The organism is Gemmobacter lanyuensis (genome assembly GCF_014652355.1).
GTDB classification, from domain to species: Bacteria; Pseudomonadota; Alphaproteobacteria; order Rhodobacterales; family Rhodobacteraceae; genus Gemmobacter; species Gemmobacter lanyuensis.
The window spans coordinates 1-55111 of sequence record NZ_BMYQ01000012.1 but is presented as its reverse complement, the minus strand read 5'-3'; the positions used below and the strand labels follow the sequence as shown (position 1 = coordinate 55111).

Genomic DNA, 55111 nt, shown 5'->3' with positions numbered 1-55111 from the left:
ACAGAATGCCCACCGGATTCAACCGGCCCAGAAAGGCCACGATGATCGCCGTGAACCCATAGCCCACATTGAAGTCGATGCTGATCTGCCCGGCCGGCCCCGTGACCTCGAACAGCCCCGCCACCCCGGCCAGCGCCCCGGCGATGCCCATGCAGGCCAGAACCAGACGCTCGGGCTTCACCCCGGCAAAACGCGCCGCCCGCGGCGCCTGCCCCGAAAGCTTGACCTGAAACCCGAAGAGATGCCGCTGCAACAGCACATAGGCCGCCACCACCGTGGCCAGCGCCGCGACGCCGCCCCAATGCAGCCCCGATCCCGCGATCAGCTCGGGGTTCGCCGCCGCCGGATAGCTGCTGAAATTGCGGCTCCCCGGAAAGCCCGCGCCCTCCGGGTTCCGAAGAAACCCGGTCGAGGCCATCGCCAGAATCGTCTGGGCCACATAGACCAGCATCAGCGAAACGAGGATCTCGTTGGTATTGAACCGCGTCTTCAAAAGCGCGGGGATCATCGCCCAGGCCCAACCGCCAAAGGCCCCCGCCACCACCATCAGCGGAAAGATCAGCCGGTTCTCGGTCGGGAACACCGCAAGTCCCACAGCCGCCCCGATGATGGCGCCCATGATATACTGCCCCTCGGCGCCGATGTTCCAGATCCCGGCGCGGAACCCAAGGCTCAGCCCCACCGCAATCAGGATCAGCGGCCCCGCCTTCACCAAAAGCTGCCCCCGCAGATACCAGGCAAATTCCCCGAACAGCGGATCCCAAAAGATGGTGCGGATCGCCTCGACCGGGTTTTTCCCCAACAGCGCAAACATCGCGCTCCCCGCCACCATGGTCAAAGCCACGGCCAGGACCGGCGTCGCCCGGCTCCAGAACACCGAAGGCGAAGGCCGTTTTTCCAGCTTCAGCATGCCGCAACGCCCCCCTGCCCGTGCCCGAACCGCATCATCACCTTCCCGTTGTCCAAATATCCCCGGGGGGAGTCGCGCCTTGCGCGACGGGGGGCAGGCAGCCCCCCTGCACGGCCCGCCACATAAATCTCACCCGGCATGATGCGCCACCTCCATGCCATGCGCCCCGCCCATCATCAGGCCGATCTCGTCAATGGTCAGCCCTTCGACCGGCCGGGGCCGCGTCAGCTGCCCGGCGTTCAGCGCGGCAAAGCTGTCGGCAATCTCCAGCAGTTCATCCAGATCCTGACTGATCACCACCACGGCAGCCCCGGCCGCCGCCCGGTCCAGGATCGCCTGCCGGATCGCCGCCGCCGCCGCCGCATCCACGCCCCAGGTGGGTTGGTTGATCACGATGACCGAAGGCTCCTGCAACAACTCGCGCCCCACCACGAATTTCTGCAGGTTCCCGCCTGACAGCGCGCGCGCCGCCACCTGCGGCCCCGGTGTCCGCACGTCAAAGGCACGGATGATCGAGGTGGCAAAGCGCTCGGTCGCGGCCCAGTCGATGAACCCGCGCCGCACTAGCCCTTGCCGCACCGCCCCCGACAGCAGCGCATTTTCCGTCAAGGACATATTGGGCGCCGCTGCATGGCCCAGCCGTTCCTCCGGCGCGGCCACCAGACCGGCGCGCCGGCGCTCCACCGGGCCCAGATCCCCCACCGGGCGGCTGTCGATCCGCACCTTGTCCGGCGCACTCGTCAGCTCACCCGACAGGGCCAGCAGCAATTCGTCCTGCCCGTTCCCCGCCACACCGGCAATGCCCAGCACCTCACCCTTGGCCACGGTGAAGGACACGCCCTTGAGGCTGGTGCCAAACGGAATGGGCGAGGCGACCGACAGGTCCGACACCCCCAGCGCCACCGCCCCCTTCTGGGTCGCGCGCCGTTCCGGCGGGGTCAGCGTCGCCCCAACCATCATCTCGGCCATCTCGCGGGCAGTCCGGTCGCGCGGCGTGCAGGTCGCCACCACCTTGCCGCGCCGAAGGACCGTCGCCTCATCGCAAAGCGCCCGGATTTCCTCAAGCTTGTGCGAGATGTAAAGGATCGATGTCCCCTCGGCCTTCAGCTGCCGCAGGGTCTGGAACAGGATCTCCACCTCCTGCGGGGTCAGCACGCTGGTCGGCTCGTCCATGATCAGCAGCTTCGGCGATTGCAGCAGGCAGCGGATGATCTCCACCCGCTGCCGTTCCCCCGCCGAAAGGTCGCCCACCTGCCGCGCAGGATCCAGAGGCAGGCCATATTCTTCGGATACCGCGCGGATCCGGGCGGCGAGTTCGCGCATCGGCGGCGGGTTTTCCATACCCAGCGCCACGTTCTCCGCCACATTCAGCGCCTCGAACAGGCTGAAGTGCTGAAAGACCATCGCCACCCCGGCCGCCCGCGCCGCCCGCGGCTCGGCGGGCGCATAGGCCACCCCGCGCAGCCGCATCGCGCCGCTGTCGGGCTTCACCAGGCCATAGATCATCTTGACCAGCGTCGATTTGCCCGCGCCGTTTTCCCCCAGCAGGGCGTGGACCTCGCCCTCGCGGATGGTGAACGACACGTCGCTATTGGCCACCACGCCCGGATAGGCCTTGGTCACGCCCTCAATCCGCAGCAACTCTGCAGCGCTTGTGTTCATACCGCCTTCTCCCTGCGGTGGTCCCTGCCCTGTCCGGCCTGCCGCAAGACTGCGACAGCCACGCCTAGTGCAATGGCATGTGGATGTTTGCCAAGGCTTTTTTCGCCTATCGGACAGGCAATCCGCGCGACATTCTGCGGCAGATGCCCCAGATCGTGCAGCCGCGCCCGAAAACGCGCCGCTTTGGTGGCCGACCCAATCACCCCCAGCGCGGCAAAGCCATGGCCGAGGATCCGGTGGCACAGCTCCAGATCCAGCGCATGGGAATAGGTCAGCACAAGATGTTCTGCCGTAACGGGCGCATAGCGCACCAGCGCCGCAGGATCGGCCGCAGGCAGCACCGTCACCCCACCCGGCACGTCAGAGGGGAAGCGGTCGGGCGCGGTATCGACCCAGGTCATCGCCAGCCCCGGCAAAGGCGCCAGAACCTGCACCAGCGCCCGCCCCACATGGCCCGCCCCCCAAACCCAGATCTGCCGCTGTGGCCGCGCCACGGGTTCAACCATCCAGCCCTGAACCAGCTGCGGCTCCGGCAGAACCCCTTGCCCCCGCGCCGCTGCCAGCATCCGCTTCAGCGCCATCGGCATCGGGGCATCGGGGGTCACAGGCCGGGCAATCACATCCTCGGCCAGCGCCACGCCCGGCAGATACCGCTCTGACAACAGCGTGACTGCCCCCCCACAACATTGCCCCAGCGCCAGTCCCAGCGGCACGCGCTCCAGCCGCAGGTCCTCTCCCGCTGTCAGCATGGCCCGCGCCCGCGTCACCGCTTGAAACTCCAGCGCGCCGCCGCCGATGGTGCCCGCCTGCCCCCCCGGCCAGACTAGCATCGCCGCTCCCACGCCGCGCGGCGATGACCCCTGCAGGGCGGCAATCACCACCCGGACGACCGGCCCCTCGGCCGCAAGCGCCGCCCGCAGCCCCGCCAGATCAAAGGCTTCATGCTCCATGGCGCTGCTGCCGCTGAACCGCCCAAAGCACGCGCTCGGCCGTGGCCGGCGCATCCAGCGCGGGATAGAGCGATCCATCCCCACAGGCCGCAATCGCATCCGACAGCGCCATGAAGGCCGAAATCCCCAGCATGAACGGCGGCTCACCCACGGCCTTCGACCGCCCGACCGTGTCTTCGCGGTTCGGCCGCTCCCAAAGCGCGACATTGAAGACCGGCGGGCGATCCGAACAGGCCGGGATCTTGTAGGTCGATGGCGCATGGGTCATCAGCCGCCCGCGATCATCCCAGACCAGCTCCTCGGTGGTCAGCCAACCTGCGCCCTGCACATAGGCTCCCTCCACCTGCCCGATGTCCAAGGCAGGGTTCAGGCTCGCCCCTGTATCATGCAGCAGATCGGCCCGCAGGATGCGGTTCTCGCCGGTCAGGGTGTCGATCACCACCTCGGTCACGGCGGCCCCATAGGCGAAATACAGGAAAGGCCGCCCCTGCCCCGTCGCCCGATCCCACTGCAGCTTGGGCGTGGCATAAAACCCCGTGGCCGAAAGCGACACCCGCGCCTGATAGGCCCAGGCCACAACCCGATCAAAATCAAAGACTTCGCCCGCGACCCGGACCATGCCGTCCTCAAACCGCACCTGATCGGGCGCGACGGCGAATTTCGCCGCCATGAAATCGGCCAGCCGCCCGCGGATCGTCTCGCAAGCCGCGCGCGTGGCCATCCCGTTCATGTCCGACCCCGATGATGCCGCCGTGGCGGAGGTATTGGGCACCTTCGCCGTATCCGTCGCCGTGATCTTCACCCGCGCCACCGACACGCCAAAAACCCCTGCCGCCACCTGCGCGACCTTCTGGAACAGCCCCTGCCCCATCTCGGTCCCGCCATGGTTCAGCCGGATCGACCCGTCCTGATAGACATGCACCAACGCCCCCGCCTGATTGAGCCAAGTGAGCGTGAAGGAAATCCCGAACTTCACCGGCGTCAGCGCAATCCCCCGCTTCAACACCGGCGATGCCGCATTCCAGCGCGCAATCTCGGCCCGCCGCGCGTGATAGTCCGACCGCGCCTCCAGATCATCCAGCAGATCACGCAGGATGAAATCCTCGACCGGCATGCCGTAATGCGTGGTCTGCACCACCGCCTTCGGCGAAAACGCCCCGCCGAACCAATGCCCAGTCCCCGGGTTCTCGGCTTTTTTCTGTCTGAAAATATCCTCGGGGGGGAAGGTCCCGCCCTGGGCGGGGCCTGTCGGGGGGGCAGACAGCCCCCCCGGCGCCATCTCGGCATAGAAATTCCGCCGCCGCACCGTGACCGGGTCGAGCTTCAGGGCATGGGCCACATGATCCACCACCCGCTCGATCCCGATCACCCCCTGCGGCCCGCCGAAGCCGCGATAGGCAGTGGCTGACTGGGTGTTGGTGCGCAGCCGATGGCTCTCGATCCGGATATGCGGCAGGTGGTAGGCATTGTCGGCATGCAGCATCGCGCGATCCGCCACCGGCAACGACAGATCCTGCGACCAGCCGCAACGGAACAGATGCCGGAACTCAACCCCCAGAAGATGCCCCTCTGCGTCATAACCCACGCGATAGCCGATCTTCAGATCATGTCGCTTGCCGGTGATGACCATGTCGTCATCGCGGTCATAACGTATCTTGCACGGGCGGCCCGTGGCGTGGGCGGCCATGGCGCAGGCCACGGCCAGCGCGTTCCCCTGGCTTTCCTTGCCGCCAAAGCCGCCACCCATGCGGCGGACCTCGACGCGCACCGCGCTCATGGGCAGGTGGAGCGCATGGGCCACCTTGTGCTGGATCTCGGTCGGGTGCTGGGTCGAACTGTAGACGACCATCTCCCCGCCCTCTTGCGGCAGGGCGGCGGCGATCTGGCCTTCCAGATAGAAGTGTTCTTGACCGCCAACCTCAAAAAGACCCTCGGCCTGATGCGGGGCGGCGGCGATGGCGGCGGCGGCATCGCCACGCGCCCAGACCACCGGGCCGTCCTCGAACCGCGACCCGGCCTCAAGCGCCTGTTCGACGGTCAGAATGGCCGGGCGTTCGGCATAGGTGATGCGCCCCAGGCGCGCGGCCTTGCGGGCGGCCAGATGGCTGTCGGCCACCACCAGAAACACCGGCTGGCCCAGGTAATGCACCTTGCCCACCGCCAGCAGCGGTTCATCCCCGAGCGAGGGGGAACAATCCGGCATCTCGGGCCAGTCGGAGGCCGAAAAGACCGCCACCACACCCGGCGCGGCGCGAACGGCCGAAAGGTCGATCTCGGTGATATCGCCATGCGCGCAGGTGGACAGGCCAAAGGCCAGATGCAAAGCCCCGGCAGGCAACGGGATGTCGTCCGTATACCGGGCCTCGCCCGTCACATGCAGCGGGGCCGCATCATGCGGCAGGGGTTTGCCAAGGCTCATACCCGCACCTCCTGTACCGATCCGGGGGTGCCGGTCAGATCGTGGAACAGGCGCAAGGCCATGTTCCCAGCCGTTTCCAGCCGATAGGCGGCGCTGGCGCGCATATCGGACAGCGGGGTGAAATCCTGCGCTGCGGCGGCCTTGGCGCTGAGGAAGGTCTCGCGCGTCAGGGGTTGGCCGATCAGCGCGGCCTCCATCGCGCGGGCGCGTTTCGGGATGCCCGCCATGCCGCCAAAGGCGATGCGCGCGGCGGTGATGGTCTGATCCGCGACCGTTACGTCAAAGGCGCCCATCACGGCCGAGATATCCTGATCGAACCGTTTGGAGAGCTTGTAGCAGCGCACTGAGGATTGGGCGGGGATGGTGATGCCAGTCACGAATTCCCCCGGCTGGCGATCCTGTTTACGGTAATCGAGGAAGAAATCCTCCAATGCGAGATCCCGGGTGACATCGCCGCGCCGCAGGTGCAGCCGCGCCCCCATGGCAATCAACGCAGGGGGGCCATCCCCGATGGGCGAGCCATTGGCGATATTGCCCCCGATCGTCGCGGCATTGCGGACCTGTTCGCTGGCATAACGGCTGAGCATGGCAGCAAAATGCGGGTGGCTGTCGTGCAGCGCTTGCCGCAGAGCGGCGATGGTGACACCTGCGCCGATGTGCAACCGGTCCCCCTCCGGGGTGATCTGGCGCAGATCGGCAATACCACCGAGGAAAGCGACCTGCGGCAGGTCGCGCAGCTGTTTCGTGACCCAGAGGCCCACATCCGTTGCCCCGGCGACAAGCGTCGCCTCGGGGTGGTCGAGATACCAGGCGGCGAGGTCATCGGTCGTCGTGGGGCGAAAGGCCGTGCCGGGGGGCTGTCTGCCCCCCGCGGGGCCGCTGGCCCCTCCCCCCGAGGATATTTCGACAACGGGAAGATCAGGGGGGGTGGTATCCATCCAGGCGGGGACAGGGGAGGACGCGGCCGCTTCGGCGGCGCGGATAATGGGCGCATAGCCGGTGCAGCGGCAAAGATTGCCGGCAAGCACCACGTCATGATCGGTGCGGCCCTGTTGGTGGGCCGCCGCCATCGAGGTGATGAAGCCAGGGGTACAGAAGCCGCACTGGCTGCCGTGGTGGTCGATCATCGCCTGTTGCACGGGGTGGAGCGTGCCATCCGGGCCGGCGATGCCTTCGACGGTGCGGACGGCTTTGCCTTGCAATTGGGGCAGGAACAGGATGCAGGCGTTCAGCGCGCGCGGGCCATCGGCATCGGTGACGATCACTGTGCAGGCGCCGCAATCGCCTTCGTTGCAGCCCTCTTTCGTGCCGGTCAGGCCGCGGTCTTCGCGCAGAAACTCCAACAGGGTGCGCGTCGGCGGCTGATCCGCGAGGCGCACCGGCGTTCCGTTCAGCAGAAACGCAAGCTCGGTCATTCAAAGTCCTGCCGCGTTACTCCCCATGGTCGTGATGACCCCCCTCCGATGCGGCGTAAGACGGGGGCCGACCTTTTCTGGTTGAGGATAGGAGAACCCGAGGCCCCTGCCCATGGCAAGCATTACCTTTCAGCATTCCACAAAAGCACCTGTCGGATTTGCAGAAGAATGGGGCGGTTTGCCTGTGCTGCGGGCAGTTTGCGGGGCCTTCCGGCGGGGGGGCGGGTCGGCTAGGCTGCCGCGCATGACAGAGCCCGTCCGATTCATCCATCTGCGTGTCCATACCGAATATTCGCTGCTGGAAGGCGCGGTGCCGGTGAAAAAGCTGGTCGGTCTTTGTGCCGCGCAAAACATGCCGGCCGTGGCCGTGACCGACAGCAACGCCATGTTCGCGGCGCTGGAGTTTTCGACCCTTGCGACCGGGGCCGGGGTGCAGCCGATCCTGGGCTGTCAGGTGAGCCTTGCCTATGATCCGCCCGCACCGGGAGAAAAGCCCAAGGCGCCCGCGCCGGTCGTGCTGTTGGCGCAGAGCGAGGCGGGGTATGAAAACCTGATGAAGCTGAATTCCTGCCTCTACCTCGACAAGGGGGGGCAGGTGCCGCAGGTCACGCTGGAGGAGCTGGAAAGCCATGCCGGGGGGCTGATCTGTCTGACGGGCGGGCCGGAAGGGGCGGTGGGCAAGATCCTGCAGACCGGGAACCGTGCCAAGGCCGAGGCGCTGGTCGCGCGGATGGCTGCGGCCTTTCCGGGGCGGCTATATGTGGAATTGCAGCGCCATCCCGGCGAAGGCGGCCGCCTGATGGAGGCCGAGGCCGCGACCGAACGTGGGCACATCGAAATCGCCTATGCCATGGGCCTGCCGTTGGTGGCGACGAATGACGTCTATTTCCCCAAGACCGAGATGTATGAGGCGCATGATGCGCTGATCTGCATCGCCGAGGGCGCCTATGTCGATCAGCCGCAGCCGCGCCGCCGCCTGACGCCGCAGCACTATTTCAAATCCGAAGCCGAGATGTGCGCGCTGTTTGCGGACCTGCCTGAGGCTTTGGAGAATACGGTCGAGATTGCGCGGCGCTGTGCCTACAAAGCGGCCAAACGTGCGCCGATCCTGCCGCGCTTTGCCGATGACGAGGTCGAGGAATTGCGCCGTCAAGCCTGGGAGGGGTTGCGCGCGCGTCTGGCCGTGATCCCCCATGCGGCGCCGGTCGAGGAATACGAAGCGCGGCTGCAGTTCGAACTCGACATCATCGAGCGGATGAAATTCCCCGGCTACTTCCTGATCGTGGCCGATTTCATCAAATGGGCCAAGGCGCATGATATTCCGGTCGGGCCGGGGCGCGGGTCGGGGGCGGGCAGCCTTGTGGCCTATGCGCTAACCATCACCGACCTGGATCCGCTGCGCTATGCGCTGCTGTTCGAACGCTTCCTGAACCCGGAACGGGTGTCGATGCCGGACTTCGACATCGACTTTTGCATGGATCGCCGGGAAGAGGTGATCCGTTATGTGCAGGAACGCTATGGGCGCGACAAGGTGGGGCAGATCATCACCTTTGGGGCGCTTCTGTCCAAGGCTGCGGTGCGCGACGTGGGGCGCGTGTTGCAGATGCCCTATGGTCAGGTGGACCGTCTGTCGAAGATGATCCCGGTCGAAGGGGTCAAGCCCGTCTCGATCCAGAAGGCGCTGGCGGATGAGCCGCGCCTGCGCGAGGCCGCCAAGGCCGAAGAGGTGGTAGACCGCCTGCTGAATTATGGCATGCAGATCGAGGGGTTGCTTCGAAATGCCTCAACCCATGCCGCGGGGGTGGTGATCGGGGACCGGCCGCTGGACCGGCTGGTGCCGCTTTATCAGGACCCGCGGTCCGACATGCCTGCGACCCAGTTCAACATGAAATGGGTCGAAGCGGCGGGCTTGGTGAAGTTCGACTTTCTGGGTCTGAAGACCCTGACGGTGATCCAGAACGCCATCGACCTGATCCGCGGCACCGGGCGGCAGCTGCATGAAGGTGCGGATGGCACGCGGCTTTACGACCCGAAGCCGGGCGCCGAAAACGACATCGGCCATATCCCGCTGGACGACAAGGCCACCTATGAGCTTTACGCCCAGGCCAAGACGGTGGCGGTGTTCCAGGTCGAAAGCTCGGGCATGATGGATGCGCTGCGGCGCATGAAACCCACCTGCATCGAGGATATCGTGGCACTGGTGGCGCTTTATCGCCCCGGCCCGATGGAGAATATCCCGGTCTATTGCGAGGTGAAGCACGGCCTGCGCCCGCTGGAAAGCCTGCATCCGACCATCGACCCGATCCTGCAGGAAACGCAGGGCATCATCGTCTATCAGGAACAGGTGATGCAGATCGCGCAGGTCATGGCGGGCTACAGCCTTGGCGGCGCAGACCTTTTGCGCCGTGCGATGGGGAAAAAGATCGCCGAGGAAATGGCGAAGGAACGCCCCAAGTTCATCGAAGGCGCGAAGAAGACCCATAACATCGACGAAAAGAAGGCGGGCGAGGTTTTCGACCTGCTGGAGAAATTCGCGAACTACGGGTTCAACAAATCCCACGCCGCCGCCTATGCGGTGGTGAGCTATCAGACAGCCTGGCTCAAGGCCAATCACCCGGTCGAATTCATGGCCGGGGTGATGAACTGCGATATCCATCTGACCGACAAGCTGGCCGTCTACAAACGCGAGCTGGACAAGCTGGGCATCAAGACGGTGGCGCCCTGCGTGAACCGCAGTCTGGCCACCTTCAGCGTCAAGGATGGTGCGGTGGTCTATGCGCTGGGGGCGCTGAAGAACGTGGGCGTCGAGGCGATGAACATGATCGTCACGGCGCGGGGCGACCGGCCCTTTGCCACGCTGTTCGATGTGGCGCGGCGGGTTGATCTGAAGCGCGTGGGCAAGCGGCCGCTGGAGATGCTGGCCCGTGCAGGGGCCTTTGACGTGCTGGACGGCAACCGGGCGCGGGTCTTTGACGGGCTGGATGCGCTGGTCGCCTATTCCGCCGCGATCCATGAGGCCAAGGCCAGCAATCAGGTCAGCCTGTTCGGTGAGGCGGGGTCCGACATCCCGGAGCCGCGCCTGCCCAACCGCAACGACTGGCTGCCGGTCGAACGGCTGGCGCAGGAACATCAGGCCATCGGCTTTTACCTCTCGGGTCATCCGCTGGATGACTATATGGGGCCGTTGAAGCGCAAGAAGGTGATGACCCTGACGGAACTGACCGCAGCCTGCGAACGCGGGCCGGTGGTGGGCAAGCTGGCCGGATCGGTCAGCAGCCGGCAGGAACGTAAATCGGCCAAGGGCAACCGCTTTGCCTTTGTGCAGCTGTCGGACCCGACGGGGCTTTATGAGGTGACGGTCTTTTCCGACACGCTTGAGGCCGCGCGGGACCATCTGGAACCCGGCAAGAATGTGGTCCTGACGGTCGAGGCGAACCTTGAGGGTGAGACGCTGAAACTGCTCGCCCGCGCGGCCCAGCCCATCGACAGCGTGGCGGCCGAGGCCGGGGGCGCAAATCTGCGCATCCATCTGGACCAGTCCGAGGCTGCGGCCGCCGTGGCCGCGCTTTTTGCCCGCGTGGAAGGCAACAGCCGCAGCAAGGGCCAGATCACCCTGACCGTCGCCGATGATACGGGCCGCGAAATCGACCTGATGCTGCCCGATCTTTACCCCGTAACCCCGCAGATCAAGGGGGCCATCAAGGCGATGCAGGGTGTCGTCATGGTGGAAGAGGTCTAGCCCACGCCCGGTCACGCCGCGGGCGGTGGCGCAGGCGGACCCTGTTCCATCATGCCGCGGCGGCGGGTGCTTTCCTCGACGGCCTGGCGCAGCGTCTCATTGCGGTTCAGCAGATCCAGGAACCGCGTCTCATCCAGCCGCAAGAGCGTGCAATGGGTGATCGCCGTCACCTGCGCCCGGCGCGGACGGCGGGTCAGCACACCCAGCTGGCCAAAAATCTCGCCCCGGCCCAGACGCTGCACCTGCCCCGCCATCGCCGCCTCGACCGCGCCCGACGCGATGAAGAACACATGGCGCGCGGCATCGCCCTTGCGGATCAGCACCTCGCCCGGCTGGGCATAAACCGTGGCAATGCCCCGCTGCATGACACGAAGCTGCGCCGCATCCAGCCCCGCCAAGGCCGGAAGCTGCCGCAGCATTTCGGATTTCTGCACCATCAGGTCCAGTTTGGGACGTTCCTTCAACCGCCGGCGCAGATCGGAAAGGGACTGGCGCAAGGCGGTGTGCAGTTCCCGCCCGATCAGGCCGTCGTTCAGCAGGGTGTCATATTCGCGCTCTTCCAACCGCAGCTGAAGCCGACGAATGAAGCGACGCTCCAGCTCTTCGGCATAGCCGGGGTATTGCAGGCGCAGACCTTCCAGCGCCTGTTCATTGGCCTCTTGCCGCGCCGTCAGCATCTTGTGCAGCAGCTCGGCCACGCGCCGCCCGTGGATCCGGCGGATCTTGCCGTCCAGATAGGCGTGCAGCTCGGCCAGGATCAGCCGCTGGTTCAACAGCATTTCGAACCGGCTTGCCGTCAGCGAAGCCAGCGGCCGCGAGAGGCGCAGCCGGTTGTGCAGCGCGACCGCCATCCGGTGCCGCCGCCCATAGCCGATGGCCCGCCGCGCGGCCCGGTTATAGCCCGCACGCCCGGCCGCCCGCGTCCCTTCGATCAACCGGTCCACATTGGCCAGCATGACCTCGGCCTCGGCAGGGCCGAGTTCCTGATCGCGAAACGCCTCAAGCACCAGATCGCGTTCGCGCCCCGACAGGGCGACAAGGCCCAGCGGGATACGGTCCTTGTCGCGGATCTCGGCCATGATATCAGCCAGCTCTACCGCCTGATCCAGACGCTGGGCAAAGGCCTTGGCCTCGGAGCGGACGATATCGCGCGTCAGATTGTGACCCTTGACGACGGCCGCCACCTCTTCGCGCACATTTTGCAGCGCCACGGCCACCACCTGCCGCGACAGCGCCAGATCCATCGGAGCAAGCCGTGCCAGACCCAGCCGGCGGATTACCTTGCGCAGCGTCGCCCCCTGCACGAACAGCGTGAACAGCGTGAACCCGGTGGCAAGGATGCCCACCTCGCGCCGCACATCGGCCGGAACGCGCCAGTTTTCCGTCACGGCCAACGCCAGCGCCAACGTCACCGCACCGCGCAATCCCCCCCAGAGCATGGTGATCCGGTAGGGGCGTTCCACCTGCGGCGACAGGCCGAAATGCGACAGCAGCGGCAGCACCCCCCATAGCACCACCACCCGCGCCGCTGTCGCGCCCGCCACCACGACAAGGATCAGGAACAGGTCCGTCAGCCGCGCATCGCCTAGCAGACGCGGGATCAGCAGCGAGGCCATGACGAAGATCAGCGCCCCCGCCCAATGGGCCAGCAGGTCCCAGACCTCGCGCAGGTAGGTCCATGTCGCGGGCGCCAGACGGCCGGGGCCAAGCCAGTTCAGCGTCATCCCCGCGACCACCACCGCCACCACCCCCGAAGCATGCAGCACATGATCTGCAACGACATAGGTCGCATAGGGCACCGCGACCGACAGGGACAGCTGCGCTAGGGGCCAGACTGCCAGCCGCCCCATCAGCCACAGGGCCAGCCGCGCCATGACCCAGCCGGTGAAGATGCCCGACAGGATGATGGTCGGCAGCCCGATAAAGGCATCGCGCAGCGTGGGGTTCGGCACCCCCGCCATGACGAAGGTCAGGAAAAACCCGAACAGCGCGATGGCGGCGGCGTCGTTCAGCAGGCTTTCGCCTTCGACGATCCGGGCCAGACGCTGCGGCGTCGAAAGGCTGCGGAAGATGCTGACCACCGCCGAAGGATCGGTCGTGGACACGATCGCCCCCAGCAATAGGCAGGCCAGCAGCGGCATGGCGGTAAAGGGTGCCAGCGCGCCCCCCACAAAGACCGTCGCCACGATCACCGCCAGCACCGCCATCACAAGGATCGGCACCCAGTCATCCAGCATCCGCCGCAGATCAAGCCCGAGCGCCACCTGAAAGATCAGTGTCGGCAGGAAGATGTAGAGAAAGACGCTCGACCGGATCGGCAACGCCAGAAGCGCCTGCACCTCGGGGCTGAGCGTATCGCCCAATGTGGCCGACACTGCGACCGAAAGCGCCCCCAGCGCAGACCCGACCACCGCCAGCACCACCGAATACGGCAGGCGCAGGCGCTCTGCCAAAGGCTCGGCCAGCGCGATGACAACGAAGAGAATGGCGATGGAAGAAACGACAAGAACGATATCCATGCCGACAGGATAGGCCCGCAAGGCCATGAACGAAAGCCACGCTCACGTCGCTGTGTGCAGATAAGGCGCGGAAATTGCGGGTCTTGCGGCAATTCGTCCCGCCGCCGGGGTGGCCGCCGCTCACAGCTTCGCGCGGGGGGATGCAGGCGGCAGCGCTTCGTCCTATATTCTCTGCATGAACCGTCGCACCGCGCTTGCCGCCCCGTTTGTCCTTCTTGCGCTTGCGCTGCCCGCGCAGGCGGAGAAACTGTCATTGGCCACCCTGTCGGATTACCTCAACAGTCTGACCACAGCCGAAAGCCGCTTCACCCAGTTCAATGCCGACGGGTCGCGCGCGGAAGGGCAGATCTTCATCAAGCGCCCCGGCCGGGTGCGGTTCGAATATGCCCCGCCGGACCGCAATCTGGTTCTGGCCGCCGGCGGTCAGGTCGCGATCTTTGACGGCAAGTCGAACCAGCCGCCCGAGCAATATCCGCTGAAGCGCACACCGCTGAACCTGATCCTCGGCGACAAGGTCAACCTGGGCCGCAGCAAAATGGTCGTGGGCCACACCGAGGCGGGCGGAGCGACGCGGGTTCTGGCGCAGGACCCGGAACATCCGGAATATGGCACGATCGAGCTGGTTTTTACCGACTCGCCGGTTGCGCTGCGGGAATGGATCATCACCGACGACGCCGGCAATCAGACGCGGGTGACGCTGGATGATCTGGTGCGCGGCAAGGACTATCCGCCGTCGCTGTTCAACGTCACGATGGAAGTGGACCGCCGCAAGTAATGACAAAGGGGGCCGAGGCCCCCTTTCCCTTACCCCCGCCCGCAAGCCGCGAGCTGCGAGGCGTAGCGATCTGACCGCGACTGTACCTTGGCCGCCACGTCGACCAGCCAGGCCTTGCTGTTGTAGCTGCCATTGGCAAAGCCCGTGCGCCCTTCATGATAGGCGAGGTACTGGCTGCGCGCGTCCCATTTTGACACGCCCAACCGTTCGGTGGTGCCGTTCATGTACCAGCCCATGAAATCGGTCGCGTCGCTGATGCGGTCGCGCCGGGCGCTACGGTTGCGCGTCTCGGCCTGGTATTCCTCCCAGGTGCCGTCCAGCGCCTGGCTATAGCCATAAGCCGTGCTTTGGCGCCCCATCGGAATGATCCCCAGCACGAAACGGTGCGGGGTCTTGGCGTTGCCGATGAATTTGCTTTCCTGATGGATGGTCGCCATCTGCACATGCACCGGCACGCCCCAACGGCGTTCGGTGGCCTTCATCGCCCGATAGTATTCGGGCCGCTCGCGCAGGATCGCGCAGGCGTCATCCAGATTGCGGGGCGCCGAAAATCTGCCGCCGCCACACGAAGCCAGCAACAGAAGTAGGATCGACGCACGGAGAAGTCTGCTCATCTGCCCCTCGCGTGTCTTTGTTTTTTGGCACGATAGGGCAAATCCGGGGGCGAGTGAATGGGGGGCAAGCCCGGCTTTGATCAGAAAACTGCGATCAAAGCGCCGCAAATGCCGAAAAGGACCACAGACTGTTTCCCTGATTCGCGGCCGCAGCGGTGGACCTTGCCTGAGGAAAGGGTTACTAAAGTGGCGGGGGACTGACAGATGTTGAAAACGCAGGCCAAATATCATCTCGGGCAGGTGCTGCGGCATCGGAAACACCCCTTCCGGGGCGTCGTCTTTGACGTGGACGCGATGTTTTCAAACACTGAAGAATGGTATGCCGCCATTCCCGAAGACAGCCGCCCCGAAAAGGACCAGCCGTTCTATCACCTGCTGGCCGAAAACGACCAAAGCTATTACGTCGCCTATGTGTCGGAACAGAACCTTGTCCCGGATGACACGGGCGAGCCGGTGGACCACCCCGATCTGCACGATCTGTTCGGCGATTTCGAGGATGGTCGCTATCCGCTGCAGTTTCAGCTGAACTGACGCCCCGGGGTCAATACCCGAGGGCGCAGCCGTCCTTGCGCGGGTCCGACGCCCCCTCCAGCACCCCTGTATCATGCATGTGGATCGCCTGTGCGCCGCCGATGGGTTCATCCGCCTCCAGCACCTGATGCCCCAGATCGGCCAGCGCGGCGACAGTTTCCGGCGCATAGCCGCGTTCGATCCGCAGCCCCTCGACCGTGGTGAAGCATCTCGGCGCGTCAATCGCGGCCTGAGGGTCCAGCCCGAAATCGCGCAGGTTGGTTACGAACCGCGCGTGGCCGCAGGGTTGATAGGCCCCGCCCATCACACCGAAGGGCATGGTCACGCGCCCACCTTCCGCCAGCATGCCCGGAATGATCGTATGCATCGGGCGCTTGCCCCCGCCCGCCTCATTCGGGTGGCCCGGCTGCAGGGTGAAGCCCGCGCCGCGGTTCTGGAAGTTGATCCCGAACCGGGCAGAGGCAAGGCCGGACCCAAAGCCCCAGAAGATCGAATAGATCAGCGACACGGCCATGCGGTCACGATCCACCACGGTGATATAGACGGTATCCTTGTGGACGGCCTCGCTCAGCCGGGTGGGGTTGTCCATGGCGCGGCGCGGATCAATCAGCGCGGCAAGTTGCGCCGCCGTCTGATCCGACAGCATATGGTCCAGACGTGCCGCGCGGTCTGCGATGAAGCGGTTGCGGGCGTCGTATGCGAGCTTCGCGGCCTCTGCCTCCAGATGCGCGCGGGGCGCGCCGAAGGGATCAAGCGACGCCAGATCGAAATGCGACAGGATCTTCAGCATCAAAAGCGCCGTCGCCCCCTGCCCGTTCGGCGGATGTTCCAGCAAATCGACGCCCCGATAGGTGGTGGCGATGGGGGCGGTATAGCTGCCCTGCGTGCTGGCAAGATCGTCAAGGCTGTGACACCCGCCAAGCGCGCGGAGCGAGGCCACAAGATCCTCGGCCACTTCGCCTTCGTAGAACCCGGCGCGCCCTGCGCGGGCGACACGGCGCAGCACCTCGGCCTGGCCGGGCGCACGGAAGATCTGCCCCACACGGGGCGCCTGACCGTCCAGCAAATAGAACCGGCGCGCATCACCCTGCAGCACCGACGCATCCTCGGCCCAGTCGCGCGCAACGCGGGGGGCCACGGGCACCCCTTCCTCGGCATAATGGATTGCGGGGGCCAGCACCTCGGCCAGCGACAGCCGTCCGTGATCCGCGTTCAGCCGACAAAAGGCATCCATCGCGCCCGGCAGGGTCACGGCATCAACCCCGTGCAAAGGCATCTCGGTCAGGCCCCTCGCACGCAACGCATCGGCAGAAAGCGCGGCGGGCGCACGGCCGGACCCGTTGAAGCCGATCACATCTTCCTGCCCCGGGAGCTTGATCAGCGCAAAGCAATCGCCGCCGATCCCGGTCATCTGCGGTTCGCAAATCCCCAGCAGCACCGCCCCGGCAAGCGCCGCATCGAGCGCATTGCCCCCGGCCTGCAGCACATCGACCGCCACTTTCGCAGCCAGCGGATGCGAGGTGGCACATATACCATTCGTCGCAAGAACGGGCGAACGGCCCGGGCGCTGAAAATCTCTCATCTCTGCCTCCGTGTCCGGGGGCAGCCTAGGGCGCGAAACTGTCGGGGGGAAGAGCCTCGGCGCCACGATCTGGGTGGGGGCATTGCTCGCGGCGCCGAGGGAAGCCTTATGCAGCTACCCGTCCCGGATAGCCTCGATCCCCGGCGGATTTGCGGGGAAAATCCGGCAGATTTGCGGCAACCGGGAAAAACCGGAAACAATTGCGTCAATGCGCGCGCGCCGTTTCCGGAAGGCGGAAGGACAATTCGTTGCGCGAATCACGTCGGCAGTATTGCAGATCTTCGGTCAGGCAGCGGATGAGATGCCAGCCGAAGCCGCCTTCGGGCAGTTCCACCGGATCGGGGCCGATTGCGGCGCCCCCCGGCAACGCAAGACCCGGCATCGCCCGCCCGAAATCGCGGATGCGGCAGATGACCCCCCCTTGGACACATCGCAGATGCAGGATGATTTCACCCGGGCCATCTGCATAGGCATGTTCCACGACATTGTTCAAAACCTCGGCCAGGACGATCTCAGCCCTGGCACGCAGATCAGAGCGCAGATCCGCCATGCAGGGGTCATCCAGGATCTGCCCCAGCGCCGCCCGCACGGCGAAGGGATCACTGGCAATCACAAGCAGGATTTCGGGCATCGCCGCCCCCGATGCTGAAAGGGCGCGCGGGTCAAGATGCATCTCGCAGGCTTTCGGGCAGCTGGGGATGAATGACAAAGACCGTGTCCATCCGGGTCAGGCGGAACACCTTGTCCACCGTGGGCGTCAGGCCCGCCAGTTCCAGCTTGCGCCCTGGGCCAAGCAGCTTCATCACCGCAACCACCGCGCCAAGGCCCGAGCTGTCAAGGAACGTAACCTGCGACATGTCGAGCAGGAGATTCCCGGCCGTGCGATTGGCCAAGTCGCGCATGCGATCCTTGAACTGGATCGCGCTGGCGGCGTCGATGCGCCTTTCCAGCACCTGCACCAGCAAAAGCCCCCCCGTTTCCTTTGCAACAAGTTCCATTCCATGCTCCTTCCCTCTGGGACGCTTGCAGGCTAATCCGCGTTCGTTACCATCCGGTAAGCGGCCCCCGGCCCGAGGAGGAGAATCCATGACCCCCGATTATGACGATCTTGGCCGTCGCATTGCGGCGCTCTGCCACGGCGAAACCGATGCCGTGGCGCTGATGGCGACGGTGGTCTGTGAAATCCACCACGGTCATCCGATGTCCGACTGGACCGGCTTCTACCGCGTCACCGGCCCCGAGATGTTGAAGATCGGCCCCTATCAGGGCGGCCACGGCTGCCTTGTCATCCCGTTTTCGCGCGGGGTCTGCGGCGCGGCGGCCCGCACGGGCGCGGTGCAGCTGGTGCCCGATGTGGACGCCTTTCCTGATCACATCGCCTGTTCCTCGACCACGCGGTCGGAACTGGTGCTGCCGGTCTGGAACGGGGCGGGCAAGCTGCTGGGGGTGCTGGATCTGGACAGCAACACTGAGGCCGCCTTCTCCGAGACCGATGTCGAGGCCCTGCAGGCCATCCTTGCCGACGTGTTCCGCGACGCAACCTGATCCTGCGAAAGGGGCCTGACATGGCACTCAGTTTCCGGCAGACCGAAATCCTTGCCCTTGCGCGCAGCGAAGGCCGTGTCGTGGTCGAGGCGCTGGCCGAACGCTTTGGCGTGACGCTACAGACAATTCGCCGCGACCTGACCGAACTGGCCGAGGCCGGGCATCTGGACCGTGTGCATGGGGGCGCCGTGCTGCGCAGCGGGGTGAGCAATATCGGCTATGAGGAGCGCCGCGCCCTGCATGACGCCGCCAAGGCCGCAATCGGGCGGGCCTGTGCGCAGGCCATCCCCGACAATTGCTCGATGATCGTGAACCTGGGCACCACGACCGAGGCCGTCGCGCGCGAGCTGATGCATCATCGCCAGATCACCGTCGTGACCAACAACATGAATGTGGCGAATATCCTTGTCGGCAATCCGTCCTGCGAGGTGATGGTGGCGGGCGGTGCCCTGCGGCGGTCGGATGGCGGGCTGGTCGGGGATCTGACCAGCCAGTTCATGGAACAGTTCAAGGTCGACTTCGGGATCATCGGGATTTCCGCGCTCGACCCCGACGGCGATCTGCTGGACTATGACCTGAACGAGGTGCGGGTGTCGAAGGCGATCATCCGGCAATCGCGCAAGGTCTATCTGGTCACCGACGCGTCCAAGCTGATGCGGAGCGCGCCGGTCCGCCTGTGCAGCCTGTCAGAGATCGACGCCATCTTTACCGACGCCCCCCTGCCCGAAGCGCTGATGAAGCGTTGCGCCGATTGGGGGACCGAGGTCCATATCACCTCTCTCGCCTGACACATTACAGCAGAAAGCCCCCTGATGCCGGACCTTTTCACCCTGATCCCCCTGCCCCAGCTGCTGGCCTTTCTGGCCGCGGGGGTCGTGCTGAACCTGACGCCGGGGGCCGATGTGATCTTTGCCACCGCCAGCGGCATGGCGGGCGGCCCGCGCGCGGGTGCGGTGGCGGGCATCGGCGTGGGCTTGGGCGGGCTGTGGCATGTGGCACTGGCGGCGGCCGGGGTCAGCGCGCTGCTGGCGGCCTATCCCCCCGCGATGTTGGCGCTCAAACTGGGCGGCGCGGCCTATCTGCTTTATCTTGCGGTCAAGAGCTGGCGCGCGGGTGACAGCCTGCCCAGCGGACAGGGAGAGGGTGCGGTGCTGCGCGCGCTCTGGCGCGGGTTTCTGACCAATGCGCTGAACCCGAAGGTGGCGCTTTTCATTCTGGCCTTTCTGCCGCAGTTCACCGACCCCGCGCGCGGCCCGGTCTGGGCGCAGATCGCGGTGCTGGGGCTGATGTTCTGCGCCACGGGCATGGTGATCACCGCGAGCTATGGCGCCCTGGCGGGTCTGGCCGGGCAGGCGCTGGCCACGCGGATGGGGGTGATGAACCGCATCTCGGCGCTTCTGTTCGGTGGGCTTGCGGCCAAGCTGGTGTTGGACTGATGGCACAGATCACCCTTCTGGATGGCGGGATGGGGCAAGAGCTGGTCAACCGGTCCGGCGATGCGCCGACCCCGCTTTGGGCGACGCGGGTCATGCTGAATCACCCCGGTCTGGTCCGTCAGATCCATGATGACTATTTCGCCGCCGGGGCCAGCATCGCCACCACCAATACCTATGCGATCCACCATGACCGGCTGCGCCGCTTTGATCTGGATGACCAGTTCGAAGCCCTGCACCGCGCCGCCCTGACCGCCGCGACCGAGGCGCGCGCCGCCCATGGGCGCGGGCGGATTGCCGGCTCAATCGGGCCGCTGGTTGCAACCTACCGCGATGATGTGGTCTTGCCGGTGGACGAGGCCGCACCCCTGATTGCCGAGGTGGCAACCCTGCTTGCCCCTCATGTGGACCTGATCCTGCTGGAAACCCTGTCCACGCTGGAACAGGCTGAGGGCGCGCTGAAGGGGGCTGCGGCGGCGGGCAGGCCGGTCTGGCTGTCGGTCAGCGTGCATGACCGCAAGGGCCATCTTTTGCGGTCGGGCGAACCGGTCGCGGATCTGGCGCCGCTGATCGCGGCCTATCAGCCGCAGGCGGTGCTGGCGAATTGTTCGGTGCCCGAGGCGATGGGCGATGCGCTTGCGGTGCTTGCAGGCTTTGGTCGCCCCTTCGGCGCCTATGCCAATGGCTTTACCCATATCTCGGACGGCTTCCTGCAGGATGCCCCCACCGTACGTGAACTGACCCACCGCCACGACCTGACACCGCAGAAATACGCCGATTTCGCGATGGGCTGGGTGGCCCAGGGCGCCACGATCGTCGGGGGTTGCTGCGAGGTAGGCCCTGCCCATATTGCAGAGCTGGCCACCCGTCTGCGCGCCGCCGAACATGAGATCCTGTAATGCCCCCCTATGCCTATAATCCGCCCGATGTGCCGCTTTCGATCCTGCATCACGATTCGGCGCTGCTGATCGTGGACAAACCGGCGGGGCTTCTGTCGGTGCCCGGCAAGGACCCCGGGAAAGAGGATTGCCTGATCGACCGCCTGCGCCGCGTCTTCCCCGAGGTGCTGCTGGTGCATCGGCTCGATTGCGACACTTCGGGCGTGATGGTCTTTGCGCTGACCAAGGCTGTGCAGGGCAATCTGGGCCAGCAGTTCGAAAAGCGGCAGACGAAGAAAATCTATGTCGCGCGCCTCGCCGGGCGGCTGGAGCCGAAAGAAGGCACGGTGGACCTGCCGCTCTGCGTGGATTGGCCGAACCGCCCGCGCCAGCACGTGAACCACGAAATCGGCAAACCCGCGATCACCGATTACCGGGTGGTGCGCTACGATGGGAACACCACCCGCGTGCGGCTGATGCCGCAGACCGGGCGCAGCCATCAGCTGCGGGTGCATATGCTCGAACTCGGCCATCCCATTCTGGGCGACCAGATCTATGCCGAGGGGGCAGACCGTGACGCCCACCCCCGCATGATGCTGCACGCCGAAAGCCTGCGTTTGCGCCATCCGGAAACGGGCAAGAGCGTCACCTTTTCCGCCCCTGCCCCGTTCTGAGCCGATCAGCGCCGCAGTTTCAGCGCCAGAAGTAGCCCGCCGGCAAAGGCCGCCATCAGCGGCACCGCCGGTTTGCGGCCGATACTGTCGCTGACTTCGGCGCCAAGGCCCGCGGCATCGGCCTGCACTTTGCGAAGCTGCGCCTCCAGCACCGCAATCTCGGCGGCCAAGGCGGCATCCGGGCGCGGCTTCTGCCCCGATATGAGCAGAACGATCAGCGCAAGGAACAAGAACACCCCACCAATGAGCCCCGAGGCCCAGATCGGCCCCAGTTCATAGGCAAGCGCCGTCCAGATGGCGTCCAGCACAAAGCCGAACCCCACCAAGGCCAGCACCGCAGCAAAGACCAGATGGCCCATGCGGCGGGCCTTGCGGCCCACCTGCTGCACGGTCTGCGCGGCAACGATCCCCAGCAAAAGCCGCAGCATCAGCGCCGCCCGAAAAGCATGCCAAACAACAACCCCGCCCCCGCAGCAATCCCCAGCGCGGTAAAGGGATTGCTGCGCACATAGGCGCGACATTCATCCATGCGCAACTCGGCACTATGGGCGGCGGCGGCACCTTGCACCCGCAGCCGCTCGGCCTCGGCCTTGACGGCATCGGTCAGGACCGCGCCACCCGCAGACCCGATCCCGGCCAGCGTTTCGGCGATCCGGGCCAGATCCTTGCGCAATTCGGCCATCTGCGCCTCAAGGTCAGCCTTCTGGGCGGTTGCGCCCATCGCGGCCGCCGTTTCTTCGGCAGTGTCGGCAATTTTCTGCGTGGTCGAGTTTGCCATGGTCTGTCCTCATCATCCTTGCGGGGCCGGATCTGCCCCGCCCTTGCGGCGGGTCAGGGACCGGGCCAGTTTCGTATCCCGCGGCGGCAAAGGCCGCGGCGGCTCTGATGAAACGGCCCCAAGCAGCGCCGGTTCCAGCCAGGTGACAGCGAAATCTGCGCCGATCGCCTCGGCTTCGGCAAGTTTCCCCGCATCAGCCCGCAGACCCCATGCGACATTTTCGCCGGTTTGGGTGGATTCGGGCAAGGACCAGATCACAACACCGACGCGCAGATGGGGATGGTTGCGTTTAAGACGGCGGACATGCAGCAGGGCACTGCGCGGCGGCGACGGGTCAAGAAAATTGAGGATCACGCAGCGGCAGTCGGGCAGGTCCAGATGGGCCAATCGCGCGGGGGCCAGGTCAGCATGGCCATGCGCCTCGGCCTCTGCCCCCTCCACCGCCAGAACCTGCGCCAGGATGGCGGCCGCGACATCGTCCAGCGCCCCGCGCCCGCCCAGCACGACCACCCGCCCCGGTGCGACAACGGGCGCCTCGGTCGCGTCCGGGCGGTTTTCGTCACGCTCCTCGGCCACATAGGGGCGCAAATCCTGCACCATCTGCAGCGCCGTGACGGCCAGCCGCGTTTCCTGCACGGTGCTGAGGACCCCGCGCGACCAATCGGTCTGTGCCAGCAAAAGGGCAGGCAGTGCCGTGTTGCGGTAATAGTCGGACAGGTATTCCTCTTCCAGCGCCTCTTCCGCACGGTAGGTGCTTTCCACCGCATCCCCGGCCAGCCAGCGCTGATACAGATGGGCGTGCGGCTCCAGCACGGGTTCATCCCCGAAGAGGATACCGAACAGTTCAAATTGCGGCACATGCCGCCCCAGCACCACCAGGCAGACCGTCAGCGGCGTGGACATGACAAGGCCCAGCGGCCCCCAGATCCAGGTCCAGAGAATGGCGCTGATGATGATCGCCAGCGGCGATACACCGGTGCGCGAACCGTAAAGCCAGGGCTCGATCAGGTTCGAGGTCACGGTTTCGACCGCGATGAACAGCGCCGCCGTCCAAAGCACCGCCGACCATTCCCGACTGACGGCGAAGGCGAGGAACAAGGGAAAGGCCGCCGACAGGATCGAGCCGATATAGGGCACGAAGCGCAGAACCAGCGTCAGAAGCCCCCAAAGCACCGCATTGGGCACCCCGATCAGCCAAAGCCCGACACCGATGGGCAACGCATAGATGATATTGACCAGCAGCTGCACCAGCAGATAGCGGCCCACGCGGCTTCCCGCCTCTTCCAGCATGGCGGTGGTGCGGTGCAGATCATGCGCGCCGATCAGACGGATGAAGCGGTCGCGCAGCTCTTCCCGTTCAAGCAGCATGAAGATCACGACGACGATGACAAGGCCCGTCGTGGCGACCGGGCTGATCAGGGGCATCACAAGGCTGGTCAGCGTGTCCAGCGGACTGAGCCGTTCGACCACCTCGACCGGGATCGGCGTTTCGGCGGCGGGGGTTCCCGCAGGCTCGGCCGGGATGGCGGCGCCGATTTCGGCATTGATGGCGCCTGCCATATCGGTGATGCGGGCGATCAGGCTGCCCTCGCCGCCCTGTTCCTTCAGGGTTTCCAGCTTGATCAGGATATTGTCCTGAAAGCGCGGCAGATCCCGCGCCAGCGAGGACAGCTGGCTTGCCACCACCAGCGAAAACACCGCCATCATCCCCGATGCCAGAAAGACCACGATCAGGACCGAGGCCGTCATCGGCAGGCCACGCTTGCGGAACAGCGTGACCAGCGGCGAAAGCGCAAAGGTCAGCAGCATGGCAATGGCCAGTGGCAGCAGCACCTCTTTGCCCAGATAGAGCACCGCAACCACCGCAGCGATCGTGGCCAGCCGCGGCAGTGTCACGCGCGGCGATTGCGACGGATCCGGAAAGGGAGGCTCGGGGTAAAGGGCAAACGGCGGGGGGGAAGAAAGGGTCGGGCGGTCTTGATCCACCGGCATGGGGCACCAGAAACTGAGAAACGGCTGAACGACAACACCCCCGGCCGCGTCCGGTTCCCATCGTTCAGCCGCCGCACCGCCGCAGCATTTCGGCAAGGGCCGCCTCCAGCCCGGGCAGCAGGAAGGTCGCTTCCGCAGGCACCTTGTTTGCGGCATCGATCCGCACCGTCAGCAGGTCTGCGGTCAGCAAAGCCTCGACAAAGGTGCCCGCGGCTCCGCTTTCGGCCAATTGCAGGCTGCGGCCCCCGCCGATGATGGCAAATCGCTGCGTTTCGGTGCCGCCGTGATCCAGTCGATAGGCCACCTCTGCGCTTTTTCCCCCCAGCGGCGCAAGGTTGCAGCCCGTCTCGACCGCCACCGAAAGCGTCCCCTGAAGGCAGGCAATCGACAGGGCGGCAGGGCGGGGGGTAAACATGCCACAGGCCAGCGGTTCGGTGCCTTGAATGGTGATCCGGCGGGTGGACCCTGCCCCACCGGGGTCGATCAACTGCCAGCCCGCGCTTTGCCCGCTGGCCATGCCCGCCATCACCCCCAGCCAAACCGCCGCAAGACCCCAGACCTTCACGCACCGCCCCCTTGCGATCCCCCGGACCGGCCTAGAAAGGGACCGCCGCCCTGTCAACCTGCCGCCCGGACTACGACCCCGGCTGCATTGATAGCGCGCCCCCGCCGCCACAGCCTTGGCGCAGGAAGAGGAGAGCCCGATGCCCCGCCGCCTGCTGCCCATCCTTCTGGTCCTGCTTGCAACCCCTGCTGTGGCAGAAGGGGCGAGTGATGGCGAATTGGGCGATCTGAACCCGGATGAGATGAGCCTGTCGCACAGTCTGGATCAGGCCCTGCGCGGCAAAACCAGCATGACGACCTGTGCCTCGGGCTATCTGATGACGAAATCGGGCCAGCATGACATGGCCCGACAAGTGTTCAGCCGCTGCGCCGAGGCGGGTTATACGGGCGCGATGACCTGGATGTCCTACCTTGAGGAGAACGGCTTTGGCGGCCCCGCCAACCCGGATGCTGCCGCCGACTATGACCGCCGCGCGGCCGAGGCGGGCGATCCGGTCGGCATGTTCAACCACGGGCTGGACCTGCTGCGCGGCCATGGCACAGTGCAGGACCCGGCAGCCGGACGCGCGCTGATCGACCGCGCGGCAGGCATGGGCTTTGCCGATGCGCGGCGCCTGCAGGCTGCGGATTATGACCCCGAGGAAGTGACCCCCGACGCCGACCGCTGGAAATATGGCCCCATGTTCTGACCTGCGGTCAGGCGACCAGCCGGGCGGGCCGCCCTTCCAGCCGCAGGGTGCGATGGGCAAGGGTCGCGGCCTCTTCGGCGGAATGGGTCACAAGCACGACCGCCATGTCGCGGCCCCGGCGCAGATCCTTGACGAGCGCCATCATCTCGGCCCCCAGCGCGGGGTCGAGCGAGACAAAGGGTTCGTCCATCAAAAGCACCTCGGGCTGCACCAGAAAGGCGCGCGCCAGCGCAAGCCTGCGCTGCTGACCCAGCGAGAGCGCCCCCGGAAAGGCGCGCGCCCGATGGGTCAGCCCGACCTGCGCCAGCGCCAGATGGGCCGCCGCCTCGCTGCAATCGGTAGTCAGGGTCAGGTTTTCCAGCGCGCTGCGCCAGGGCAGCAGGACAGGTTCCTGAAACACCATCGCCACCCGCCCCGGCAGATGACATTGGCCCTGCCAGTCGGCATGCAGACCCGCCAGAATCCGCAAGAGCGTGGTCTTGCCCACGCCGGAAGGCCCGGTCAGGGCCACGGTTTCGCCCGGCATGACCCGCAGGTGCATCGCTGCCAGAACCGGCGCCCCCTGATGGGTGGCGCCGGAAAGCTGCAGGTCGATGGCCGCAGGCGAGGGGGCCGCGGGCGCGGGCATCAGCTGGCCGGCTGCACGAAGACGCCCGCGGGCAGGTCGGTCATGTCGCCCACCAGCTCGGACCCGCCGAGACCCGCCATGATCGCCAGCATCTTGGCGGCAGCGGCTTCATCCACCGGGCCGGGCGCCGGGATCCCTGCACGGAAGCCCGCTTTCAGTGCCTCGAACTGGGCGTCGGATTTGGCGTTCATCTGGGGGCGCAGGGCATCCCATGCGGCGTCATCCTGGGCCAAAACCTCTTTCGTGGCGCGGCTTGCGGCGGCAAGACCGGCGACCAGATCGGGATTGTCGCGCAAAAGCGCGCCGGACACGACATAGCCCAGCAGCGGGGTTTGCGGATCAAGCCCCAGCTTCGCCCCGGCATCGGCCACGGTGATCAGCGGGCGCATCCCCGCCGCCTCCATCTTGGCACCGAAGTGCCAGAAGTTGACCGCAGCATCCAGATCGCCGTTCATCGCGGTTTCGAAGATCAGCGGGGGGGCGCCAAAGACCTGCTCGGTTTCGGCCTGCAGATCCATGCCCAATTCCTGCTGGGCATAGGCCCGCAGGATCAGCCAGCTTTTGTCCACCGGCCCGCCCGCGATGCCGATCTTCTGTCCCTTGAGATCGGCCAGCGTCTGTGCCGGGCTGTCGGCAGGCACATGCAGCGCACCCACCGCACGGCTATAGGGGATGAACACGTAATCCGCGCCCTCGGCCCGCTGCCGTGCAACCCAGAGCCAGTCAGACACGATGGCATCCACCTCGCCCGCTTGCAGGGCCACCTGCGCGGCAGGACCGGCCGCGACATCCTGCACCTCAAGCGTAAAGCCATTGGCCTTGTCAAAGCCGCGGGCCTGCATGGTGGTCAGTTCCCAATTGACGGTGCCGGACAGCTGGGTGGCGATCCGCAAGCGGGCCTCCTCGGCCCAGGCGGAGGCGGTTGACAGGGCCAGCACAGTGGCGGCGGCGATCCAGTGGCGCGTGGTGTTCATGATGCTCCTCCCAAAGCTTGAGGTCAGCATGGCACCCGGCCACGGGCGCTGCCTATTCGACCAAAGGGCGAAGGCAAGCGATCTACGACCAAAGCACGAGGGGGCGGTTGACCTGCGTCAACGCCCGCCCCTGCAGCCGGGCGCAAGGCTGCGGACGGAAACGCCCAACCCAAGGAGACGGACATGACCCTCCAGCCCCATCCGCAGCGCCGCGCCAGACCCGGCGGCGCGGTCCTTCTGGCTGCCACATTGGCGACGCTTGGCACCACCGCACCCCTGCGCGCCGAAAGCCCCGCGGTTTCGACCATCCGCATCGAGGCCGGCGCGCGGTTTTTCGATGCCGAATGCCGCCGCTGCCATGCGGTTGATTCCAAAGACAAAAGCTATGGCCCGCCGCTTGAGGGCGTGATTGGCCGCCCCGCCGGATCGGTTGAGGGGTATCCCTATTCACCGGCGCTGAAGGCCGCAGGCTTCACTTGGACCGAAGGCGCCCTGCGCGCCTGGATGGAGGATAACCAGGGCCTGATCCCAGGCACCAAGATGCGCCATGTGGGCATCACCGATCCGGTGGAACAGGCCTTCATCCTGGCTTGGCTGGGCAGCGTCTCGGCCCCGAAATAAGCCCGCCCCCCGGCCACCGCAGGAGGGTGCGGCCCGGCCGATACGGGGGTAAGGGACGCGTGAAAAGGGGCGGATCACCGCCCCTTTTTGCGTCTTACGACCATGGTGCAATTTTCACGGCGGCGTGACCGGGCGGATGATAACCCCCGATGACCAGAGCTGCCCGCGGGAGGGAGCGTGTCGCTGGGGTCTCCGACGGATCATCCAAGGGAGGAAACAGATGAACCGCTTTATCGTGGCCGTCACGGCCGCCATGCTGCTGGCTGCGGCACCCGCCGTGGCCGGTGTGACAGAGGAAGATCTGGCCCGCGACGCGGAAAGCACGGGCGATGTGCTGACCAATGGCATGGGCCGCAACCTGCAGCGTTTCAGCCCGCTGACCACCCTGAACAAGGAAAACGTCCAGAACCTCGTGCCGGCCTGGGCCTTCAGCTTTGGCGGCGAAAAGCAGCGCGGGCAGGAAACCCAGCCGCTGATCCATGACGGGATGATGTATGTCACCGCCTCTTATTCGCGGCTGTATGCGGTCGACCTGAAGACCGGAAAAGAGGTCTGGCAATATGACGCCCGCCTGCCCGAAGGCATCCTGCCGTGCTGCGACGTCATCAACCGCGGCGCGGCGATCTATGGCGACAATATCTATTTCGGCACGCTGGATGCCCGTATCGTGGCGCTGAACCTCAAGACCGGCGATGTGGTCTGGAACAAGAAGATCGCCGATTACAAGGAAGGCTACAGCTATACCGCCGCGCCGCTGATCGTGAACGGGCTGGTCATCACCGGCAATTCGGGGGGGGAGTTCGGGATCGTGGGCGAGGTGCAGGCCCGCGATGCGCTGACCGGTGAAACCGTCTGGACGCGCCCGGTGATCGAAGGCCACATGGGCACGCTGAACGGCAAGGAAAGCACCATGACCGGGACGCTGAACGCGACCTGGCCGGGCGATCTGTGGAAAACGGGCGGCGGTGCGACCTGGCTGGGCGGCAGCTATGACATCGACACCAACACGCTGGTCTTTGGCGCGGGCAACCCCGCCCCCTGGAACAGCCACCTGCGGAATGCGGGCGCCCCCACCGAAGGCAATGTCGGCGACAACCTCTATGCGGCCAGCCGCCTAGGCATCGATCCGGCCACCGGCGAAATCAAGTGGCACTTCCAGACCACCCCGCGCGAAGGCTGGGACTATGACGGCGTGAACGAGGTGGTGGCCTTCACCGACAAGGACGGCAACAAGAAATTCGCCACCGCCGACCGCAACGGGTTCTTCTATGTGCTGAACCGCGAAGACGGCAAGTTCCTGAACGCCTGGCCCTTCGTCAAGGACATCACCTGGGCCAAGGGCATCGATGAAAACGGCCGCCCGATCTACAATGAGGAAAACCGTCCCGGTGATCCGTCCAAGGCAGCCGATGGCGCAAAGGGGGAAATGGTCTTCTCCTCGCCTTCGTTCCTCGGCGGCAAGAACTGGATGCCGATGGCCTATAGCCAGAATACCGGCCTTTTCTATGTGCCTTCGAACGAATGGGGCATGGATATCTGGAACGAACCCGTCAGCTACAAGAAGGGCGCGGCCTACCTGGGGTCCGGCTTTACCATCAAGCCGAACTATGAAGACCATATCGGCAGCCTCAAGGCCATCGATCCGGTCACGGGCGAATGGAAGTGGGAATACAAGAACGCAGCCCCGCTTTGGGGGGGCGTGATGACCACCGCGGGCGGCCTTGTGTTCTTTGGCACGCCAGAGGGCGATTTCGTCGCGCTGGATGATACCACGGGCGAGAAACTCTGGTCGTTCCAGACCGGCTCGGGGATCGTCGGTCAGCCCGTCACCTGGGAATCCGAGGGCGAGCAATATGTCTCGATCGTGTCGGGCTGGGGCGGGGCTGTGCCGCTCTGGGGTGGTGAGGTCGCAAAGAAGGTCAACTACCTGAACCAGGGTGGCACCGTCTGGACCTTCAAGCTACCCAAACAGCTTGCCGCGGCGAACTGACCCCCTCCGGTCGGACGCCAGCAAGGACGCGCCACCCCCAGGGGTGGCGCGTTTCGCATGTCAGACCTCGACGGCGATCTTGCCCATCGGATGCGAACAGCAGGCAAGGATATAGCCCGCCTCGATATCGTCATCCGAGATGCCGCCGTTATGCACCATATGCACTTCGCCCTCGGTCTTCTTGACCTTGCAGGTCCCGCAGAGGCCGAAGGTGCAACCCGAAGGGATGTTCAGCCCCGACCGCTTGGCCACGGCCAGAACGGTATCGGTCTGCGCGCAGGGCGTGGTGATGCCCGAGGTGGCAAAGGTGATCTGCGCCTCGGCACTGTCCGAAGGCATCACATCCTCCAGCGCCGGGGCCTCGGCCTCGGTCGCGACGGCCAGGCCAAAGCTTTCCTGATGGTAATGATCCATGTTGAACCCAAGCGAGTTCAGCATGTCACGCACCGCCTGCATGAAGGGCTCGGGCCCGCAGCAGAACACCTCGCGCTCCAGATAGTCCGGCGCCATGAGGCCCAGCATGATCTGGCTCAGCCGACCGCGATACCCCGGCCAGACGCGGAATTCGTCGGCCTCTTCCACGGTAAAGCGCAGCTGCAGGCCGGGCACGCGGTTGGCGAATTGCTCCAGCCGCTCGCGGAAGATGATCTCGGAGGGCCTCTTGGCGGCATGGACGAAGACGATGTCGGGCATTTCGCCCGAATCCCAGGCCCAGGTCGTCATCGACATCATCGGCGTGATGCCCGACCCGGCCGAGATGAAGAGGTATTTCTTCGCCGGGTGCTTGTGGAAGCTGAAGATGCCGTTCGGCCCATAGGCCTTGATCTTCATGCCGGGGCGGAGGTGATCCAGCATCCAGCGCGTGCCGATCGACCCCGCCTGCGCCTTGACCGTGACCGAAATGGACAGCGGCCGCGACGGGCTGGACGAAATCGTATAGGTCCGCTGCACATTCCCGCCGGGGACCGGCAGGTCCAGCGTCACGAATTGGCCCGGCTGGTAGTCGAACCACGAACCCGAAGGCGCGCGGAAGGTAAAGGTGGCAGTATCGGGGTTTTCCGGCACCACCATGGCACATTCCAGCAGCTCGCTGTCATTCCAGGGTTCGGCCGACCAGTTGGCGCGCGTTTTCCGCATGGTGTTCACTCCGCCGCCATCGCCGGTTTCGGGGACAGACGCGACTGCATCGTGCCGCAGTACCAGTCGACGAACTGAATCACGCCTTCCTCCTGGATGGTGGAATAGGGGCCGGGCTCATAGGCGGGCGAAAGGATGCCCTTCTGGTTTTCCTCGACGACCTGACGGTCTTCGTCATTGGTGTTGATCCAGACGCGGGTCAGGTCTTCCAGATCATAGTCCACGCCCTCGACCGCATCCTTGGGTACCAGCCACTTGGTCGTGACCTCGGTTTCCGTGGCGCTGATCGGCAGCACGCGGAAGACGATGGCGTGATCCGCCAGGAAGTGGTTCCAGGTATTGGGGTAGTGGAAGAACAGCAGGCTGCCCGCATCATTGAAGGGCATCTGCCCCATGCGCTGCTTCACCGCGGCCTTGGTGGACATGGTATAGCTTTCGGCATTGTTCAGCAGCGGAATGCGCGCCAGCCGCCATTGCATCTGCGGATGGTTCACGAAACGCGACGGCAGACCCGCGGCCTCGCACCGGTCCCAATGGGCCAGAATGTCGGGGCTTGCGGCATTCGGGCCTTCCATCGCGGTCATGCGCGGGTTGTCCGAATAGGTCCGGCAGAGCGAGGGATGCGAGCCGCCGCAGTGATAGCATTCGCGGTTGTTCTCGATCACCAGCTTCCAGTTGCCCTTTTCCACGATGGTCGAGGAATAGGCCACCTTGGCATCCTTGAGACCCGAGGGCGCCAGATAGCTCATCAGTTTGGGGGCCAGATCGCTGATCGGCGGCGGCACTTCGGCGAGGCAGATGAAGACCATGCCGGCCAGATCGACGCAATGCACCTTCTTGAGGCCATGCGCCGAAAGGTCAAAGCTGTCCTGCATGTCGCGGGCATACATCAGCTTGCCGTCCAGATCGTAGGTCCATTGGTGATAGGGGCAGACGAGCTTGGGCGACGAGCCGGTTTCCTTGGCGCAGAGACGCTGACCACGATGGCGGCAGACGTTGTGGAAGGCGCGGATCTGGCCATCATTGGCGCGGGTGATCACCACGGGATAGGCCCCTACCTGCAGCGTGGCAAAGGCGCCGGGTTTGGGCAGGTCGCAGGCCGGGATGGCAAACAGCCACTCTTTGTAGAAGACATGTTCCAGGTCCATCTGGAACACCCCTTCATCACAATAGAGATCGCGGTCGAGCGAATAATTCGGGCGGCGCGCGCCAAGGCGCGCCAGCATGTCGGACTGGCTGAGCATCGTTTTCCTCGCTGACCCCGCGCCTCCCCGCGCCGGGTATTCCTGGTGGGACAGGGCAGGCGAAAGCACCGGGGACGCCTCCTCCAAGGCTTCCCGATCCCCGCCGTTCCTGCGGTGTCTGGATGCAAGGCTGGTTTCCGGGCTGGGGGAGTGGCCCGTCGGCCTGCATGGCACCTGACCGGAGAGGCCCCTCCGGTCGTTCTTGCCATGCTCTCCCGTCACCGTTGCGGGGGCAGCGCCGGATGTTCGCCGGCTTCCCATTTCTCCGCCTCGCGGCGGCACCTTACGCTGGGAAACCTATGACAAAAGCGACGCGCCCCATGTGCGGTTTGCGACATGGGGCGCGGCAAATGCGATACGGCTGAAATTCAGCTTTTCTCTCGGATTCAGACCAAAAACCCGCAAAAAGCGTGAATTTCAGGCAGACTGTCGGACCATTGCCTTATTTCAGGCGGGCAACAACTTCGTCCGCGAAGGTATCGACCATGGCCCGATAATGTTCGGGCGAATCCCGGAAATCGACCAACCGGGCCCCTTCGGGAATCAGCGGCAGCGCCGCATTGATCGACACGGCAAGTTCGTAGGAATCGAATTTCGAATTGTCGTCGCTGCTGATGTTCACATTGCCCACCAAGACCGAATCCTCGGTGCCGATCACCGATTCAAAGCTGTTGGCGAGCGAAACTTCGTTCACGTCCACACTGATGCGCGAACCCTTGTCGGCGATGCGGTCTTGCACCCGCGCCAGAATGGCGGCCTGCAGGTCATCGGCCAGCTTGCCCCAGTAGCTGGCAGCACGTTCATTGGCGATGGCGGTAACGTCGCTTTCGACCTTGACGCTTTCCACTGGCGTCAAATCTGCCGCCATCGCGGCCGGGGCCATCAGTGCCAACGACAGCGCGGTGGTCAGGGCAAGGGTGTTGAGTGCTTTCATCGGAAAACCTCCTGAAAAAAGGGGGATGATCTGCACCCCCGCTGTGCCACACCAACCCGGAGACGGGCCTTTTGGTTCCCGTGTTCCGCCGTGGTTGTGACAGGCGGCCATGAAAAAGGGGGCCGAAGCCCCCTTTTGCGACTGTCGTTTTTGGACTTCTTACTCGGCCAGCGTCTCGGTCGAGGCGAAGAACATCGCCTGCCCGACGGCAGACCGAACCTGTTCCTCCGAAAAGGGTTTCGTGATCAGGAATGCCGGTTCCGGGCGTTCGCCAGTCAGCAGACGTTCCGGGAAGGCCGTGATGAAAATGACGGGCAGCGCATCGAACTGGCCCAGAATGTCGTTCACCGCGTCAATGCCGGACGAATTATCGGCCAGCTGGATATCGGCCAGGATCAGGTCAGGTTTTTCGCGCGCGGCCAAGGCCACGGCTTCATCCCGGGTGCGGGCCACGCCGGTGACGTGATGGCCGACCTCGGACACGATATCCATGATGTCCATGGCGATGATTGCCTCATCCTCAATGATCATCACACGGCCCGCGACGGATCGTTCCATCTCGCGGCGGGCGATGTTGATCAGCTCGGCCGTCTCGGTGCGGTCGATGGCGAGGATCTCAGCCACCTCGGCATCATGGAAACCCTCGATCACCGACAGCAGCATGGCCTCGCGGGCATTGGGGGTCAGCGCTGCCATATGTTGCTGCGCGCGGGCCGAACGGCGATCTTCGGGTTCGCCCACCGGGGCGCCCGCGCTGGTCCAGACGAGGTGAAAGACGCGAAACAGCCCCACCCGCGGGTTCGTTGCCGCGGCAAGGGGGGCCAGATCCTCAAGCAGGGTTTCAAGGGTCACCGTTGCAAAACGGTCGCCGCTGGTCTGGCTGCCGGTCAAGGCACGGGCGTAACGGCGAAGGTAGGGCAGATTGGCCCCGATCGAGGCGGAAAGGTCGGTGGAACCGGACCGGGTCATCGGATGCTCCCTGATTATTGGCAAAGCAAAAACACGTTTCTGACGGGAACCAAACGCGCTGACCGGCGTTCGGTTCCGTGTATGATTGCGGGGTCGAAACAGAGCCATGCCAGCAAATGAAATGACAAAAACATCAGCAAAGTCCAGCCTTCAGAGCCAGATCGATGAAAACCTCCGCCGCGTCTATGAAGAGGCGCTGAAAGAGGAGGTTCCCGAACGGTTCAAGGATCTGCTGGCCCAGCTCAAGGCCAAGGAAGCTGCCGCAAAGGAGCCGGGGAAATGATGCAAAGCGCAGCCCGGCCCGAAGGCCCCGTCACCGCAGACCCCCGCGACGCGTTGCCCGATCACCTGCCGGCGCTGCGTGCCTTTGCCATCTCCCTGACCCGCAATGTGTCCGAAGCGGACGATCTGGTGCAGGACACCATCGTCAAGGCGTGGTCCAATATCGAGAAATTCACCCCCGGCACCGATCTGCGGGCTTGGTTGTTCACCATCCTTCGCAACGCCTTTTATTCGATCCGCCGCAAACGCAAGCGCGAAGTGGCCGACCCGGACGGCATCCATGCGGCAGGCCTGTATGAAAAACCCCATCACGACGGTCGCCTCGCCATGACCGATTTTTCCCGCGCCTTCGACCAGTTGTCACCGGAACACCGCGAGGTGCTGATCCTGATCGGCGCCAATGGCTACAGCTGCGAAGAGGCTGCCGCCATGATGGGCGTGGCGGTGGGCACCGTGAAAAGCCGCACCAACCGCGCCCGCGCCCGGCTGGGCCAGCTCCTTGGGCTTGCCGCCGGCGAGGATGTTCTGGCAGATGAGGCCGCGGGCACCCTTGCGGTGATGAGCCGGTCCGGCACCCAAGCGGCGTAACCTTCGTGCAGCGCCTTTCACCTTCCGGGCCGGTTGCGGAAAAGGTCCGGCCCACCTCGCGTCTGGGGTTCCGCCTGATGGTGACCTTCGGCATCGTTCTGATGCCGCTGGCCGCACTGAGCTATGTCCAAACCCGCCAATATCAGGAAGAGGCCGCCCGCCGGGCCGAGGCGGCAGTTCTGGGTGCGACGATGCAGGCCGCCGCACCTTTGACCGGGCTCATGTCGCGGTCGCAGGGGGCGGTGGCGGCCCTAGCCGCCGCACTTGCCGGGGTGGCAGACGATCCCGTCGCCTGCAACGAATTGCTGGCGCGCTTTTATGCCCAGCCCGTGAACCGCGCCTATTCCTTTGTGGGCTTCGTGCCCCGATCGTTGCAGATGGACTGTTCACCGCAGGGCCCGCGCGATCTGACTGGCCAGGACCACCTTGTCGAGCGGATGGATACCGGGCTTCCCACGATCACCGTCAACCAGCACGGCATGGTCTCGGGGACCAGTGTCCTCATCTTCTCGCACCCCGTGCGCAACGCAAGCGGTGCGGTCGTGGGGCTGGTGTCGCTGTCAATTCCGCAGCGCGCCCTTGCCACGGCCGAACTGCGCCACGGCCTTGAGGATCGCGTGGGCCCAGAACCCGTTGCACTGATCACCTTCGACAGCAGCGGGCGCATTATGACCTCGAGCGTCGGGCTTGAGGAAGCGGCGGGCCGCCTGCCTCAGGGAATCGCGCTGACGGATCTGGCCAAACGCAGCCCGCGCAGCTTCCGCAGTGTGTCCGTCAACGGGTTCGACCGGGTTTTCGCCGTTGTGCCCCTAGCCGATGGCAACCTGTTTCTCTTGGGCAACTGGGCGCTGCAAAGCTCTGATGCGATGATCTTTGATGCCCCGGTGCCGGTGCTGGCCTTTCCGGTGCTGATGTGGCTTGCAAGCCTTCTGGTCGCCCAGCTCGCTTCGGAACATCAGGTGCTGCGGCATCTGCGCGCCCTGCGCCGTGCCATCGCCGATTTCTCGGGCGGGAGCCGACGTCTGCCGGAAACCGATCTCGAGGACGCCCCGATGGAGCTGCGCGCCCTGGGTCAGGCCTTCGAGCGGATGATGGAGGCCGTCGTCCATGACGAGGCCGAGCTGGAAGACATGGTTCACCAGAAAGAGGTGCTGCTGCGCGAGGTGCATCATCGCGTGAAGAACAACCTCCAGCTCATCGCCTCGATCATCAACATGCAGATCCGCAAGGCGCGCAGCCCCGAGACGCGGGGTCTGCTGAAAGGGTTGCAGGACCGTGTGATGAGCCTTGCGACCATCCACCGCGAACTTTACCAGACCACCGGGCTGACGGACATCCGCGCGGATGAGCTGATGCAGAGCATCGTGACCCAGATCCTGCGCATGGCGGCGCGGCCCGGCGATCCGTTCGACCTGCAAACGGCCTTTGATGATGTGCGCCTGACCCCCGATCAGGCGGTGCCGCTCTCGCTCTTGTTGACCGAAGCCCTGACCAATGCCCTGAAATATGCCGCGGCACCGGCGGGCGAAAGGCCGCGCCTGAGCGTTTCACTCTGCCGGACGCCGGATGGCCGGGCGCGGGTACGGGTGATCAACAGCGTCACGCCCGAAGGTGCGCCCCCCGCCCCGACCGGGCAAGAGGAAGGCACAGGTCTGGGCGATGCCCTTTTGCGGGCCTTTGCCGCGCAGCTGGGCGGCAAGCTGGACCGCGGAACAGAGAATGGCGAATATCACCTGTCCGTGGAATTCGCCCCGCGCGCCCTGACCGAAGCAGAAGAGCGGGAACGTCAGGATGATCTTCTGACCTGAGACGGACCCGGATCAACCCGCCCTTCGATGCTGCGGGCCAAGACCAGCCGAAGCTCTTCGGCCTCGGCGCGCAGCGAGCGCAACAGGCGCACGAATTCGGCGTCCAGCCCCGGCAGGGCAATCGCGCTTTCAAACTGCGCCAGCAATTCGGTTTCTTTCTGCAACAGATCGGAGAGACGAACACTTTGCCCCGACCGGTGCAAGATGCGCGGACGGTCGTTCCGGCTCAGCCGTCCGCGCAGCAGGATGACCGCGCGCCTGCGCCGTGCCAGGGCCGCGCGCAGCGGAAGATCGGCGTCGGGCAGGCTCTCCATCAGATCAAGGCTGGTTTCAAGCCCGCCGAGCAACAGGGCAAGCGCACGTTTCATTGGCATTCGCGGGGGTCCGTTTCAGAAGACAAGAGACAGGCGGGGCCGGTGGGCCGCGTAGGGATGAACGCCCCACACGCGGCCCGGTTCCCCTGAAGGACATCAATGATCGTGCCGGTGCAGCAGCAACGCAACAAGCGCGCCCCCCAGCACAATCCCGGCCGCCGCGGTCATCACCGGATGGGCCACGATCTGATCCTGCCCCCGGCGCAACAACGACGGGCCGCAGGCGGGTTTCGGTTCAGGCAGCGGGTCATCCGTCACATTGCCGCCCTCACCTTCCCATCGCTCAAGCGAGGAAAAACCCGGCGACGGGGTCGGCTTGGGGGCGGATGCGCGCGTCAGCATCGCCCCAAGCGCCGCCGCCGACAATGCCAGCGCGGCGACCACGGGCCAGGTTGGCCGGTCACCACAGATCCGCCCCCACAGGGTCGTCGGCCAGCGGGTCGTGCCGCGCATTGCGGCATGCCAAAGGTCGGGCAGGTCCGATCGCACCCGGGCCGAAGCATTCCGCGCGCGGCGGTACAGATCATCGCCGGACCAAAGGGTTTCATGCATCTAAGCCTCCTGTCAGTTTGGGTGCGAACGGCCAGGCGATGGCCCGCCGCGCGCACCGGGACAGGGTGCAAACGCGCCCAAGGCTGCGAAAGTTCCGGCCGCCGGCCCGTCGCCCAGGATGATCGCCCGACATGATCGCCCGACCGCGCATAAATTTTTGCAGATCCGAGGAACCACGGGCCAGGCCCCGGTGTTTGCCTCTCATCACATCCCGGGGGATTGTTCCTGGGTCCTGAAAGGAGGTTCCAATGCTTGGTTGGGCTGTCACTTTTCTGGTTATCGCCTTGATCGCCGCCGCCCTTGGGTTTGGCGGCATTGCAGGGACGGCCTCGGGCATCGCCCAGGTGCTGTTCTTCCTGTTCCTCATCCTGTTCGTCATCGCCATGGTGATGCGCGCGGTTCGCGGCCGGCCCCCTGTCTGATGGCAGGATGACGGTCGCACGGGCCGCGCCTGCTCGCCCCTCGGCAGGCGCGGCCAACTTGCTCCCACGGTCCTCCCCGGACCGACGTCTGGGCCGCGATCCGTCGCGGCCCCTTTTTCATGGCGCGGGAAAGGGCCGGGACAGGAACGGCGACCCGGCGGCGCCAAACCGCCAGGGCACGTCGCAGGCGCGGGAAATCCCGATCCTCGGCCCGGCAATTACCGCAAGCTTGCGCCCCTGAGCCAACCGGAAATCGGACGCGTCGAAGGGCCGCCCATCATGCTGCCCGGTGATGCCGAGGGCCTGCGCCAGCCGCCCCGGTCCAAGGGCAAGCGGCTGCATCCCGCCCCGCCGCGCCATCATCTGCGAAAGCCCGACCTGCGGTTCCATCGCGCGGATCAGCACAGCCTCACCGGCGGTGCAAACCACATTGAGGCACCAGTGAATCCCGTAAGAGCGATAGACATAGGCCCGCCCCGGGGGCCCGAACATTGCGGCGTTGCGCGGCGTCGGGCCGCGGAAGCTGTGCGAGGCGGGGTCATCGCGACCGTAGGCCTCGACCTCGGTCACGTAACCGCCACAAGGGCCGACCTGCAGCCAAGCGCCGATGAGTTCCGGCGCAACCCACTGTGCGGGGCGGTCGTAAAACGGCACCGGATAAGGCTGCCCTGCCGTCACGGCAAGGCAAGGGCCGCAAATCCGGCCGCCCAGACAGCGGTTCCCAGCACCGCAGCCGGCAGAAACCACCAGCCTGCGGGCATCTGCATGAAATCGGCATCCATTAGGCACTTCATGGCGCGTACTCTCTGATCCGGTCGGGGCGTGGCAACACCCCTTGATGACGATCCTTCCCCAGAAACCTTGCGAAACTCTTAGCGGGCCATCGCTTCCAACCCGGCCTGCGCCCGCGAAATGCCAGGCGCCAACGGGAACAGCGCAGCCTGCACCGAATGATAGAGATCGGGCTTGCCCCGGAATTGCGTCGCCGCAGGCCGATCCTCGGCATCCAGTTCCGGGAACCAGCCGCCATGTTCAACATCGATCAGACAGCGGGCCGAGAATTCCCAGATCCGGCGATACCAAACTTCATCCTCGGGACGCGGGTCCAGCTTGATCAGCGCGGCCAAGGCCCCCAGCGCCTCGGTCACGGGCCACCAATAGCGATTGGGAACGTCGACCTGCCCGTCAAACTTCAGGGTGTAGGCAAACCCACCGCGGTCCGGGTTCCACGCCTTCAGCGCGGTTTCCACCAGATGTCGCGCACGATCCGGCCCCGCATTGTCCGGGCGCCCCGCCAGATCCCAGTGTTGCAGCTGTAGCCGCGCGAGTTCAAAGGAATGGCCCGGCGTGGTGCCCGCGGGGCGGAACATCGGGTTTCCGGCATAGTCCGGGTCCACCTGCCAGTCGGCCGTATAATGTTCGGGGACGCGCCAACCATGTGCGGGCGCCATGCGGCCGAGGAAGAAATCAAGGATGCGCCCTGCGCGGTGCAGGAACACCTCTCGCCCCGTCGCCTCATAGGCCGTCACCAGCGCCTCGACCGCATGCATATTGGCATTCATGCCGCGATAGGTGGAAAAGGGCGTCCAGTCGCGGTTGAATTCATCGGCAAAAAGGCCGGGGCCGTCTTCCCAGAACTTCTGGTCCAGCACCAGCCAGACATCGTCGATCAGGCGCGCGGCATCGGGGTGGCCCGCCTGCAGCGCGCTGGCGCCGGCAAGCAGGACAAAGACATGGCCATAGGCAAGCTTGCGCCCATCGACCACCGCATCCCCCGCAAGGCCCCAATTGTAGCCGCCATGGTCAGCGTCCCGATGATGCGACCAGAGATAGGCCATGCCACGATCAATCATCGCCTCGGCCCCCGGCACACCAATCGCCTGCCCCAGCGCATAGGAATGCACCAGCCGCGTGGTGGTGTGCAGCTCTTGCAGATCATCGGGCAGCGGCTGGCCCGCATGATCCAGCGTGCAGAACCCCGGACCGGGGCGGGCGCTGGCGGCAAAGAAGTCAAACTGCCGCCGCGCATCGGCCATCAGGAAGGCCCGATGCTCCGCAGTCTGCAGCCAGAAACCGGGGGCCCCCGCGGGGCCGGGGGTGGGGGAATGCGTCATGCGTCGTCCTTTTCTGTTGCGCCGAGTATCGGCGCCAAAACCGCTTTGGGCAAGCGGGCATGGCAGTGCGCGCGGGGTCGGGCTAAGATACGCCAAGGGAGACGCGCATGGATTTCAAATGGCTGGAAGATTTCCTGAGCCTTGCGGAAACGCACAGCTTTTCACGCTCGGCCGAATTGCGGGGGGTGACGCAAAGCGCCTTCAGTCGCCGCATCCGCGCGCTGGAGGATTGGCTGGGCGCTGACCTGCTGAACCGTGACAGCTATCCCATCACCTTGACACCGGAAGGCAAGCTTTTCCGCGAAACCGCGGAAGAGGCGGTGCGGATGCTCATGGCCCGCCGCGCCGAATTCCGCGACCGCGCGCGCGACACCGGGCCGATGATTGCGCTGGTCGCCCTGCACAGCTTGACGGTGACTTTCCTGCCCCATTGGCTGACCCAGCTGCGCGAGGTGATCGGCCCCGTCTCAAGCCGCGTGAAGCCCGAGAATTATGATCGCTGCATCGAGGCGCTGACCGAGGGCGGCTATGACTTTTTCCTGACCTATCACCATGATGCCGTGCCCGCCCCGCTTGATCCGCGCGGCTTTCCGCATCTGGTGGTGGGGCTGGATGCGCTGGTGGCGGTCGCCCGCCCCGACCGGCCCGCGATATGGGCGGAAGAGGGCGAAACCATGCCCCTGCTTCAATATTCGCGCGGGTCGTTCTTGGGGATGCTGGCCACAGTCGCACAGGCGCAGCCGGGCAGCCCGCGCGTCTATGTCACCCATACGAACGAGGCCAGCATGGCCGAGGCGATCAAGTCCATGGCGGTGGAAGGTCATGGCATCTGCTGGCTGCCGCGCCGCATGGTCGCGGCGGAACTGGCCGATGGGCGGCTGGCGGTCGTGGCGCCCGAACTTCCGATGGAGATTCGGCTCTATCGCAACGCCGCACGAGGACGGGGGGTCACCAACAAGGTCTGGGCAGCAGCCGAAGGGTTGGCCCAAGGTTATGCAAATTCAGAATAACCCTGCCGATAAAGGCATTGGCCAAAATGCCGAAACAGGCGTAAATCTTTGAACAGGGGGCAGAAATCGCCCCGTGAGAGCATCCTACCCATTCCGTGCCTGCATCACCGCCGGGGCTTGTGTCCCGTGTGGACAGGTACCCCATATGTGAAATTGGCCCATGAACAGAACCCGCTCGGAACATGACCTGCTTGGCGACCGCGACATTCCTGCCAATGCCTATTGGGGGGTGCATACGCTGCGCGCGGTGGAAAACTTCCCCATTTCCGGCCAGACCATCGGGCAGGTCAATGACCTGATCGTGGCGCTTGCCGCCATCAAGCAGGCCGCCGCCATGGCCAATGCCGATCTGGGTCTGCTGGCCCCCGCCCGCAGCCGCGCCATCATCGCCGCCTGCGAGGAAATCCGCGCCGGCAAGCTGCATGACCAGTTCATCGTGGATCAGATCCAGGGCGGGGCCGGCACCTCGACCAACATGAACGCCAATGAGGTGATCGCGAACCGCGCGCTGGAACTCCTTGGCCACAAGAAGGGCGACTATCGCCACCTGCACCCGAATGAGCATGTGAACCTCAGCCAGTCGACCAATGATGTCTACCCGACCGCGCTGCGTATTGCCGCCTGGGCGGGGCTGCACCGGCTGATCGCGCAGATGGCCAGCCTGCGGTCGGCCTTTGCCGAAAAGGCAGTCGAGTTTTCCGACGTGCTGAAGATGGGCCGCACCCAGCTGCAGGAAGCCGTTCCCATGACGCTGGGGCAGGAATTCAACGCTTTCGCGATCATGCTGGGCGAAGATGAGCTGCGCCTGGCCGAAGCCGCGCAACTGATCCGTGAGATCAATCTGGGCGCCACCGCCATCGGCACCGGCATCACCGCCCACCCCGACTATGCCGAACGGGTCCGCGCCCGTCTGGCCGAGGTGACGGGCATTCCCGTGATCACCGCCCCCGATCTGGTCGAAGCCACGCAGGATTGCGGCGCCTTCGTGCAGGTTTCGGGTGTGCTGAAGCGGGTGGCGGTGAAACTGTCGAAGACCTGCAATGACCTGCGGCTCTTGTCCTCGGGTCCGCGGGCGGGCTTTGCCGAAATCAACCTGCCCGCCAAACAGGCCGGATCGTCGATCATGCCGGGCAAGGTGAACCCGGTCATCCCCGAGGTGGTCAATCAGGTCGCCTTCGAGGTGATCGGCAATGACATCACCATCACCATGGCCGCCGAGGCCGGGCAGCTGCAGCTGAACGCCTTTGAACCCGTGATCGCCTATTCGCTGTTCCGTTCGGTCAGCCACCTGATCGCGGCCTGCCAGACGCTTGAGATCAACTGCATCCGCGGCATCACCGCAAACCGCGACCGGCTGCGCGAAAGCGTGGAAAACTCCATCGGGCTGGTGACGGCGCTGAACCCCTATATCGGCTATGCCGCCGCGACCGAAGTCGCGCTGGAGGCCCATCGCACGGGCCGGGGGGTCTATGAACTGGTGCTGGAAAAGGGCCTGATGACACAGGCGCGGCTGGACCGCGTGCTGCGCCCCGAGGAACTGACCCGCCCGCAGCAGATGGTGTCGTGATCTGGTCCGGCCCGTCCCTTCGCGGGGCGGGCCGCGCCACTACCGCCGCCACCGCGTTGCATGCCGGTCCCAGGGGCGGATGATCATGCGGTCGATCACCAGCATCACGGCCACGAAGCTCAGCGCATAGGCCAGCACCCCGGCGATGTCGAACAGCTGGAACTTCAGGTGGATCTGGAACCCGATCCCGCTGGACCGGCCCAGAAATTCGACGACAAGAACGATCTTCCAGATCACCGCAAGGCCGGTACGCGCCGCCGCCGCAAGAAAGGGCGCCAGCTGCGGCAGCAAAACATGGCGCAGCCGCGCCATGCGCGACAGGCGAAAGACCTGCGCCATATCGGCGATCTCGGGCGAAAGCGCGCGCGCGCCTTCCCGCAGCGTGACCATGACCATGGCAGTCTTGTTCAGCGTCACGGCGGTAATGGCCGCAACCTCATTCAGCCCGATCCACAGATAGCACAGCACGATCACCACCAGCGCGGGCAGGTTCAGGAAGATCGTGACCCAGGGGTCCAGCCAGCGGTCCAGCCGCGGATGCCGCCCCAGCGCCACCCCCAGCACCGATCCGATCAACATGGCCAGCCCAAAGGCCACCCCCACCCGCCCCAGCGTGGCCCAGAGGTGATGGGCCATCCGCCCGTCGCGCACCTCTTGCCACCAGACCGACAAGACCTCGGGCGGGGCGGGCAGCACGCGCGGATCGGCCTTCACGACCGAAAGCCCCCACCAGAAGGCCAGAAACCCCGTCAGCGACAGGACAAGAATGAAGCGGTCGGCCAAACGTGGGGTCATGCCCCGATCATAGGGCCATTTTCCCCGCGCGCGGCTGCGACCATGGTCCAATTCCGCAGGCGCGACCCGCGCCCTAGCCTTGCGCCATGTCCCGCATTCTTGCCCTGATCCTGTGGTTTCTGCCCACGCTTGCGCTTGGCGCCCCGCTGTCACGGGACGAGATCGCGGGCTTCATCCTGCCGCCCTATGCGCTGGGTCCGGCAGTGAATGACCAAGGGGTCTGGTCGCTGCGAAACTCTGGCGGGGCCGAGGCGGGCTATGTGTTTGAAACCGCGCCGCTGGCCCCCCTGCCCGGCTTTTCCGGCGGTCCGATCAACCTGCTGGTGCTGCTGGATCTTGAGGGGCGCTTCATCGATGTACGGCTGATTTCGCATAACGAGCCGATCTTCGTCTCGGGCCTGGGCGAGGCGCCGCTGCGCCGGTTTCTGGAGCAATACCGCGGCCTGTCGATCAATACGCCGATGGTGGTGGGCGTACCCTATGGCGATGGCGCGGGCGGCACGGGGATCACCTATCTGGACGGGGTGGCCAAGGCCACGGCCTCGGTCCGGATCGCGCATGAAAGCATCCTTGCCGCCACGCTGGCTGTGGCGAGGGAAAAGATGCAAGGGGTGCATCGCGCGCCCCCGGCCCGGCCCGCCCCCGATTATGCTGAGGCGCTGACCTGGCAGGAACTGGTGGATCAGGGCATCGCCCGCAACCTTCGCGTAACCAATGCCGAACTGGACGCGGCCTTTGAAGGCACCCTTTGGGCCGATGATGACCCCATTGCCCAGTCCGACCCGGAGGGGCTGTTCCTTGACCTCTGGCTGATCGACATCGGCCCCCCCGCGATTGCCCGCGCGGTGCTGCCCCCGCAGGCCGAGGCCGAACTGGCGCGGTTCTTGACCCTTTCGCCCGAGGATGAACCGCTGCTGGTGATCGATGCCGGGCGGCACGGGCTGGTCAGCGCCGATTTCGTCCGCAACACCGCGCCCGACCTTTTGGGCGCCACGCAGGACGGGCTGCCCGTGGCGCTGCGCGATGCCGACATGATCTTTGACACCCTGCCCACACTGCCGCAGGGCACGGCCATGATCCTGCGGACCGACCGGCGGCTGGGGTTTGATCCGGTGCAGGACTGGCAACTGCAGGTGCGGACGCTGCGCGAACACGGCATGTTCCAGCCCGAGATCGGCAGCGTCACCTTCAATCTGCCCTATGCCGCGCCGCCGCGCTTTTTCCTCCGCCCCGAGGCAGCGACCCGCCTGTCACCTTGGGTCGAGGCGCTGCGCGGCCGGGCGGTCGATCTGACGCTGCTGACGGTGACGCTGCCGCTCCTGCTGCTCGCGCTCGGGCCGGGGATGCGGCGACTGGCGGGGCATCGGCGCTTTGGCGCGATCCGGCTGGCGGTGCTGGCGGTGGTAACGGGCTTTCTTGGCTGGTGGGCACAGGGACAGTTGTCGATCGTGACGCCACTGGCCACACTCCGTACCCTGCGGGAGGGGGGAAGCCTCGGCTGGCTGCTCTATGATCCGGTGTCGCTGCTGATCTGGGCCGTCGCAGCTTTGGGCTTTGTGCTGTGGGGGCGGGGGCTGTTCTGCGGCTGGCTTTGCCCCTTCGGCGCCTTGCAGGAATTTGCGCATCATCTGGGTCGCCTTTTGCGCCTGCCTCAGGTTCAGGTTCCGCCCACATGGGACAAGCGTCTGAAAGGGCTGAAATATCTGATCCTGGCAGGATTGGTGGCTGTCACGGTGTTCGCCCCGGACCATCTGGACAGCGCCGCCGAGGTCGAACCCTTCAAGACCGCCATCACCACCTATTTCCAGCGCGGCTGGCTGCCTGTCACCTATGCCCTGATCTGGCTTTTGGGCGGCATGATGATCTTCAAGGGCTTTTGCCGTTATGTCTGCCCGCTGGGGGCCTTGATGGCACTGGGGGGGCTGTTGCGTGGGCGTGACTGGATCGCCCGCCGCGCGGAATGCGGCAGCCCCTGTCAGCTCTGCCGGGTAAGATGCAACTATGGTGCGATCCGGGCGAATGGTCGCATCGACTATGACGAGTGTTTCCAGTGTCTTGATTGTGTCGCCATCCATGATGATGTGAAGACCTGCGTGCCGCTGGTTCTGGCCGCGCGCGGACGGGCGGTCACGCCGCCCAAGGGGGCAAGATGAGGCGTCGGCATTTCCTCAAGATCGCGGCCACTGCCCTTTTGCCGCTTGGGGCACGGCCTGCGCAGGCCTCGGTCTGGCGGGGGCAGGCGCTGGGGGCGGATCTGGACATCACGCTGACCGGCAGGGGGGCCGAGGAAACCCTGGCCGATCTGCCCCCCCTGCTGCGGCGGCTCGAGGGGGTCTTCAGCCTCTATCACCCATCCGAGCTGACGCGGCTGAACGCCACCGGCCACGGAGAGCTGTCGCCGTGGCTTGCACGCGCCTTCGACCTGACCGATCAGCTGCATGCCGTGACCGGCGGGGTCTTCGACCCGACGGTCCAGCCCCTGTGGCGCGCGTTGGCCGAGGGCGGGAACCAGCAGGGCGCAAGGGCGCAAATCGGCTGGCACCGCCTGCGCCGGACGGGTCGCGAGGTGACGCTCGACCCCGGTCAGGCGCTGACCTTCAATGGTCTGGCGCAGGGGCTTGGCGCCGATCTGGTGCGCGACTGGCTGCGCGAGCGCGGCTTTGAACACGCCTTGGTGAACCTTGGGGAATATGCTGCGCTCGGCGGTCCGTTCCGTCTGGGGATCGAAGACCCCGATGCGGGCGTGCTGGGGGAACGCAGCCTGACCGACCGGGCGCTGGCCGTCAGCGCCCCGACCGCCATGACCGTGGGCGGACAGGCCCATATCCTGCATCCGAAGGGTCAGCCCGCGCGCTGGTCCAGCGTGGCGGTCGAAACCGACAGCGCGGCCCTCGCCGATGGGCTTTCGACCGCGCTGGTCTTTGCCGATGCCGCCGAAATCCGCCGTATCCGCGCGCAGGTGCCGCAGCTGCACCGCGTGACCTTGGTGAACCGCAAAGGCGATCTCTGGACGGTGTGAGCGCCCTAGCGGTCAGGCGGGGTGAAAGTCAGGCCATAGGCGGCATAGGCCGCGGCAATCCGCCCATCGGCCAGCGCTGCGGCGATGGCATCGTCCAGCGCATAGGCCAGATCGCGGTGGCTTTGATGCACGGCCAGACCCACGGTCCAGCGCCCCAGCGCAAAGCTAGGCAAGGGCGGCTGATGCACACGCACCCCTGCGGCCGCGCCGAATTGCAACTGGGCGCGCGGGCCCATCGCTGCCATCACCTCCCCCCCGGCCAGAGCCGCCATCGCTTTGGCCATGCTCGGGTAGCGGTGGATGCTGTCGCCGATCTGCCCGCCGGGGAACGAGGTCAGGTAGAAGTCCGAGATGGAATCGTTCTCCACCGCCACGGGGTCAAACCGGAAAAAGGCAGGCACCGGTGCGCCCTCGTGCCGGGGGTGATCCGAAGGCACCGCATCGGGATAGGCGTCCTGGCGATAGGCAATCGCGATCTCTTCGGCGGCATATTGGCCGGTAAAGACCACCTGTTCGACCAGACAGGTAAAGTCACTGTTGTAAGGCACCCGCAGCATGACGTTCGAAACGGGTTCCTTCTGCACCGTCCCGCGCCAGACATAGGACATCAGATCGACCTGCAGGTTTTCGCCCGCCTGCACAAAGCGATATTCGGGGCGCACGCCCAGCGCCTCGGCCAGGATCGCGCCAATGGCAATGTCCACACCCTTGGGGGTGCCCCCCTCTTGCCAGCTATAGGGGGGGAAATCCTCATAGACGGCGATGGTCAGGGTGCCCCGGTCCTGAATTTCATCCAGCGTCTGGCCCACGAAATCGCGGGGGGTGTTCTGCGGGCGCGCCCCCGGCGCCACCCCTTCGCAGCGCGCCCAAACGGGCGCAGCGGCGAGGGTCAAGACCCCCGCCGCCAGCATGGTCACAAGCGCCCGGCGCTGCATCTCAATGCGCCGCCGAAAGCCCGATGGTCAGCGCATCGGCCGCGTGTTTCAGCCCCTCGGATGAACCGTTGAGCAAAAGCGCCGCCCGGCGGGCTGCACTGTCAGCAACCGGCGCACCCGAGGCGGTCTTGACCTCGGCCGCGATGGAGAGAAGCTCTTCCTTGAGCTTGGCCTCATCGACGCCGCCCTTGGCCAGATCATCGCGGATGCTGGTCAAGCGCGCGGCATGGGCGTCCAGCGCCCCATCCTCGGCCCGGGTTTCGATATAGGTGCGGATCGCCCAGCCCGCCTTCTGACCCAGAACCTCGCCAAAGGCGGGCATCTTGGTGGTGCCATCCTGCGTATAGCCGTGCTGGAAGCGTTCGACGAACCATTCGTCGCCATATTCCGCCGCCTCAAGAAACCGCAGATCCGGCGCAAGGCCGCCCGAGACTGCACCAAGCCCGTGGCAGCGCGCGCAGTTCTGGTTGAAGGCACTGTCGCCGATTTCCAGCGCCTTGGCCCAGACCTCTTCCCCGGCCTTCTCGGCGCGATAGGGGTTTTCGGTCAGCCATTCCTCGCCCACATCGGGCAGGGCATCGGTGTTCACCGGCTGGGGGGCGACATCACCATGGCCAAGGGCCATCGTCGCAAGGCCCGCAAAGGCCATGGCGGCCACCAGGCCGCGGGTCATCAGGGTCATCGGCTCGTCCTCCCTTGAGCATGGATCGAGCTAACCCAAGCCTGTCGCGGCGGGGTATTGGACTTTCGTGCCGGGCTGCGGGGGGTTGCGACCAATGTCCTATACCCGTCCGGGCGGGCTGGGCCGAACATGCCCGAAAGGGGGGCCAGATGGTGCAAGGCAGGGTATCGGCATGGGTTTTCGGGGCGTTCATCGCGGCGCTGGCGCCGGCTGCGGGGGCCGAGACGCCGGGGCTGCGCGTCGCCATCGCCTATTTGCGCGCCGAAGCGCGGCTGCCTCCGACCCTGTCGAACCTTGATCCGGTTCCCGCGGATCTGGGCATCGCCGGGGCCATGGTCGCATTGGCAGATACCCGCACCACGGGGCAGTTTCTGGGGCATGACTATCAGCTGGACCTGACCTCGGCCCCGCCGGAAACCGCCCCGCTGCCTGCAGCGCGCGGGGCGCTGGCGGCAGCGGACCTGGTGCTGGTCGATGCGACCGCCGATCAGATGCTGGCCATTGCCGACCTGCCCGAAGCGCAGGGCAAGATCCTGTTCAACGTCGCCTCGGGCGAGGGGCGGTTGCGGTCGGGCGATTGCCGGGTCAATCTGCTGCACACCCTGCCCGAGGACAGCGCGCGTACCGATGCGCTGATGCAGGTGCTGGTCGCCAAACGCTGGACACGACTGGCGCTGATCACAGGGCCCAAGTCCGCCGATGCGGCCTATGCGGAAGCCCTCCGCGCCTCGGCCCGGAAATTCGGGTTGGAGATCGTGGGCGAAAAGGCCTGGACCTTCGACACCGACCTGCGCCGCGCCGCCACCACCGAACTGCCCCCCTTCACCCAGGATCTGCCTGACCATGACGTGCTGCTGGTGGCCGATGAAACCGATGATTTCGGCCGCTATGTCGAACACAACACCTGGCTGCCCCGCCCCATCGCCGGGTCCGAGGGGCTGGAGCCTCTGGGCTGGTCCCCGGTGCTGGAACAATGGGGGGCGGTGCAGCTGCAAAACCGCTTCAAGGCCGCCGCCGGGCGCCCCATGCAAAGCCGCGACTATGCCGCCTGGGTCGCCATCCGCGCAATCGGTGAGGCCGTGACCCGCACCGGCAGCGCCGATCCGGCGGTGCTGCGGGCCTATATGCTCTCGGATGCGTTCCAGTTGGACGGGTTCAAGGGCCGCGCCCTGACCTTTCGCGGCTGGAACGGCCAGATGCGCCAGCCCATCGCCGTAGCCAATGGCCGCGCGCTCGTCACGCTCGCCCCGGTTGAGGGCTTCCTGCATCAGCGCAATGAAACCGACAGCCTCGGGCTCGACGCCCCCGAGAGCGACTGCCACGCCTTCGGAGCCACCCCATGACCCGCCTTGCCCTGCTGCCCCTGATCTTTGCCCTGCCGCTGCAGGCGGGCGAAATCTGGGTGACGAATGAAAAGGACGACACCGTCAGCGTGATCGACACCGCAACGCTGACCGTGACCAAGACCTATCCCACCGGCGAACGGCCACGCGGCATCACCTTTTCCAAGGATTTCAAGCGCGTCTATATCTGCGCCTCGGACAGCGACACCGTGCAGGTGATGGACCCCGACACCGGGGAAATCCTGCATGACCTGCCCTCGGGCGAAGATCCGGAACAGTTCGTGCTGGCCCCCGACGACCGGCACCTGTTCATCGCCAACGAAGACGATGCCGTTACGACCGTGGTCGATACCCAGACCCGGCAGGTGGTGGCGCAGATCAATGTCGGGATCGAACCCGAGGGCATGGCCATCAGCCCCGATGGCAAGATCGCCATCACCACCTCGGAAACCACCAATATGGCGCATTGGATCGACACTTCGACCCACAGCCTTTTCGCCAATACCCTGGTGGACAGCCGCCCGCGCCATGCCGAATTTACCGCCGATGCCGCGCAGCTTTGGGTCAGTTCCGAAATCGGCGGCACGCTGACGGTGTTCCGCACCGCCGACCAGAGCGAGATCGGCAAGGTCCGTTTCGAGATCCCGGGTGTCAATCAGGACCTGATCCAACCCGTCGGCTTTCGCTTTACCCCCGATGGAAAAACCGCCTTCGTCGCACTCGGTCCGGCCAATCATGTGGCGGTGGTGAATGCCGAAACGCTGGCGGTTGAGGACTATATCCTCGTTGGCCGCCGCGTCTGGCATTTGGCCTTTTCCCCGGATTTCAGCCAGTTGTTCACCACCAATGGCGTCTCGGGCGACGTCACCGTGATCGATGTGGCCGACCGCGCCGCCGTGACCACGATCAAGGTGGGCCGTTTCCCCTGGGGCGCGGCCATGCGCCCCTGACGACAGGAGAGTTCCGATGCGTTCCATCCTTCTTGCGGCGTTGACCCTGTTGTGGCTGCCTGCCCCGCTGCTGGCCCAAGGCCCGCCAGCGGGCATCCTTGCCGCAGGCAACAAGCAAAAGCTGCCTCCGATCACGCTTGCCGCCGGGCAACCCCTTGCGGCCCAGCCTTGGGCGCTGACGTCGGGCACCTATTACGAGGTCGAGATCGAGGCCGATGGCAGCCAGGAGCTTGGCCTTGAAGGCGCGGCCTTCTTCCGCGCGATCTGGATCGACGAGATTGTCATCGAGGGGCTGGAAATCCGCCCCCTCGCGCTCGATTCCGTCGAGTTTGACGAGGCAGGGACGATGGAGATCGGCTTTCTTGCCATCCGTCCGGGGCGCTATGTGCTGCAGGTGCCCGGCACGACCGGCCCCGATCAGCAGCTGCAGATCACCATCAACTGAAGGGGCTGCCATGGCCGAGGGGCTGGAGATTTCGGGGCTAAGCTATCGCTACGGCGCGAAATCGGCGTTGGATGACATTGAGCTGTCTGTCCCCGCAGGGCGCTTCTGCGCGCTTCTGGGGCCGAACGGGGCGGGGAAATCCACGCTTTTTGCCCTGCTGACCCGCCTGTTCGTGGCGCGCAACGGCATGATCCGCATCGCGGGCCATGATCTGGCACGCCAACCCCGTGCGGCACTGGCCCGGATCGGGGTGGTGTTCCAGCAGCCCACGCTGGACCTTGACCTGACCGTGCGGCGCAACCTGCTTTACTTTGCGGCGCTGCATGGCTTATCGGGGCGGGCCGCCGATCTGCGCGCAGCCGAGGTGCTGGAGCGTCTGAACATGGCCGAGCGCGCACAAGAACCCGCCCGCAACCTGAACGGCGGCCATCGGCGGCGGATGGAGATTGCGCGCGCCCTGATCCATCGGCCTGCCGTGCTGCTGCTGGATGAGCCGACCGTGGGCCTTGATGCGGCGACGCGGCTCGCGATCACCGGGCATGTGCATGATCTGGCCGATGCCGGGCTTGCGGTCCTCTGGGCCACGCATCTGACGGATGAGGTCGCGCCGGGGGATCAACTTGCCATCCTGCACCGCGGCCGCATCTGCGCGCAGGGCACCGCGCGGGATCTGACTGGCGCGGGCAGCCTGCAGGACCGGTTCCTTGCTCTGACGGAGGCAGCGGCATGAGCTGGCTCATTGCCCTCCGCGCCATTCTGCACCGCGAGGCGCTGCGCTTTCTGGGGCAGCGCGGGCGGCTGGTGGCGGCGCTGGTGCGGCCGCTGGTCTGGCTTTTCGTCTTTGCAGCCGGGTTCCGCGCGGCGCTTGGCCTGTCGATCATCCCGCCCTATCAGACCTATATCACCTATGAGACCTATATCCTGCCCGGCCTCTGCGGAATGATCTGTCTGTTCAACGGGATGCAAAGCTCGCTCAGCCTCGTCTATGACCGGGAAATGGGCTCGATGCGCCTGCTGCTGACCGCCCCCTTGCCGCGCTGGTGGTTGCTGCTGTCGAAGCTGGCGGCGGGGATGCTGGTCTCGCTGCTGCAAGTGGCGCTGTTTCTGGGGATTGCCGCGCTTTGGGGCCTGCGCGCGCCCGCCATCGGCTATCTGGCCGTGCTGCCCGCAGCGGGGCTGGCCGGGCTGATGCTGGGCGCGATGGGGTTGATGCTGTCCTCGTTGATCCGGCAGCTGGAAAACTTTGCGGGCGTGATGAACTTCGTGATCTTCCCGATGTTCTTCCTGTCCTCCGCCCTCTACCCGATCTGGAAGATGCGCGAGGCGAACCCCGCGCTGGCCCGCCTTTGCGAGGTGAACCCCTTTACCCACGCGGTCGAGCTGATCCGCTTTGCGCTGTATGGCCAGCTGAACCTGCCCGCCTTGGGCTGGACAGTGCTGGCGACGGCCCTGTTTTCGGCCGCCGCCGTCTGGGGCTACGATCCTGCGCGCGGGGTTCAGAACCGCCGCGCGTGACCCTTTCAGCCGCGCAGGTCCACCACCACGCGGCCCTGCACCCCGCCCTGCAGGATCTGCGCCCCAAGCGCGGGCAGATCGGCGAGGGTGGCGGGGTGGATCATCGCTTCCAGCTTTTCCATCGGCAGGTCCTGCGCAATGCGGCCCCAGGCCCGCAGGCGGGCGTCATAGGGCTTCATCACGCTGTCGATGCCCAGAAGGTTCACCCCCCGCAGCAGGAAGGGAATGACCGTAGCCGGCAATCCCGCCCCCCCGGCCAGCCCGACCGCCGCAACGGACGCACCATACTTCATCTGCCCCAGCACCCGCGCCAGCATGGCGCCGCCCACGGCATCCACACAGCCCGCCCAGGTTTCGCTTTCCAGCGGGCGCTTCACGGTTTCGGCCAGATCGGCGCGCGGCACGATGCGGCTGGCTCCCAGGTCGCGCAGATAGCCTTCGGTTTCGGGGCGGCCGGTCACAGCCGCCACCGCATAACCAAGATGCGAAAGCAACGCGACCGCGACCGACCCCACCCCCCCGGCAGCGCCGGTCACCAGCACCTCGCCCTGCGCGGGCGTAAGACCGTGATCCTCCAGCGCCATGACGGCCAGCATGGCGGTAAAGCCCGCGGTGCCCACGGCCATGGCCTGCCGCGTGGTCAGCCCTTCGGGCAGCGGCACCAGCCAGTCGGCCTTGACCCGCGCCTTTTGCGCGTAGCCGCCCCAATGCACCTCGCCCACACGCCAGCCGGTCAGCACCACCCGGTCACCGGGGCGATAGCGGGGATCCTCGCTTTGCTCGACCGTTCCGGCGAAATCGATCCCGGCGACATGCGGCCACGTCCGCACAAGGCCCCCGCCCGTGGGCGACAGGCAAAGCCCGTCCTTGTAGTTCAGCGTCGAATATTCGACCTCGACCGTCACCTCGCCGGGCGGCAGGTCGCTGTCCTGCAAATCGGTCAGGCGGGCCGAGGCCTGACCACTCTCGTCCTTTTCCAGAAGCAATGCCCGGAACATGCGCGCTCTCCCCTTTTCTCTCAGGATCAGCCTAGCCGCGGATCGGGGGCAGACACAATCGCGTGAAAGCCGCCGGATCGGACCTTGGTCTGTAGCCTGCCCGTCATCTCGGTTCCTATAGTCGTGACATAATTCAACCAGGGAGCGATAGAATGAAATTCCTCACCCGTGCGATTGCCCTTGCCGTCCTCTGCGGCGCAACGATGGCCCATGCCGAAGGCGAACCGACCGACCCCACCGTTCAGGCGCGGGTGGCGCTGATGAAATCCATGGGCGGGGCGGCCAAGGCACTTGGCGACATGGCGGGCGGCAAAGCCGGCTTTGATGCAGCCGCCGCAGAAACCGCCAAGACGGCGCTGGTTGTCGCATCGACCGACATTGCCGCAAAGTTCGAAGCCCAAGCCAGCGATCCGGCCTCTGAGGCCAAGCCCGAGATCTGGACGAGCTGGGACGATTTCGTCGCCAAGGCCGATGCCCTGAATGCCGCGGCTTCGGCACTTGATGCAAGCTCGGTCGAAGGGATCAAGGCCGGGATGGCCGCCGTCGGCGGCGCCTGCAAGGCCTGCCACACCGCCTATCGCATGTGACACCGGCCCGCCGCGCGGCAGGCGGGGGTCAGCCCTGCCCTCTTCGCGGCACCGCGGGATCAGCCGCAGCTGACGCGCAAGATCACATCCCCCGGTCCGGTTTCAATATTCAGCCGGGCCGGATTGAAATCCATCGTCACAGGGTCACCCTGCTTGTAAACCCGCAGCGGCTGACTGAAGCGGATCCCTGAAATCACCCCGACATCCTGCCCGACCAGCGATTGCAGCTCAGAGGCGCCGCAGCTTTCAACCTGGCCCGGCGCCGGATTTACCGGATCAACCGTTACGCAGCCCGCCAGAAGCCCCGCAGCCAGCAAGCCGGCCCCCATCCATCCTTGTGTCTTGCACATGATGATCCTCGCTTTCGCAATGCCGCGCTCCGCTGCGCTTCATCAGGAAACGCAAAAGACCCCGCCCCCGCAAGGGGCAGGGTCGGCCATAGGCGACAACCGGCCGCTGCAGGCCGGAAAGCGCGATCAACCGCAGGCGATACGGACGATACGGCCGGTCGCGTCAGTGTAGAAGTTGATGCGGAAGGAATTGTATTCCTCCTGGCTGACGATGCCGCCCGGAATGACCATGCGGGTCGGCCGCGTGATGCCCGCGGCACGCACCTCAACCTCGGTCTGACCCATCAGATACTGATGATCCGCCGCATGGCAGGTGTCGGGTTCGCGTTCATTCAGGCCGGGAGTCAGGTCCACCGGCATGCCGGTAACGGGGTCGATCCCCGGCGGCATTTGCGGCATCACGGCCTGAGCCGGTTCCGGCTCGGGCGCGCAGGCCGCCAGAAAGAGTGCCACAAGCAGGGCAGAAGATTTCGCAAGTCCAGTCATTTGTGCCGTTTCCCGCGTTGCGTTTGGCGTCTCTTTCGCACAACTTGCAGCAAATTGACAGAGGGAGGATCCCGATGCGGACACGCGCGGCAGTAGCGGTTGCCCCCGGCAAACCGCTTGAAA

The 55111-nt window shown here is 65.6% G+C and carries 55 protein-coding genes and 1 riboswitch (1 of these 56 cut by a window edge); of the genes, 25 read left to right on the top strand and 30 right to left on the bottom strand.

The features are described from left to right. The 5 genes from IE101_RS15765 to xdhA form a co-directional block, all read right to left on the bottom strand. On the bottom strand, window positions 1-910 hold the 5' portion of the coding sequence (locus tag IE101_RS15765; protein WP_189634803.1) for an ABC transporter permease. Its footprint begins 173 nt before the window's first position; 910 of the gene's 1083 nt are visible here — the first part of the coding sequence; its start codon is at window positions 908-910; the stop codon falls past the left edge of the window. 129 nt (window positions 911-1039) lie between these two features. Further along, entirely contained in the window at window positions 1040-2572 is a 1533-nt protein-coding gene (locus tag IE101_RS15760) for an ABC transporter ATP-binding protein (protein ID WP_189634802.1), read from the bottom strand. Then, window positions 2569-3522 carry a xanthine dehydrogenase accessory protein XdhC gene (gene xdhC / locus IE101_RS15755; RefSeq protein WP_189634801.1) on the bottom strand — a complete coding sequence of 318 codons (954 nt, stop codon included), beginning with the start codon at window positions 3520-3522 and terminating at the stop codon, window positions 2569-2571. The genes IE101_RS15760 and xdhC overlap by 4 nt, the downstream gene beginning before the upstream one ends. After that, entirely contained in the window at window positions 3512-5941 is a 2430-nt protein-coding gene (xdhB, locus tag IE101_RS15750; protein WP_189634800.1) for a xanthine dehydrogenase molybdopterin binding subunit, read from the bottom strand. Before xdhB ends, xdhC begins: the two co-directional genes overlap by 11 nt. Then, window positions 5938-7356, bottom strand: coding sequence for a xanthine dehydrogenase small subunit (gene xdhA / locus IE101_RS15745; protein WP_189634799.1), 1419 nt, complete (start codon window positions 7354-7356; stop codon window positions 5938-5940). The genes xdhB and xdhA overlap by 4 nt, the downstream gene beginning before the upstream one ends. 244 nt (window positions 7357-7600) lie before the next feature. Between xdhA and dnaE the strand changes: the two genes are divergently transcribed. Then, entirely contained in the window at window positions 7601-11095 is a 3495-nt protein-coding gene (dnaE, locus tag IE101_RS15740) for a DNA polymerase III subunit alpha (protein ID WP_189634798.1), read from the top strand. Between the two features lie 11 nt (window positions 11096-11106). Here the strand turns inward: dnaE and IE101_RS15735 are convergent, their stop codons facing one another. Then, window positions 11107-13614, bottom strand: coding sequence for a cation:proton antiporter (locus IE101_RS15735; RefSeq protein ID WP_189634797.1), 2508 nt, complete (start codon window positions 13612-13614; stop codon window positions 11107-11109). A 175-nt stretch (window positions 13615-13789) separates the two neighbouring features. Between IE101_RS15735 and IE101_RS15730 the strand changes: the two genes are divergently transcribed. After that, window positions 13790-14389, top strand: coding sequence for a LolA family protein (locus tag IE101_RS15730; RefSeq protein WP_189634796.1), 600 nt, complete (start codon window positions 13790-13792; stop codon window positions 14387-14389). A 29-nt stretch (window positions 14390-14418) separates the two neighbouring features. Here IE101_RS15730 and IE101_RS15725 read toward each other — a convergent pair whose 3' ends face one another. After that, window positions 14419-15003 (bottom strand): transglycosylase SLT domain-containing protein, encoded by a 585-nt coding sequence (locus IE101_RS15725; RefSeq protein ID WP_189634795.1) that lies wholly within the window; start codon window positions 15001-15003, stop codon window positions 14419-14421. A gap of 204 nt (window positions 15004-15207) precedes the next feature. Between IE101_RS15725 and hspQ the strand changes: the two genes are divergently transcribed. Continuing rightward, on the top strand, window positions 15208-15534 hold the full coding sequence (hspQ, locus tag IE101_RS15720; RefSeq protein ID WP_189634794.1) for a heat shock protein HspQ: 327 nt from the start codon (window positions 15208-15210) through the stop codon (window positions 15532-15534). Between the two features lie 10 nt (window positions 15535-15544). On the opposite strand, the gene IE101_RS15715 is transcribed toward hspQ, so the two are convergent. The 3 genes from IE101_RS15715 to IE101_RS15705 form a co-directional block, all read right to left on the bottom strand. After that, window positions 15545-17116: a gamma-glutamyltransferase family protein gene (locus tag IE101_RS15715; protein ID WP_189634793.1), complete on the bottom strand. Its 1572-nt coding sequence runs from the start codon at window positions 17114-17116 to the stop codon at window positions 15545-15547. Window positions 17117-17321: 205 nt separating this feature from the next. After that, complete coding sequence (locus IE101_RS15710) at window positions 17322-17747, bottom strand: ATP-binding protein (RefSeq protein WP_189634792.1); 426 nt, start codon at window positions 17745-17747, stop codon at window positions 17322-17324. Window positions 17748-17778: 31 nt separating this feature from the next. Beyond that, window positions 17779-18114, bottom strand: coding sequence for an STAS domain-containing protein (locus tag IE101_RS15705; RefSeq protein ID WP_189634791.1), 336 nt, complete (start codon window positions 18112-18114; stop codon window positions 17779-17781). 88 nt (window positions 18115-18202) lie between these two features. Between IE101_RS15705 and msrC the strand changes: the two genes are divergently transcribed. From msrC to IE101_RS15680, 5 genes are read left to right on the top strand one after another with little or no spacing between them, the layout of a single operon-like run. Continuing rightward, a complete protein-coding gene (gene msrC / locus IE101_RS15700) occupies window positions 18203-18661 on the top strand; it encodes a free L-methionine (R)-S-oxide reductase MsrC (RefSeq protein ID WP_189634790.1) in 459 nt (152 codons plus the stop codon). A 20-nt stretch (window positions 18662-18681) separates the two neighbouring features. Beyond that, entirely contained in the window at window positions 18682-19449 is a 768-nt protein-coding gene (locus IE101_RS15695; protein WP_189634789.1) for a DeoR/GlpR family DNA-binding transcription regulator, read from the top strand. A 24-nt stretch (window positions 19450-19473) separates the two neighbouring features. Then, window positions 19474-20097: a LysE family translocator gene (locus tag IE101_RS15690; RefSeq protein WP_189634788.1), complete on the top strand. Its 624-nt coding sequence runs from the start codon at window positions 19474-19476 to the stop codon at window positions 20095-20097. Then, complete coding sequence (locus IE101_RS15685; protein WP_189634787.1) at window positions 20097-20993, top strand: homocysteine S-methyltransferase family protein; 897 nt, start codon at window positions 20097-20099, stop codon at window positions 20991-20993. The genes IE101_RS15690 and IE101_RS15685 overlap by 1 nt, the downstream gene beginning before the upstream one ends. Further along, the gene (locus IE101_RS15680; RefSeq protein WP_189634786.1) at window positions 20993-21646 is read left to right on the top strand and encodes an RluA family pseudouridine synthase; all 654 of its coding nucleotides are present in this window, start codon (window positions 20993-20995) and stop codon (window positions 21644-21646) included. The genes IE101_RS15685 and IE101_RS15680 overlap by 1 nt, the downstream gene beginning before the upstream one ends. Before the next feature lie 5 nt (window positions 21647-21651). Here IE101_RS15680 and IE101_RS15675 read toward each other — a convergent pair whose 3' ends face one another. From IE101_RS15675 to IE101_RS15660, 4 genes are all read right to left on the bottom strand, one after another. After that, a complete protein-coding gene (locus tag IE101_RS15675) occupies window positions 21652-22074 on the bottom strand; it encodes a hypothetical protein (protein WP_189634785.1) in 423 nt (140 codons plus the stop codon). Next, window positions 22074-22424, bottom strand: a complete 351-nt coding sequence (locus tag IE101_RS15670; RefSeq protein WP_189634784.1) for an ElaB/YgaM/YqjD family protein — start codon at window positions 22422-22424, stop codon at window positions 22074-22076. Before IE101_RS15670 ends, IE101_RS15675 begins: the two co-directional genes overlap by 1 nt. A gap of 12 nt (window positions 22425-22436) precedes the next feature. Beyond that, a complete protein-coding gene (locus IE101_RS20010) occupies window positions 22437-24320 on the bottom strand; it encodes an AI-2E family transporter (protein WP_189634783.1) in 1884 nt (627 codons plus the stop codon). 160 nt (window positions 24321-24480) lie between these two features. Then, entirely contained in the window at window positions 24481-24981 is a 501-nt protein-coding gene (locus IE101_RS15660; protein WP_189634782.1) for a hypothetical protein, read from the bottom strand. Between the two features lie 139 nt (window positions 24982-25120). Between IE101_RS15660 and IE101_RS15655 the strand changes: the two genes are divergently transcribed. Continuing rightward, entirely contained in the window at window positions 25121-25669 is a 549-nt protein-coding gene (locus tag IE101_RS15655; RefSeq protein ID WP_189634781.1) for an SEL1-like repeat protein, read from the top strand. A 7-nt stretch (window positions 25670-25676) separates the two neighbouring features. Here the strand turns inward: IE101_RS15655 and IE101_RS15650 are convergent, their stop codons facing one another. Together IE101_RS15650 and IE101_RS15645 are read right to left on the bottom strand one after the other, a co-directional pair. Continuing rightward, the gene (locus tag IE101_RS15650) at window positions 25677-26297 is read right to left on the bottom strand and encodes an ABC transporter ATP-binding protein (protein WP_189634780.1); all 621 of its coding nucleotides are present in this window, start codon (window positions 26295-26297) and stop codon (window positions 25677-25679) included. Next, the gene (locus IE101_RS15645; protein WP_189634779.1) at window positions 26297-27271 is read right to left on the bottom strand and encodes an ABC transporter substrate-binding protein; all 975 of its coding nucleotides are present in this window, start codon (window positions 27269-27271) and stop codon (window positions 26297-26299) included. The genes IE101_RS15650 and IE101_RS15645 overlap by 1 nt, the downstream gene beginning before the upstream one ends. Window positions 27272-27454: 183 nt before the next feature. Here IE101_RS15645 and IE101_RS15640 point away from each other — a divergent pair, with 183 nt between their 5' ends. Together IE101_RS15640 and IE101_RS15635 are read left to right on the top strand one after the other, a co-directional pair. Beyond that, on the top strand, window positions 27455-27892 hold the full coding sequence (locus IE101_RS15640; RefSeq protein WP_189634778.1) for a c-type cytochrome: 438 nt from the start codon (window positions 27455-27457) through the stop codon (window positions 27890-27892). Window positions 27893-28112: 220 nt separating this feature from the next. Beyond that, window positions 28113-29882, top strand: coding sequence for a PQQ-dependent methanol/ethanol family dehydrogenase (locus IE101_RS15635; RefSeq protein ID WP_189634777.1), 1770 nt, complete (start codon window positions 28113-28115; stop codon window positions 29880-29882). 60 nt (window positions 29883-29942) lie between these two features. On the opposite strand, the gene IE101_RS15630 is transcribed toward IE101_RS15635, so the two are convergent. From IE101_RS15630 to IE101_RS15615, 4 genes are all read right to left on the bottom strand, one after another. Continuing rightward, the gene (locus IE101_RS15630) at window positions 29943-31019 is read right to left on the bottom strand and encodes an FAD-binding oxidoreductase (RefSeq protein ID WP_189634776.1); all 1077 of its coding nucleotides are present in this window, start codon (window positions 31017-31019) and stop codon (window positions 29943-29945) included. A gap of 5 nt (window positions 31020-31024) precedes the next feature. Then, on the bottom strand, window positions 31025-32263 hold the full coding sequence (locus tag IE101_RS15625) for an aromatic ring-hydroxylating oxygenase subunit alpha (RefSeq protein ID WP_189634775.1): 1239 nt from the start codon (window positions 32261-32263) through the stop codon (window positions 31025-31027). A 111-nt stretch (window positions 32264-32374) separates the two neighbouring features. After that, window positions 32375-32564, bottom strand: a riboswitch (cobalamin riboswitch). A gap of 141 nt (window positions 32565-32705) precedes the next feature. Continuing rightward, the gene (locus IE101_RS15620) at window positions 32706-33197 is read right to left on the bottom strand and encodes a hypothetical protein (RefSeq protein ID WP_189634774.1); all 492 of its coding nucleotides are present in this window, start codon (window positions 33195-33197) and stop codon (window positions 32706-32708) included. 159 nt (window positions 33198-33356) lie between these two features. Next, window positions 33357-34166 carry a response regulator gene (locus IE101_RS15615; protein WP_189634773.1) on the bottom strand — a complete coding sequence of 270 codons (810 nt, stop codon included), beginning with the start codon at window positions 34164-34166 and terminating at the stop codon, window positions 33357-33359. A 121-nt stretch (window positions 34167-34287) separates the two neighbouring features. Between IE101_RS15615 and IE101_RS15610 the strand changes: the two genes are divergently transcribed. The 3 genes from IE101_RS15610 to IE101_RS15600 are packed head-to-tail and all read left to right on the top strand — an operon-like array spanning window position 34288 to window position 36844. Beyond that, window positions 34288-34449, top strand: coding sequence for a NepR family anti-sigma factor (locus IE101_RS15610; RefSeq protein WP_189634772.1), 162 nt, complete (start codon window positions 34288-34290; stop codon window positions 34447-34449). Continuing rightward, a complete protein-coding gene (locus IE101_RS15605) occupies window positions 34449-35036 on the top strand; it encodes an RNA polymerase sigma factor (protein WP_189634865.1) in 588 nt (195 codons plus the stop codon). The genes IE101_RS15610 and IE101_RS15605 overlap by 1 nt, the downstream gene beginning before the upstream one ends. Window positions 35037-35041: 5 nt before the next feature. Next, window positions 35042-36844 carry a sensor histidine kinase gene (locus tag IE101_RS15600; RefSeq protein ID WP_189634771.1) on the top strand — a complete coding sequence of 601 codons (1803 nt, stop codon included), beginning with the start codon at window positions 35042-35044 and terminating at the stop codon, window positions 36842-36844. Here the strand turns inward: IE101_RS15600 and IE101_RS15595 are convergent. Together IE101_RS15595 and IE101_RS15590 are read right to left on the bottom strand one after the other, a co-directional pair. Continuing rightward, window positions 36823-37212, bottom strand: a complete 390-nt coding sequence (locus tag IE101_RS15595; RefSeq protein WP_229804232.1) for a hypothetical protein — start codon at window positions 37210-37212, stop codon at window positions 36823-36825. The genes IE101_RS15600 and IE101_RS15595 overlap by 22 nt on opposite strands. Before the next feature lie 102 nt (window positions 37213-37314). Further along, entirely contained in the window at window positions 37315-37770 is a 456-nt protein-coding gene (locus IE101_RS15590; protein ID WP_189634769.1) for a hypothetical protein, read from the bottom strand. Window positions 37771-38018: 248 nt separating this feature from the next. On the opposite strand from IE101_RS15590, the gene IE101_RS15585 reads away from it, so the two are divergent. Next, window positions 38019-38192 (top strand): DUF1328 domain-containing protein, encoded by a 174-nt coding sequence (locus tag IE101_RS15585; RefSeq protein ID WP_189634768.1) that lies wholly within the window; start codon window positions 38019-38021, stop codon window positions 38190-38192. 117 nt (window positions 38193-38309) lie between these two features. Here the strand turns inward: IE101_RS15585 and IE101_RS15580 are convergent, their stop codons facing one another. Further along, on the bottom strand, window positions 38310-38846 hold the full coding sequence (locus IE101_RS15580; RefSeq protein WP_229804230.1) for a DNA-3-methyladenine glycosylase: 537 nt from the start codon (window positions 38844-38846) through the stop codon (window positions 38310-38312). Window positions 38847-39064: 218 nt separating this feature from the next. After that, the gene (locus IE101_RS15575; RefSeq protein ID WP_189634766.1) at window positions 39065-40306 is read right to left on the bottom strand and encodes an AGE family epimerase/isomerase; all 1242 of its coding nucleotides are present in this window, start codon (window positions 40304-40306) and stop codon (window positions 39065-39067) included. A gap of 107 nt (window positions 40307-40413) precedes the next feature. Between IE101_RS15575 and IE101_RS15570 the strand changes: the two genes are divergently transcribed. Both IE101_RS15570 and aspA read left to right on the top strand, forming a co-directional pair. Further along, on the top strand, window positions 40414-41316 hold the full coding sequence (locus tag IE101_RS15570) for a LysR substrate-binding domain-containing protein (protein ID WP_189634765.1): 903 nt from the start codon (window positions 40414-40416) through the stop codon (window positions 41314-41316). Window positions 41317-41476: 160 nt separating this feature from the next. After that, complete coding sequence (aspA, locus tag IE101_RS15565) at window positions 41477-42883, top strand: aspartate ammonia-lyase (protein ID WP_189634764.1); 1407 nt, start codon at window positions 41477-41479, stop codon at window positions 42881-42883. 39 nt (window positions 42884-42922) lie between these two features. On the opposite strand, the gene IE101_RS15560 is transcribed toward aspA, so the two are convergent. After that, on the bottom strand, window positions 42923-43678 hold the full coding sequence (locus IE101_RS15560; protein ID WP_189634763.1) for an ABC transporter permease: 756 nt from the start codon (window positions 43676-43678) through the stop codon (window positions 42923-42925). A gap of 86 nt (window positions 43679-43764) precedes the next feature. Between IE101_RS15560 and IE101_RS15555 the strand changes: the two genes are divergently transcribed. After that, window positions 43765-45831 carry a 4Fe-4S binding protein gene (locus IE101_RS15555; protein WP_189634762.1) on the top strand — a complete coding sequence of 689 codons (2067 nt, stop codon included), beginning with the start codon at window positions 43765-43767 and terminating at the stop codon, window positions 45829-45831. Then, window positions 45828-46697 carry an FAD:protein FMN transferase gene (locus IE101_RS15550; RefSeq protein ID WP_189634761.1) on the top strand — a complete coding sequence of 290 codons (870 nt, stop codon included), beginning with the start codon at window positions 45828-45830 and terminating at the stop codon, window positions 46695-46697. Before IE101_RS15555 ends, IE101_RS15550 begins: the two co-directional genes overlap by 4 nt. 5 nt (window positions 46698-46702) lie before the next feature. Here the strand turns inward: IE101_RS15550 and IE101_RS15545 are convergent, their stop codons facing one another. After that, window positions 46703-47632 (bottom strand): transporter substrate-binding domain-containing protein, encoded by a 930-nt coding sequence (locus tag IE101_RS15545; RefSeq protein ID WP_189634760.1) that lies wholly within the window; start codon window positions 47630-47632, stop codon window positions 46703-46705. A gap of 1 nt (window position 47633) precedes the next feature. Next, window positions 47634-48314: a cytochrome c-550 PedF gene (gene pedF / locus IE101_RS15540; RefSeq protein ID WP_373296128.1), complete on the bottom strand. Its 681-nt coding sequence runs from the start codon at window positions 48312-48314 to the stop codon at window positions 47634-47636. A gap of 149 nt (window positions 48315-48463) precedes the next feature. Between pedF and pedA1 the strand changes: the two genes are divergently transcribed. Genes pedA1 through pedC form a run of 5 tightly spaced genes read left to right on the top strand, consistent with a single transcriptional unit; the run spans window position 48464 to window position 52567 of the window. Beyond that, window positions 48464-49657, top strand: coding sequence for a lanthanide ABC transporter ABC transporter substrate-binding protein PedA1 (gene pedA1 / locus IE101_RS15535; protein WP_189634759.1), 1194 nt, complete (start codon window positions 48464-48466; stop codon window positions 49655-49657). After that, complete coding sequence (locus IE101_RS15530; protein ID WP_189634758.1) at window positions 49654-50607, top strand: YVTN family beta-propeller repeat protein; 954 nt, start codon at window positions 49654-49656, stop codon at window positions 50605-50607. The genes pedA1 and IE101_RS15530 overlap by 4 nt, the downstream gene beginning before the upstream one ends. Window positions 50608-50623: 16 nt before the next feature. Continuing rightward, window positions 50624-51052, top strand: coding sequence for a hypothetical protein (locus tag IE101_RS15525; protein WP_189634757.1), 429 nt, complete (start codon window positions 50624-50626; stop codon window positions 51050-51052). A 10-nt stretch (window positions 51053-51062) separates the two neighbouring features. Beyond that, entirely contained in the window at window positions 51063-51782 is a 720-nt protein-coding gene (gene pedB, locus IE101_RS15520; protein WP_189634756.1) for a lanthanide ABC transporter ATP-binding protein PedB/LutE, read from the top strand. Further along, on the top strand, window positions 51779-52567 hold the full coding sequence (gene pedC / locus IE101_RS15515; protein ID WP_189634755.1) for a lanthanide ABC transporter permease protein PedC: 789 nt from the start codon (window positions 51779-51781) through the stop codon (window positions 52565-52567). Before pedB ends, pedC begins: the two co-directional genes overlap by 4 nt. A gap of 5 nt (window positions 52568-52572) precedes the next feature. Here pedC and IE101_RS15510 read toward each other — a convergent pair whose 3' ends face one another. Continuing rightward, entirely contained in the window at window positions 52573-53565 is a 993-nt protein-coding gene (locus tag IE101_RS15510) for an MDR family oxidoreductase (protein ID WP_189634754.1), read from the bottom strand. Between the two features lie 152 nt (window positions 53566-53717). Between IE101_RS15510 and IE101_RS15505 the strand changes: the two genes are divergently transcribed. After that, the gene (locus tag IE101_RS15505; protein WP_189634753.1) at window positions 53718-54152 is read left to right on the top strand and encodes a c-type cytochrome; all 435 of its coding nucleotides are present in this window, start codon (window positions 53718-53720) and stop codon (window positions 54150-54152) included. A gap of 59 nt (window positions 54153-54211) precedes the next feature. Here the strand turns inward: IE101_RS15505 and IE101_RS15500 are convergent, their stop codons facing one another. Beyond that, window positions 54212-54502 carry an I78 family peptidase inhibitor gene (locus IE101_RS15500; protein ID WP_189634752.1) on the bottom strand — a complete coding sequence of 97 codons (291 nt, stop codon included), beginning with the start codon at window positions 54500-54502 and terminating at the stop codon, window positions 54212-54214. Between the two features lie 126 nt (window positions 54503-54628). Beyond that, complete coding sequence (locus IE101_RS15495) at window positions 54629-54988, bottom strand: I78 family peptidase inhibitor (RefSeq protein ID WP_189634751.1); 360 nt, start codon at window positions 54986-54988, stop codon at window positions 54629-54631. Window positions 54989-55111 lie beyond the last annotated feature (123 nt).

Coding starts and splice junctions, on each gene's coding strand:
- IE101_RS15615 (WP_189634773.1), bottom strand. CDS start 34,166: ATGACCCGGTCCGGTTCCACCGACCTTTCCGCCTCGATCGGGGCCAAT.
- xdhA (WP_189634799.1), bottom strand. CDS start 7,356: ATGACCGAGCTTGCGTTTCTGCTGAACGGAACGCCGGTGCGCCTCGCG.
- IE101_RS15715 (WP_189634793.1), bottom strand. CDS start 17,116: ATGAGAGATTTTCAGCGCCCGGGCCGTTCGCCCGTTCTTGCGACGAAT.
- IE101_RS15585 (WP_189634768.1), top strand. CDS start 38,019: ATGCTTGGTTGGGCTGTCACTTTTCTGGTTATCGCCTTGATCGCCGCC.
- msrC (WP_189634790.1), top strand. CDS start 18,203: ATGACCCCCGATTATGACGATCTTGGCCGTCGCATTGCGGCGCTCTGC.
- IE101_RS15505 (WP_189634753.1), top strand. CDS start 53,718: ATGAAATTCCTCACCCGTGCGATTGCCCTTGCCGTCCTCTGCGGCGCA.
- IE101_RS15595 (WP_229804232.1), bottom strand. CDS start 37,212: ATGAAACGTGCGCTTGCCCTGTTGCTCGGCGGGCTTGAAACCAGCCTT.
- pedA1 (WP_189634759.1), top strand. CDS start 48,464: ATGGTGCAAGGCAGGGTATCGGCATGGGTTTTCGGGGCGTTCATCGCG.
- aspA (WP_189634764.1), top strand. CDS start 41,477: ATGAACAGAACCCGCTCGGAACATGACCTGCTTGGCGACCGCGACATT.
- IE101_RS15670 (WP_189634784.1), bottom strand. CDS start 22,424: ATGGCAAACTCGACCACGCAGAAAATTGCCGACACTGCCGAAGAAACG.
- pedC (WP_189634755.1), top strand. CDS start 51,779: ATGAGCTGGCTCATTGCCCTCCGCGCCATTCTGCACCGCGAGGCGCTG.
- IE101_RS15495 (WP_189634751.1), bottom strand. CDS start 54,988: ATGACTGGACTTGCGAAATCTTCTGCCCTGCTTGTGGCACTCTTTCTG.
- IE101_RS15610 (WP_189634772.1), top strand. CDS start 34,288: ATGACAAAAACATCAGCAAAGTCCAGCCTTCAGAGCCAGATCGATGAA.
- IE101_RS15690 (WP_189634788.1), top strand. CDS start 19,474: ATGCCGGACCTTTTCACCCTGATCCCCCTGCCCCAGCTGCTGGCCTTT.
- IE101_RS15630 (WP_189634776.1), bottom strand. CDS start 31,019: ATGCGGAAAACGCGCGCCAACTGGTCGGCCGAACCCTGGAATGACAGC.
- IE101_RS15605 (WP_189634865.1), top strand. CDS start 34,449: ATGCAAAGCGCAGCCCGGCCCGAAGGCCCCGTCACCGCAGACCCCCGC.
- IE101_RS15650 (WP_189634780.1), bottom strand. CDS start 26,297: ATGCCCGCGCCCGCGGCCCCCTCGCCTGCGGCCATCGACCTGCAGCTT.
- IE101_RS15620 (WP_189634774.1), bottom strand. CDS start 33,197: ATGAAAGCACTCAACACCCTTGCCCTGACCACCGCGCTGTCGTTGGCA.
- xdhB (WP_189634800.1), bottom strand. CDS start 5,941: ATGAGCCTTGGCAAACCCCTGCCGCATGATGCGGCCCCGCTGCATGTG.
- IE101_RS15645 (WP_189634779.1), bottom strand. CDS start 27,271: ATGAACACCACGCGCCACTGGATCGCCGCCGCCACTGTGCTGGCCCTG.
- IE101_RS15545 (WP_189634760.1), bottom strand. CDS start 47,632: ATGCAGCGCCGGGCGCTTGTGACCATGCTGGCGGCGGGGGTCTTGACC.
- IE101_RS15680 (WP_189634786.1), top strand. CDS start 20,993: ATGCCCCCCTATGCCTATAATCCGCCCGATGTGCCGCTTTCGATCCTG.
- IE101_RS15635 (WP_189634777.1), top strand. CDS start 28,113: ATGAACCGCTTTATCGTGGCCGTCACGGCCGCCATGCTGCTGGCTGCG.
- IE101_RS15575 (WP_189634766.1), bottom strand. CDS start 40,306: ATGACGCATTCCCCCACCCCCGGCCCCGCGGGGGCCCCCGGTTTCTGG.
- IE101_RS15730 (WP_189634796.1), top strand. CDS start 13,790: ATGAACCGTCGCACCGCGCTTGCCGCCCCGTTTGTCCTTCTTGCGCTT.
- IE101_RS15625 (WP_189634775.1), bottom strand. CDS start 32,263: ATGCTCAGCCAGTCCGACATGCTGGCGCGCCTTGGCGCGCGCCGCCCG.
- IE101_RS15685 (WP_189634787.1), top strand. CDS start 20,097: ATGGCACAGATCACCCTTCTGGATGGCGGGATGGGGCAAGAGCTGGTC.
- IE101_RS15760 (WP_189634802.1), bottom strand. CDS start 2,572: ATGAACACAAGCGCTGCAGAGTTGCTGCGGATTGAGGGCGTGACCAAG.
- IE101_RS15735 (WP_189634797.1), bottom strand. CDS start 13,614: ATGGATATCGTTCTTGTCGTTTCTTCCATCGCCATTCTCTTCGTTGTC.
- IE101_RS15655 (WP_189634781.1), top strand. CDS start 25,121: ATGCCCCGCCGCCTGCTGCCCATCCTTCTGGTCCTGCTTGCAACCCCT.
- IE101_RS15725 (WP_189634795.1), bottom strand. CDS start 15,003: ATGAGCAGACTTCTCCGTGCGTCGATCCTACTTCTGTTGCTGGCTTCG.
- IE101_RS15590 (WP_189634769.1), bottom strand. CDS start 37,770: ATGCATGAAACCCTTTGGTCCGGCGATGATCTGTACCGCCGCGCGCGG.
- IE101_RS15510 (WP_189634754.1), bottom strand. CDS start 53,565: ATGTTCCGGGCATTGCTTCTGGAAAAGGACGAGAGTGGTCAGGCCTCG.
- IE101_RS15640 (WP_189634778.1), top strand. CDS start 27,455: ATGACCCTCCAGCCCCATCCGCAGCGCCGCGCCAGACCCGGCGGCGCG.
- IE101_RS15500 (WP_189634752.1), bottom strand. CDS start 54,502: ATGTGCAAGACACAAGGATGGATGGGGGCCGGCTTGCTGGCTGCGGGG.
- IE101_RS15570 (WP_189634765.1), top strand. CDS start 40,414: ATGGATTTCAAATGGCTGGAAGATTTCCTGAGCCTTGCGGAAACGCAC.
- IE101_RS15695 (WP_189634789.1), top strand. CDS start 18,682: ATGGCACTCAGTTTCCGGCAGACCGAAATCCTTGCCCTTGCGCGCAGC.
- IE101_RS15705 (WP_189634791.1), bottom strand. CDS start 18,114: ATGGAACTTGTTGCAAAGGAAACGGGGGGGCTTTTGCTGGTGCAGGTG.
- IE101_RS15530 (WP_189634758.1), top strand. CDS start 49,654: ATGACCCGCCTTGCCCTGCTGCCCCTGATCTTTGCCCTGCCGCTGCAG.
- hspQ (WP_189634794.1), top strand. CDS start 15,208: ATGTTGAAAACGCAGGCCAAATATCATCTCGGGCAGGTGCTGCGGCAT.
- pedB (WP_189634756.1), top strand. CDS start 51,063: ATGGCCGAGGGGCTGGAGATTTCGGGGCTAAGCTATCGCTACGGCGCG.
- dnaE (WP_189634798.1), top strand. CDS start 7,601: ATGACAGAGCCCGTCCGATTCATCCATCTGCGTGTCCATACCGAATAT.
- IE101_RS15525 (WP_189634757.1), top strand. CDS start 50,624: ATGCGTTCCATCCTTCTTGCGGCGTTGACCCTGTTGTGGCTGCCTGCC.
- IE101_RS15710 (WP_189634792.1), bottom strand. CDS start 17,747: ATGCCCGAAATCCTGCTTGTGATTGCCAGTGATCCCTTCGCCGTGCGG.
- xdhC (WP_189634801.1), bottom strand. CDS start 3,522: ATGGAGCATGAAGCCTTTGATCTGGCGGGGCTGCGGGCGGCGCTTGCG.
- pedF (WP_373296128.1), bottom strand. CDS start 48,314: ATGACCCTGATGACCCGCGGCCTGGTGGCCGCCATGGCCTTTGCGGGC.
- IE101_RS15550 (WP_189634761.1), top strand. CDS start 45,828: ATGAGGCGTCGGCATTTCCTCAAGATCGCGGCCACTGCCCTTTTGCCG.
- IE101_RS15560 (WP_189634763.1), bottom strand. CDS start 43,678: ATGACCCCACGTTTGGCCGACCGCTTCATTCTTGTCCTGTCGCTGACG.
- IE101_RS15555 (WP_189634762.1), top strand. CDS start 43,765: ATGTCCCGCATTCTTGCCCTGATCCTGTGGTTTCTGCCCACGCTTGCG.
- IE101_RS15675 (WP_189634785.1), bottom strand. CDS start 22,074: ATGCTGCGGCTTTTGCTGGGGATCGTTGCCGCGCAGACCGTGCAGCAG.